This window comes from Brevibacillus sp. HB1.2 (assembly GCF_013332495.1).
GTDB classification, from domain to species: Bacteria; Bacillota; Bacilli; order Brevibacillales; family Brevibacillaceae; genus Brevibacillus; species Brevibacillus porteri.
In genome coordinates this window covers 286,644-344,314 of the sequence record NZ_JABMIU010000004.1, presented here as the reverse complement: position 1 = coordinate 344,314, position 57,671 = coordinate 286,644, and the positions used below count along the sequence as shown (strand labels likewise).

At 45.0% G+C, this 57,671-nt stretch carries 48 protein-coding genes and 1 pseudogene (2 of these 49 cut by a window edge); 33 read left to right on the top strand and 16 right to left on the bottom strand.

Annotated features, from left to right (window positions below; translation table 11 throughout):
- The 6 genes from pcrA to HPY28_RS13100 form a co-directional block, all read left to right on the top strand.
- Positions 1-1,809, top strand: the 3' portion of a protein-coding gene (gene pcrA / locus HPY28_RS13125; RefSeq protein WP_174230715.1) for a DNA helicase PcrA. 537 nt of this gene lie to the left of the window's left edge; the window shows 1,809 of its 2,346 coding nt (coding positions 538-2,346); the start codon falls outside the window, past its left edge; it ends in the stop codon at positions 1,807-1,809.
- Between the two features lie 228 nt (positions 1,810-2,037).
- A complete protein-coding gene (gene ligA / locus HPY28_RS13120; protein WP_174230714.1) occupies positions 2,038-4,053 on the top strand; it encodes an NAD-dependent DNA ligase LigA in 2,016 nt (671 codons plus the stop codon).
- A 47-nt stretch (positions 4,054-4,100) separates the two neighbouring features.
- Positions 4,101-5,000: a WD40/YVTN/BNR-like repeat-containing protein gene (locus HPY28_RS13115; RefSeq protein WP_174230713.1), complete on the top strand. Its 900-nt coding sequence runs from the start codon at positions 4,101-4,103 to the stop codon at positions 4,998-5,000.
- A 41-nt stretch (positions 5,001-5,041) separates the two neighbouring features.
- Complete coding sequence (locus tag HPY28_RS13110; protein ID WP_174230712.1) at positions 5,042-6,109, top strand: CamS family sex pheromone protein; 1,068 nt, start codon at positions 5,042-5,044, stop codon at positions 6,107-6,109.
- A 275-nt stretch (positions 6,110-6,384) separates the two neighbouring features.
- Positions 6,385-7,932 (top strand): L-glutamate gamma-semialdehyde dehydrogenase, encoded by a 1,548-nt coding sequence (gene pruA / locus HPY28_RS13105; protein WP_174230711.1) that lies wholly within the window; start codon positions 6,385-6,387, stop codon positions 7,930-7,932.
- A 257-nt stretch (positions 7,933-8,189) separates the two neighbouring features.
- The gene (locus HPY28_RS13100) at positions 8,190-8,993 is read left to right on the top strand and encodes an MraY family glycosyltransferase (RefSeq protein ID WP_174230767.1); all 804 of its coding nucleotides are present in this window, start codon (positions 8,190-8,192) and stop codon (positions 8,991-8,993) included.
- Here the strand turns inward: HPY28_RS13100 and HPY28_RS13095 are convergent, their stop codons facing one another.
- Positions 8,994-9,914 (bottom strand): diguanylate cyclase domain-containing protein, encoded by a 921-nt coding sequence (locus tag HPY28_RS13095; protein ID WP_174230710.1) that lies wholly within the window; start codon positions 9,912-9,914, stop codon positions 8,994-8,996.
- Positions 9,915-10,111: 197 nt separating this feature from the next.
- On the opposite strand from HPY28_RS13095, the gene asd reads away from it, so the two are divergent.
- The 6 genes from asd (at position 10,112) to HPY28_RS13065 (ending at position 17,338) form a co-directional block, all read left to right on the top strand.
- A complete protein-coding gene (asd, locus tag HPY28_RS13090; protein ID WP_174230709.1) occupies positions 10,112-10,957 on the top strand; it encodes an archaetidylserine decarboxylase in 846 nt (281 codons plus the stop codon).
- A gap of 734 nt (positions 10,958-11,691) precedes the next feature.
- Positions 11,692-11,982, top strand: a complete 291-nt coding sequence (gatC, locus tag HPY28_RS13085) for an Asp-tRNA(Asn)/Glu-tRNA(Gln) amidotransferase subunit GatC (protein ID WP_174230708.1) — start codon at positions 11,692-11,694, stop codon at positions 11,980-11,982.
- A 32-nt stretch (positions 11,983-12,014) separates the two neighbouring features.
- Complete coding sequence (gatA, locus tag HPY28_RS13080) at positions 12,015-13,487, top strand: Asp-tRNA(Asn)/Glu-tRNA(Gln) amidotransferase subunit GatA (protein ID WP_048031142.1); 1,473 nt, start codon at positions 12,015-12,017, stop codon at positions 13,485-13,487.
- A 4-nt stretch (positions 13,488-13,491) separates the two neighbouring features.
- Positions 13,492-14,928: an Asp-tRNA(Asn)/Glu-tRNA(Gln) amidotransferase subunit GatB gene (gene gatB / locus HPY28_RS13075; protein ID WP_174230707.1), complete on the top strand. Its 1,437-nt coding sequence runs from the start codon at positions 13,492-13,494 to the stop codon at positions 14,926-14,928.
- Positions 14,929-15,060: 132 nt separating this feature from the next.
- A complete protein-coding gene (locus HPY28_RS13070) occupies positions 15,061-16,686 on the top strand; it encodes a hypothetical protein (protein WP_174230706.1) in 1,626 nt (541 codons plus the stop codon).
- A gap of 13 nt (positions 16,687-16,699) precedes the next feature.
- Complete coding sequence (locus HPY28_RS13065; RefSeq protein ID WP_254476047.1) at positions 16,700-17,338, top strand: hypothetical protein; 639 nt, start codon at positions 16,700-16,702, stop codon at positions 17,336-17,338.
- Positions 17,339-17,534: 196 nt separating this feature from the next.
- On the opposite strand, the gene HPY28_RS13060 is transcribed toward HPY28_RS13065, so the two are convergent.
- Positions 17,535-19,295, bottom strand: coding sequence for an RNA polymerase sigma factor (locus HPY28_RS13060; RefSeq protein ID WP_174230705.1), 1,761 nt, complete (start codon positions 19,293-19,295; stop codon positions 17,535-17,537).
- A 225-nt stretch (positions 19,296-19,520) separates the two neighbouring features.
- Here HPY28_RS13060 and HPY28_RS13055 point away from each other — a divergent pair, with 225 nt between their 5' ends.
- The 5 genes from HPY28_RS13055 (at position 19,521) to HPY28_RS13035 (ending at position 23,343) form a co-directional block, all read left to right on the top strand.
- Entirely contained in the window at positions 19,521-19,859 is a 339-nt protein-coding gene (locus HPY28_RS13055; RefSeq protein WP_017249806.1) for a hypothetical protein, read from the top strand.
- Positions 19,860-19,969: 110 nt separating this feature from the next.
- Positions 19,970-20,437: a hypothetical protein gene (locus HPY28_RS13050; protein ID WP_174230704.1), complete on the top strand. Its 468-nt coding sequence runs from the start codon at positions 19,970-19,972 to the stop codon at positions 20,435-20,437.
- A 28-nt stretch (positions 20,438-20,465) separates the two neighbouring features.
- Positions 20,466-21,194 carry an ABC transporter ATP-binding protein gene (locus HPY28_RS13045; protein WP_174230703.1) on the top strand — a complete coding sequence of 243 codons (729 nt, stop codon included), beginning with the start codon at positions 20,466-20,468 and terminating at the stop codon, positions 21,192-21,194.
- The gene (locus HPY28_RS13040) at positions 21,194-22,375 is read left to right on the top strand and encodes an ABC transporter permease (RefSeq protein WP_174230702.1); all 1,182 of its coding nucleotides are present in this window, start codon (positions 21,194-21,196) and stop codon (positions 22,373-22,375) included. Before HPY28_RS13045 ends, HPY28_RS13040 begins: the two co-directional genes overlap by 1 nt.
- 65 nt (positions 22,376-22,440) lie before the next feature.
- On the top strand, positions 22,441-23,343 hold the full coding sequence (locus HPY28_RS13035) for a DMT family transporter (RefSeq protein ID WP_174230701.1): 903 nt from the start codon (positions 22,441-22,443) through the stop codon (positions 23,341-23,343).
- Positions 23,344-23,411: 68 nt separating this feature from the next.
- Here HPY28_RS13035 and HPY28_RS13030 read toward each other — a convergent pair whose 3' ends face one another.
- Entirely contained in the window at positions 23,412-24,386 is a 975-nt protein-coding gene (locus HPY28_RS13030) for an ROK family glucokinase (RefSeq protein WP_371813470.1), read from the bottom strand.
- A gap of 142 nt (positions 24,387-24,528) precedes the next feature.
- On the opposite strand from HPY28_RS13030, the gene HPY28_RS13025 reads away from it, so the two are divergent.
- Both HPY28_RS13025 and rlmD read left to right on the top strand, forming a co-directional pair.
- Positions 24,529-25,419, top strand: a complete 891-nt coding sequence (locus HPY28_RS13025) for a diacylglycerol kinase (RefSeq protein ID WP_174230699.1) — start codon at positions 24,529-24,531, stop codon at positions 25,417-25,419.
- Between the two features lie 118 nt (positions 25,420-25,537).
- Positions 25,538-26,983 carry a 23S rRNA (uracil(1939)-C(5))-methyltransferase RlmD gene (gene rlmD / locus HPY28_RS13020; protein ID WP_174230698.1) on the top strand — a complete coding sequence of 482 codons (1,446 nt, stop codon included), beginning with the start codon at positions 25,538-25,540 and terminating at the stop codon, positions 26,981-26,983.
- 330 nt (positions 26,984-27,313) lie between these two features.
- Here rlmD and HPY28_RS13015 read toward each other — a convergent pair whose 3' ends face one another.
- From HPY28_RS13015 to HPY28_RS13000, 4 genes are all read right to left on the bottom strand, one after another.
- A complete protein-coding gene (locus HPY28_RS13015) occupies positions 27,314-27,832 on the bottom strand; it encodes an SMI1/KNR4 family protein (protein ID WP_371813469.1) in 519 nt (172 codons plus the stop codon).
- 1,057 nt (positions 27,833-28,889) lie between these two features.
- The gene (locus tag HPY28_RS13010) at positions 28,890-29,399 is read right to left on the bottom strand and encodes an SMI1/KNR4 family protein (protein WP_174224979.1); all 510 of its coding nucleotides are present in this window, start codon (positions 29,397-29,399) and stop codon (positions 28,890-28,892) included.
- 65 nt (positions 29,400-29,464) lie between these two features.
- The gene (locus HPY28_RS13005) at positions 29,465-30,547 is read right to left on the bottom strand and encodes an HNH endonuclease (protein ID WP_174230697.1); all 1,083 of its coding nucleotides are present in this window, start codon (positions 30,545-30,547) and stop codon (positions 29,465-29,467) included.
- 248 nt (positions 30,548-30,795) lie between these two features.
- Positions 30,796-30,993 (bottom strand): aspartyl-phosphate phosphatase Spo0E family protein, encoded by a 198-nt coding sequence (locus HPY28_RS13000; protein ID WP_017249844.1) that lies wholly within the window; start codon positions 30,991-30,993, stop codon positions 30,796-30,798.
- Positions 30,994-31,221: 228 nt separating this feature from the next.
- On the opposite strand from HPY28_RS13000, the gene HPY28_RS12995 reads away from it, so the two are divergent.
- A complete protein-coding gene (locus HPY28_RS12995) occupies positions 31,222-32,514 on the top strand; it encodes a helix-turn-helix domain-containing protein (RefSeq protein ID WP_371813468.1) in 1,293 nt (430 codons plus the stop codon).
- An 804-nt stretch (positions 32,515-33,318) separates the two neighbouring features.
- Here HPY28_RS12995 and HPY28_RS12990 read toward each other — a convergent pair.
- A complete protein-coding gene (locus tag HPY28_RS12990) occupies positions 33,319-33,648 on the bottom strand; it encodes a hypothetical protein (protein ID WP_174230696.1) in 330 nt (109 codons plus the stop codon).
- A gap of 437 nt (positions 33,649-34,085) precedes the next feature.
- Here HPY28_RS12990 and HPY28_RS12985 point away from each other — a divergent pair, with 437 nt between their 5' ends.
- From HPY28_RS12985 to HPY28_RS12975, 3 genes are all read left to right on the top strand, one after another.
- Positions 34,086-34,553, top strand: a complete 468-nt coding sequence (locus HPY28_RS12985; RefSeq protein ID WP_174230695.1) for a hypothetical protein — start codon at positions 34,086-34,088, stop codon at positions 34,551-34,553.
- Between the two features lie 562 nt (positions 34,554-35,115).
- Complete coding sequence (locus HPY28_RS12980) at positions 35,116-36,735, top strand: NHL repeat-containing protein (RefSeq protein ID WP_174230694.1); 1,620 nt, start codon at positions 35,116-35,118, stop codon at positions 36,733-36,735.
- An 80-nt stretch (positions 36,736-36,815) separates the two neighbouring features.
- The gene (locus HPY28_RS12975) at positions 36,816-37,277 is read left to right on the top strand and encodes a hypothetical protein (protein ID WP_017249848.1); all 462 of its coding nucleotides are present in this window, start codon (positions 36,816-36,818) and stop codon (positions 37,275-37,277) included.
- A 26-nt stretch (positions 37,278-37,303) separates the two neighbouring features.
- Here the strand turns inward: HPY28_RS12975 and HPY28_RS30465 are convergent.
- A pseudogene (locus HPY28_RS30465) lies at positions 37,304-38,118 on the bottom strand (IS3 family transposase); the annotation flags it as partial.
- Positions 38,119-38,200: 82 nt separating this feature from the next.
- Between HPY28_RS30465 and HPY28_RS12960 the strand changes: the two are divergent.
- From HPY28_RS12960 to HPY28_RS12950, 3 genes are all read left to right on the top strand, one after another.
- A complete protein-coding gene (locus HPY28_RS12960) occupies positions 38,201-38,854 on the top strand; it encodes a lysozyme inhibitor LprI family protein (RefSeq protein WP_174224988.1) in 654 nt (217 codons plus the stop codon).
- Between the two features lie 891 nt (positions 38,855-39,745).
- Positions 39,746-40,942: a hypothetical protein gene (locus HPY28_RS12955; protein ID WP_174230692.1), complete on the top strand. Its 1,197-nt coding sequence runs from the start codon at positions 39,746-39,748 to the stop codon at positions 40,940-40,942.
- Between the two features lie 6 nt (positions 40,943-40,948).
- Positions 40,949-43,144: a tetratricopeptide repeat protein gene (locus HPY28_RS12950; RefSeq protein WP_174230691.1), complete on the top strand. Its 2,196-nt coding sequence runs from the start codon at positions 40,949-40,951 to the stop codon at positions 43,142-43,144.
- Between the two features lie 168 nt (positions 43,145-43,312).
- On the opposite strand, the gene HPY28_RS12945 is transcribed toward HPY28_RS12950, so the two are convergent.
- The 5 genes from HPY28_RS12945 to HPY28_RS12930 form a co-directional block, all read right to left on the bottom strand.
- Complete coding sequence (locus HPY28_RS12945) at positions 43,313-44,848, bottom strand: thiol-activated cytolysin family protein (protein WP_174230690.1); 1,536 nt, start codon at positions 44,846-44,848, stop codon at positions 43,313-43,315.
- 385 nt (positions 44,849-45,233) lie between these two features.
- Positions 45,234-45,539: a transporter gene (locus tag HPY28_RS30460; protein ID WP_254476049.1), complete on the bottom strand. Its 306-nt coding sequence runs from the start codon at positions 45,537-45,539 to the stop codon at positions 45,234-45,236.
- Between the two features lie 203 nt (positions 45,540-45,742).
- Positions 45,743-46,186 (bottom strand): cell wall hydrolase, encoded by a 444-nt coding sequence (locus HPY28_RS12940; RefSeq protein WP_106834954.1) that lies wholly within the window; start codon positions 46,184-46,186, stop codon positions 45,743-45,745.
- A 125-nt stretch (positions 46,187-46,311) separates the two neighbouring features.
- Positions 46,312-46,935 carry an acetate uptake transporter gene (locus HPY28_RS12935; protein ID WP_017249857.1) on the bottom strand — a complete coding sequence of 208 codons (624 nt, stop codon included), beginning with the start codon at positions 46,933-46,935 and terminating at the stop codon, positions 46,312-46,314.
- 213 nt (positions 46,936-47,148) lie between these two features.
- Entirely contained in the window at positions 47,149-48,231 is a 1,083-nt protein-coding gene (locus HPY28_RS12930; protein ID WP_174230689.1) for a glycosyltransferase family 28 protein, read from the bottom strand.
- Positions 48,232-48,560: 329 nt separating this feature from the next.
- Here HPY28_RS12930 and HPY28_RS12925 point away from each other — a divergent pair, with 329 nt between their 5' ends.
- Positions 48,561-49,355: a glycosyltransferase family 8 protein gene (locus HPY28_RS12925; protein WP_174230688.1), complete on the top strand. Its 795-nt coding sequence runs from the start codon at positions 48,561-48,563 to the stop codon at positions 49,353-49,355.
- Positions 49,356-49,601: 246 nt separating this feature from the next.
- Positions 49,602-50,813 carry a macrolide family glycosyltransferase gene (locus HPY28_RS12920; protein ID WP_174230687.1) on the top strand — a complete coding sequence of 404 codons (1,212 nt, stop codon included), beginning with the start codon at positions 49,602-49,604 and terminating at the stop codon, positions 50,811-50,813.
- A 51-nt stretch (positions 50,814-50,864) separates the two neighbouring features.
- On the opposite strand, the gene HPY28_RS12915 is transcribed toward HPY28_RS12920, so the two are convergent.
- Positions 50,865-52,178 (bottom strand): hypothetical protein, encoded by a 1,314-nt coding sequence (locus HPY28_RS12915; RefSeq protein ID WP_174230686.1) that lies wholly within the window; start codon positions 52,176-52,178, stop codon positions 50,865-50,867.
- Positions 52,179-52,363: 185 nt separating this feature from the next.
- Between HPY28_RS12915 and HPY28_RS12910 the strand changes: the two genes are divergently transcribed.
- Entirely contained in the window at positions 52,364-52,798 is a 435-nt protein-coding gene (locus HPY28_RS12910; RefSeq protein ID WP_017249862.1) for a HEAT repeat domain-containing protein, read from the top strand.
- A 145-nt stretch (positions 52,799-52,943) separates the two neighbouring features.
- Positions 52,944-53,444 (top strand): SMI1/KNR4 family protein, encoded by a 501-nt coding sequence (locus HPY28_RS12905; RefSeq protein ID WP_026043188.1) that lies wholly within the window; start codon positions 52,944-52,946, stop codon positions 53,442-53,444.
- A 62-nt stretch (positions 53,445-53,506) separates the two neighbouring features.
- Here HPY28_RS12905 and HPY28_RS12900 read toward each other — a convergent pair whose 3' ends face one another.
- Positions 53,507-54,832, bottom strand: coding sequence for an esterase-like activity of phytase family protein (locus HPY28_RS12900; RefSeq protein WP_254613111.1), 1,326 nt, complete (start codon positions 54,830-54,832; stop codon positions 53,507-53,509).
- Positions 54,833-55,046: 214 nt separating this feature from the next.
- On the opposite strand from HPY28_RS12900, the gene trpB reads away from it, so the two are divergent.
- The 3 genes from trpB to HPY28_RS12885 all read left to right on the top strand — a co-directional run.
- Complete coding sequence (trpB, locus tag HPY28_RS12895) at positions 55,047-56,213, top strand: tryptophan synthase subunit beta (protein ID WP_017249865.1); 1,167 nt, start codon at positions 55,047-55,049, stop codon at positions 56,211-56,213.
- Positions 56,214-56,405: 192 nt separating this feature from the next.
- Positions 56,406-57,344, top strand: coding sequence for a nucleoside hydrolase (locus HPY28_RS12890; protein WP_017249866.1), 939 nt, complete (start codon positions 56,406-56,408; stop codon positions 57,342-57,344).
- A gap of 57 nt (positions 57,345-57,401) precedes the next feature.
- Positions 57,402-57,671, top strand: partial view of a NupC/NupG family nucleoside CNT transporter gene (locus HPY28_RS12885; protein WP_174224994.1) — the 5' portion only. It continues 945 nt past the right edge of the window; the window shows 270 of its 1,215 coding nt (coding positions 1-270); its start codon is at positions 57,402-57,404; its stop codon lies beyond the right edge, outside the window.

Below are 57,671 nucleotides of genomic sequence, written 5' to 3'. Positions count from 1 at the left end.
TATCAGAAAAAGCTGAGAAATAACCAGTCGCTGGACTTCGACGATCTGATCATGACGACGGTTCGTCTGTTTAAAGAAGTGCCGGAAGTCTTGGAGTTTTATCAAAAGAAATTCCGTTACATACACGTTGACGAGTATCAGGATACAAACCGGGCGCAATACCTTTTGATTTCCATGTTGGCAGACAAGTATCGAAATGTATGCTGCGTGGGGGATGCTGACCAAAGTATTTATAAATGGCGCGGTGCCGACATCTCGATCATTTTAAACTTTGAAAAAGACTATCCCGAAGCCAAACTTATTAAGCTCGAGCAAAACTATCGCTCTACCAAAACGATTTTGCAGGCGGCGAACCAGGTTATTGCCAACAACAAGCTGCGCAAGGAAAAGAAGCTCTGGACGGAGAATCCGGGTGGCGACAAGATCATGTGCTTCCAGGGTGATTCCGAGCATGACGAGTCGTATTTTATTGTCGATACGATTCGCAAGCAGATGGCACAGTACAAGCGCTACGACAAATTTGCAGTCCTGTATCGGACGAATGCACAGTCCCGTGTGGTCGAGGAAGTGTTCATCAAGTCGAACATTCCGTACACCATCGTCGGCGGAACCAAGTTCTACGATCGCAAAGAGATCAAAGACATCTTGGCTTATTTGCGTCTCATCTCCAATCCGGATGACGATATCAGCTTGCAGCGCATTATCAACGTACCGAAGCGTAATATCGGGGATACGACAGTAGATAAGCTACAAGCGTATGCGAACGCAAATGGTCAGTCCCTTTTCCAAGCGATTCAGGAGACGGCTTATATGGGGCTGCCTTCACGTACGACGAATGCGATCCTGTCCTTTAATGATCTCATCTCGAATGTGATGCAAATGACCGATTACTTGAGTGTGACTGAGCTGGTGGAAGAAGTGCTGAAGCGCTCTGGATACCGCGATTCTTTAAAAGAAGAAAAAACGCTGGAAGCACAGGCGCGTCTGGAGAATATCGAGGAGTTCCTGTCTGTAACCCAGGAGTTCGAGCGCAAAAATGAAGACAAGAGCTTGCTAGCCTTCCTGACTGACCTCGCGTTGGTGGCAGACATCGATTCCTTGGGAGAAGATGGTGCTCAGGAGGAAGTATCGGCAGATGGGCAGGTTGTATTAATGACCTTGCATAGCGCCAAAGGGCTGGAGTTTCCTGTCGTGTTCCTGGTTGGTTGCGAGGAAGGTGTCTTCCCGCATAGTCGCTCTTTGTTTGACGATACCGAGATGGAGGAAGAGCGCCGACTGGCTTACGTGGGAATTACACGGGCGGAGGAACGTCTGTACATGACTTGTGCCCGTATGCGGACGTTGTTCGGACGGACCAATGTGAATGCGCCGTCTCGTTTCCTGCAAGAAATTCCGGCTGAGCTGTTGGAAGGAAATCCAGCGACAGCGGACCGAAGCTTCGGCGGTGGACGAAGCAGTGCATTTGGACAGCGTGATGGCAGTGCGTTCGGACGTGACACGGGAGCGAGACCGTTTGGAGCGTCTTCCTCACAAGCAGGCTCTGCTCCGAAATTTGGCATGGGTCAGCGAACCGCAAGCAGCACACCTGCTACGTTTACCCGTCCAGCGGGTGAAAAACTGCCTGGTCACGGTCAAGGAGCAGGCGTTGATTGGAAGGTTGGCGACAGAGTAGCACATGGCAAATGGGGCAACGGTACGGTCGTCAAAGTAAAAGGAACGGGCGACGACATGGAGCTCGACATTGCATTCCCAAGCCCGACTGGCATTAAAAAGCTATTAGCGAAGTTCGCTCCTATTCAAAAAGGATAGTGTGCAAATGCAAATACAGCCAATCGCAAAAATGGTAGTTCAAAAAGTCGTCTTTTGATCACGAAGCAGTCCGGGAAGCTTATTCGCATCGATAATGGCGTTCACCTTCGAAGTCCGGTGCTCATGTAGGGACCTACACTCCGCTCCTCCTTCGTACGGTTCTCACCATTATCTCGGTGCTGAAAAGCCAACTTTTTGAACAGGTAAGAGTAAGAAAGGATGAACGAAATGGATCGATTGACGGCGGAAACAAAAATTAAAGAATTAGCGAAACGAATTGAGCGGCATAATCGTCTTTACCATGAAGAGGATCGACCTGAGATTTCTGACCAGGAATACGATCAATTGATGCGGGAGCTAAAGGAGCTTGAAACCAGCTTCCCTGATTTGCAGTCACCTGATTCTCCTTCCTTGCGTGTAGGGGGAGAACCGCTGCCCTTCTTTGAAAAGGTCGTTCATAGGACACCGATGCTCAGTCTCGGTAACGCCTTTAATGAGGAGGACATCAGGGATTTTGACCGCCGAGTACGTCAGGCCGTTGGCAGTCAGGCTGTCCGATATGTAGCTGAACTGAAAATTGATGGTCTGGCCGTGTCACTTCATTATGAAAATGGGCTGTTCGTCCGCGGGGCTACCCGTGGAGACGGAACAACAGGCGAAGACATCACACAAAACCTGAAAACGATTCGTTCCATTCCTTTGCGGCTGACGAAACCGTTGACCCTTGAGGTTCGCGGTGAGGCTTACATGTCCAAAGGAGCATTTGAAAAGCTGAATAAAGAACGCGAGGAGCGTGGAGAAGCGTTATTTGCCAACCCGCGCAATTCCGCAGCAGGCTCGCTCCGACAGCTCGATCCAAAGATTGCCGCATCCCGTCAACTGGATACGTTTGTTTACGGCATTGGCGATTTGCAGGGGGAGTCAGTGGAATCGCACAGTGAAGGGCTTGATTTGCTGGAGACGCTCGGCTTCATGGTGAATCAGGAGCGACGCGTATTTGACGAAGTCGATGAACTTCTCACTTTTATTGCCGGCTGGACAGAGAAGCGTCCACATTTGCCTTATGAAATCGACGGCATGGTGATCAAGGTCGACAGTTACGCGCAGCAGGAGGAGCTCGGATTTACTGCGAAAAGTCCGCGTTGGGCTATCGCATACAAGTTCCCTGCCGAAGAAGCGGTGACGGTTCTCGAAGGTATTGAAGTATCTGTGGGGCGTACAGGGAATGTTACCCCGACTGCTTTGTTGAAGCCAGTTAGTCTGGCAGGTACAACTGTGAAGCGTGCTTCCTTGCACAACGAAGATATTATTCGGGAAAAAGGTCTCCTTATCGGCGATCATGTTGTCGTCAAAAAAGCCGGGGACATTATCCCGGAGATTATCGCGGTCTTGCCAGAGCGTCGTACTGGAAATGAAGTACCGTTTGCCATGCCAACGCATTGCCCAGAATGCGGCAGTGAGCTGGTGCGCTTGGAGGAAGAAGTGGCTCTGCGCTGCATCAATCCGATGTGTCCGGCACTGATCCGTGAAGGCATGATTCATTTCGTGTCTCGAACAGCCATGAACATTGACGGCTTGGGAGAAAAGGTCGTGGCTCAGCTGTATCGCGACGGTATTATTCACAGTGTTGCTGACCTGTATTACTTGCACCAACAGCGCGATGTTCTAATGGGCATGGAGCGCATGGGTGAAAAGTCCGTAGATAATTTGCTCGCGGCGATTGAAGCGAGCAAGGAAAACTCGCTGGAGCGCGTACTGTTTGGTCTTGGTATTCGTTTGGTCGGAGCCAAGGCGGCACGTGTTCTCGCGGAGCATTTTGGCAATATCGATGCCATTATGCAGGCATCCGAAGAAGAGATTACACAAATCGATGAGATCGGGCCGAAAATGGCTGCGAGTCTCGTGAACTACTTCGCACAGCCGCAGGCTCAGGCAGTTATTGAGAGACTGCGTACGGCCGGAGTGAACATGGAGTACAAAGGAATCCGCATTGAAAGTGGCGCAGACCTCCCATTCTCAGGCAAAACAATCGTTTTAACCGGCACCTTGACGCAATTATCGCGACAGGAAGCAGAGGAAGCGATTGCGCGCTTGGGTGGGAAGGTAACGGGCAGCGTCAGCAAGAAGACAGACCTGGTGATTGCAGGTGAAAAAGCGGGCTCTAAGCTGGAGAAAGCAGAAAAACTAGGCGTGGCTGTTATGGACGAAGCAGGTTTCCTGCAAGTATTGGAGAGCAACGCCTAAGAAAACGGTGGCGACAACGGATGAGTAAGGGAAGGGACGTGAAGAGCATGAATAGCTATCTGAAATGGGGAATCGGTGTATTAGCCATGCTGCAATTGGTTGGCTGTGGAAGTAACAGCAGTACTGGCAGTGAACAAATCAATACGAATCCTCCAACAGTTACAGCTGCTGCTCTACAAGGGGACTTGACCTATCAGGACGTATTGGAGCAGGGAGCAACCATTCACAATCTGATGATGACCGATGATGCTAAGCAAATATGGGTGGGCACCGATGCAGGGCTGTATAGCTCGGTTGGGGGTGGATCGTGGGGATCTCTCTCGGCAGATTTAGAGCAGTATGCGATCGAAGGTTGGTTTGTGGACCCGGATGATCCGAAGCAAATATTTGTCGGCGGGATTGATGGGGTTCTTCATTCGACAGATGGCGGTAAAAAATGGGCTTCTGTCAACAAGGGGTTGCCAGAGCCTGCGAATATCAGCAGCTTTGTGGGGAGTCGCCAAGGAGGCGAAATACGTCTGTTTGCCTTTGTCTCGGGTGAAGGCATTTATCAATCGACGGACGAGGCCCAATCTTGGAGCCTGTGGCAGCCGATGGACCAGGAAGTATTTGCCATGGACTTTGATCCCGAACAAGACCGACTCTATGTAGCGGCTCAATTCAGCTTGCTCTATAATGAAGAGGGGCAGTGGAAGACAGAGGAGATTCCCGGAGCACAGCAGATCTATTCGCTCGCCATTAACAGACGAACTGGCACTCTCGCTGTCGCAACCGAAAAAGGTATCTATGAGAAAATCAAGGGCGAATGGCGTTTGCTTGATGCTCGCTCACCAGAAAAGCTGATTGTCATTGCGTCAGGTGGCGAGGATACAAAATGGGTGGGGATTGGCGAATCGGCATTGATCTATAAGCTCGAAGACAATCGATGGATCAAGTGGAACGAATGATTTGTACATCGCCCACTTTTGGATACGAAAAGGAGTAATCTATGAAAGTGAAGTTTTTGACAGGATGCAGGTTCTTCACAGATGTACTTCTTGTGATGGCATTGACTGGCTGCTCGTTGATACCTGGGGGCAAGGACAAAGCTCCTGAGCCTACTACACCGTCCTTGTCGGAGGTAGTGGAAGTATCCGAGGATTACTACGGCAGTATTACGCCATATCAGCCGAACCAGACGCGAGGTATGCTTGGGGATACGAAATATCGCATCGATTTCAGTCATCTTGAATTAGGCCTGATGGAGTTTGCTCGGGAGACATTCCCGACGTCCGAGTATTATTTCCAAGAAGGTCAAGTGGTGAAAAAAGAGCAAGTCACCCAGTGGATCGCACAAGAAAAGACGGCTGGGGCCAACGGGAAAAAGAAAAACGGAATTCTCGTGCACGTGTTGGAGCACGATTACCTGAACAAAAAGGATAAGAGCTTAGCTGGCATGGTGTTGGGCTTGTCGCTTTCGCCGAACTACCAGGATGCAACCGGTCAGGACAAGGTCTACACGACTCAAGAACTGCAAGCAAAAGGCCAGCAGGTCGCAGCTCGTATTGTGCAGTCTGTACGTGCCAACAGCCCGCAGGTTCCGATATTGATTTTGATGTATCAAGTACCGGAAGCGAATTCTTCTCTGGTGCCAGGTCACTTTATCATGTCAGGAACTGTAGGGGCGAATGAAGCAACGGTATCCAAGTGGCTGCCGATCGAAGAGGAGTTTTTACTATTCCCAAGCTCTGAGGCTGAGAAGAAGTACCCAGAAGTGTCCTTGCAGTACGATAAGCTCATGCGCCAGTCTAAGGGTTATTTCGGTGAGTACATCGGGATGACTGGTCTGGGGCGCTTCATGGATGGCAGGCTGACGGAAATGACAATCACAGCTACGGCAGAGTATGACTCCAGAACAGAGGTATTGCAGTTTACTCAATTTGCAGCGGGCAGTATCAACCAACTATTCGATAAGAACGTCCATGTCAACATGTACGTGCAGTCGATGAACAAACCATTGTCGCTCTACATTCGACCGACAAATGGTGAGCCGTATATGCATATTTACAGACAATAAGGAAAAGCAACAAGCACCCGAATGATCGCCTGAAAAGGTGAGTAAGTCGGGTGTTTTTTTGTACACAAAAGATAGCGAGTTGAACAAAAGTGTAAAGTGATGAACGGTTCATGTACAAAAGTGTTCGAAATACTTCTTGAATCATGGCGGTGATTTTTCGGGAAAAATGCAAACACTAATAGAGTCGAGCTTTTAATTGTTTGGTTGGTATGATCCTTGCATATGTTTTATGAGTGATCCGAAACATGGAAGATATCGATAAGGAGGCGTCACAGATGCAAGTGGAATTCAAAAACGAGGCGTTCACCAATTTTAGTCTGCCAGAAAATAAAAAGGCATTTGAAGAAGCGCTCGCTAAGGTAGAAAGTGAGCTTGGCCGTGAGTATTCAATTATTATCGGCGGAGAACGCATCACAACTGAAAAGAAATCCAGCTCCTTCAACCCTTCTAATAAAGAACAAGTAGTGGGCGTTGTTTCCCAGGCTGACCAAGCACTGGCTGAAAAAGCGATCCAAACAGCTGCTAGCACTTTCGAAACATGGAAAAAGGTGCCTGCACAAGCACGTTCCCGCTATCTGTATAAAGCAGCAGCAATCCTGCGTCGCCGCAAGCATGAGTTCTCTGCTTGGCTCGTAAAAGAAGCAGGAAAAAGCTGGCCAGAAGCTGATGCTGACACAGCAGAAGCAATCGACTTCATGGAATACTATGCACGTCAAATGGATAAGCTGTCCCAGCGCCATGACTTGCCACGTATCCCGGATGAGGACAACGAACTGTACTACATTCCACTTGGCGTAGGTATCGTTATCCCGCCTTGGAACTTCCCTCTGGCGATCATGGCTGGTATGACGACAGCAGCTCTCGTAGCGGGTAACACTGTTGTATTGAAGCCTGCTTCTACTACTCCAGTTATCGCTGCGAAATTCATGGAAATCCTCGAAGACGCTGGCGTACCAGCTGGTGTTGTGAACTTCGTACCAGGTTCCGGTAGCGAAATCGGCGATTACCTCGTAGAGCACAACCTGACTCGTTTCATCAGCTTCACAGGTTCCCGTGACGTAGGTCTGCGTATCAACGAACTGGCTGCGAAACATCGTCCAGGTCAAAAATGGATGAAGCGTCTGGTTGCCGAAATGGGCGGTAAAGACTCCATCGTGGTTGACAACGATTGCGACACCGAGTTGGCTGCACAGTCCATCGTGGCTTCTGCATTCGGCTTCTCCGGTCAAAAATGTTCCGCTTGCTCCCGTGCGATCGTTCACCAAGACGTGTACGATCAAGTACTGGGCCGCGTAGTAGAGCTGACCAAACAACTGACTGTCGGCGACATCAGAACCAACGAGTTCTACACAGGTCCTGTAGTTGACGAGAAAGCATACAACAAAATCCTCGAGTACATCGAGATTGGTAAAACAGAAGGCAAACTAGTTGCAGGTGGCGAAAAAGGTCCAGAATCCGGCTACTTCATCATGCCAACTGTATTTGCAGATGTAGATCCACAAGCTCGCATCATGCAAGAAGAAATCTTCGGTCCAGTGGTAGCGTTCACGAAAGCGAACGATTTCGATCATGCACTGGAAATCGCGAATAACACCGAGTACGGTTTGACTGGCGCTGTCATCAGCCGCAACCGTGAAAACCTGGAGCGTGCACGCGAAGAGTTCCATGCTGGTAACCTGTATTTCAACCGCAAGTGCACAGGCGCTTTGGTAGGTGTACATCCATTCGGAGGATTCAACATGTCCGGTACAGACTCCAAAGCGGGTGGACCAGACTACCTCTTGCTCTTCACACAAGCAAAAATGGTTTCCGAAAAACTGTAAGCTTCGCAATAAAAAAGGCTGCCTCTTATACAGGGGCGGCTTTTTTGTTCCCATTTTGTCCACACTAAAGACAAAATGAAGGGCAAAGCAGGTGAGGGTAACTGTTTACTTATATCGTGTCAGGACTCTCCTCGTTTTTTGTTGTGTATTTGTTAATGCCAGTAGCAAATTGGCTGGCTTGGAAAACAAAGCTGCTAGATATGCCAAAGGGAAGAAAGGGACATAGCAGACCGATCCCATTATCTGGCGGGTTGGCGATGTTCGTCGGTCTCTTGTTGGTGTCAACTTTTTTTGCAGGGGCGCAAAAAACCGTTGCAGTTTTGGCAGTTGGAGGGGCCATGCTGGTGGCCATTGGATGGGTAGACGATACGTACAAGTCGAAGAAAAAAGAGTTTCCGGCACTGCCGAAGCTGATGGTGCAGTTATTGGTAGCGACGCTGACATTCTTCATGGATATTCGCTTTCGGGGAATCAATTTCATGTGGCTGGGGGGAGCGGAAGGGATGTATATCTCATTTCCAATCCTGGTTTCCCTGCTGATGACCGTGCTGTGGATCGTCGGCTTGATCAATATGGTGAATTTTTTGGATGGGGTGGACGGACTCGCTGCAGGTGCTACTGTGATCTCAGCGGTGACCTTGTTCTTTTTATCGATGCTCAAAGGTCAAGAATTAACGGCACTATTGGCAGTCGCACTGGCAGGTGCTGCACTCGCTTTTCTACGCTTTAATTTTTATCCGGCGAAAATTTTTATGGGTGATGCGGGATCGATGTTTTTGGGATTCGCTCTCGGCGTGATCTCGTTGGAAGGAACGATGAAAGGGGCTACGCTCATTTCATTAGTCGTGACTGTGCTGGCAGTAGGCTTGCCCGTCATAGACACTGTACAGGTCATGATCAGTCGGCTTTTGGCAGGCTCCCCCATGTACCAAGCGGATCGTCGACATGTTCATCATCGGCTCATGTCCCGGGGGTTGTCTACGAAGCAGACGGTCATCATTTTGTATGTGGTGAGTTTGCTGTTCTCTGTCTTGGCAGTGTTTTTGTTTTATAGTCAATAATCAAATGGAGTCAAAGAAAAAGAAACGATTGCGCCCTGTCTTTTTGGCCTGATAAAGTGCTTTGTCTGCATTGCTCAACAGTTGTTCCGCTTCGCTTGCAGATGCCGGGTAGAGGGCAATGCCTATGCTTGTCGAGAACGGTATGGCCCGGTCCTCGATCATCCACGGCTCTTGAGTCGCAAGCAGGATACGGTTCGCAATTTTTTCAACCTGACGTTCGGAGTGAATGCCGGTCAGAACGATGACAAACTCGTCTCCCCCCAGACGTGCGACAATATCTCCATCTCGAACGGATGATTTGAGGCGTGTAGCCAGCATTTGCAAAAACAAATCTCCAGTGTCATGACCCCAGGTATCGTTAATTTCTTTAAAGCGGTCACAGTCCAAATAGAGGGCAGCGACTATCTCCTCTTTTGATTGGGCAGCACGTAGAGCTTGCTGGAGCTTTTCGGAGAGGAGGCGCCTGTTCGGTAATCCTGTGAGCACATCATGATACGCCATATAGGCCAGCTGTGACTCCAGGTTTGTGCGTTCGGTAACATCGCGGGTAATGGAAAATACATGCGTACATACACCATTACTATCGTAGACAGGAGAAAGAATGGATTCGCCAATGATGTCACCATTTGCAGTAAAGTGGATCGGGCTCCCGCTTTTTACTGCCTGTGTGTACATGTGCTGCAATAAGCTTGCTTTCTCATAAGGATAAACGTCTTCAAACCTTTGTCCGTATGCTTCCTCGCACAATTGAGCATTGTGCATAGCAGATGGATTCATCAAGACATAGCGGAACTGATACTCCCCGTCCGCAGCTTGTTCGACAGCCATGAGAAAGAACATGTCCGACATATGATCGAACAGACTGGTTAGGATATCTCCATGTTGACTGACAAGGGTAGTAAAATCGAGCTTCTTCACCATAACCGATATCTCCTGATAATGTGTGTTCAAAAAGTCGACCTTTTGAACAACCACTGATAGTTGGCTTGTTAGAATGATTATAGTATAGCAAGACCGTCGAAGAAAATGATGAACCTCTGGTAATAGTGCGGGGTTTACTGGCTGTTAGCAGAAGTGGTAAAGTAAGGGTATTGTTGTTTTACGAAGGAGCATTTCTTATGGGCAAAAAGCTGCTCCCAGGTCTCATTCATCGCTTGCCACAAAACGCGATGTCGCGGACTATGGGCAAAATTACCGCTACTCCCTTTAGTCGATTAGCCATTCAACGATACATAAAGCACTATCAAATTGATACGTCCATCATAGAAAAGCCGGCTTCGGAATACCGCACGCTGAAGGAGTTTTTTTCCCGACGCCTGAAGCCCGTAGCGAGACCGATTGCACCTGGCCCAGATACCATCGTCAGCCCGGTAGATGGAACTGTTTCGCAGTTAGGTGATATTTGCGAAGGTACCTTGATTCAAGCAAAGGGAAAAGAGTTCAGTGTGAGTGAGCTGTTGGGCGGTTCGGAGGAAGAGGCCAAGCGTTACTACGGTGGTAAATTTATCACCATTTATTTGAGTCCAAGGGACTATCACCGGATTCATATGCCGGTAACGGGCGATTTGAGCTGTTATTGCTATTTGCCTGGCAGACTCTATCCAGTCAACCAGCTCGGGATAGAAAACGTAGACCGCTTGTTTGCCCGCAATGAACGCTTGGTAACTCACATCAAAACAGATAGCCTGGGCGATATGGCTTTGGTTAAAGTAGGAGCTTTGTTTGTAGGAAGCGTGAAGGTCTGCTACAACACAGCTACGACGAATATCAAGCATGGGCGCCAAACCCACGAGAATATTGCTGGGACACCTCGTTATGAAAAAGGGGCGGAGCTGGGCTGGTTCGAATTTGGATCCACCGTCATTTTGTTGTTTGAGTCCAACGAGCTCGAATGGGCAACGGGCGTTGAAAAAGGGAAGTCTCTTTTGATGGGGCAGGCCTTGGCGAAAAAGAAGGCTGAATAGCAAGAGATAGAAGACGCACAGTCCAGGGCAAATGCCTTGGGCTTGTTTTTCTTAGGAGATGAAGTTTTCTAGTAGATGTGGCTGTGGTGGGGAGAAGAATATTTCCAGTCTAGGCTCCAGGCTCCGTCCTGCTGAGGGCTAAGACTGCCCGCTCCGAAGGGATTCGCGGGGAAACGCAAAAGTGGTAGCCGCTACGTCGCACGGGCACGGTTGCGTTTCTTTTGCCCGCTCATCCCTTCTCCGCTTGGTAGGACTCCACAAGTCGCTACGTCTGGAAATATTCTTCTCTGTCGTAACTGATTACATTCTTCCATCTTTTAAGTCTTTTAAGACCCGTTTAACACCCGTTTAACACTGAACGCTCGTAGAGGAAACAGGAGAAAAAAGCGAAGATCTTTGGTACACCGACCGAGACGGAATGCAAAAAGCGAAACACGCTCTTAAGCGTCCACCTCTGAAACACATCCTGAAAGGACTACTTTGGACGCGGTTTCGCTTTTTGCATGGAGTCGGGCAGTGAATCCCCCAGCGGGTGGGACAAGAAGCTGAGCGTTTTCTCCTGTTTCCTCCCCACCACAACAGCGAGCCAAAGTTTTTATTGGCGAATAATCGATCAATATTTTTTTGTCGAGAACATTATTTGTTTTTCCTGTTGAAATCCCTGCGAAAATTGACTGAACCTGCTCTTTTCAAGTAAGATCAAAGTTATGTGATACGATTCGGAGGTGGAAAGAATGAGTGCCATTACTCGCAAAGAAGTAGAACACGTAGCTAATTTGGCCCGTTTGCAGCTCGCTGAGGAAGAAGCGGAGCGGTACACAAAAGACCTGAATGCGATTCTTGATTTTGCAGCCAAGCTGAATGAGCTCGATACATCCAATATTGAGCCAACCAGTCATGCTACAGACGTGAAAAACGTCATGCGCGAAGACGTAAACAGACCGTCCCTGCCGCGTGAGGACGTGCTGAAAAACGCACCAGATCACGAAGACGGGCAGTTTAAAGTACCGGCTGTATTTGAATAACCTACTGGATAACGAGAAGGGAGGAACCCACTGTGTCGCTGTTTGACAAGCGATTGTCTGAGATACATAGCGCCCTGCGCGCAAAAGAGATTTCGGTAACGGATCTGGTGCAGGCTTCCATCGCTAGCATCAAGGAGCATGACGGAGAAATCAAATCCGTCCTGCATGTAGATGAAGAGGGAGCCTTGGCTCATGCCCGTCAATTGGACGAGCGTCTGGTCAAAGGAAATGAGGAACTGGGTCTTCTCTACGGCTTGCCTGCCGGACTGAAGGACAACCTGGTTACAAAAGACGTTCGCACGACTTGCGCGAGCAAATTTTTGGCGAACTACGATCCTGTCCATGACGGGACTGTTTCCAAAAAGGTCAAGGATGCCGATGCGGTCATCGTTGCGAAGCTGAACATGGACGAGTTTGCGATGGGCGGCTCCAACGAAAATTCCGGCTTTTTCCCAGCGAAAAACCCGTGGAACACCGACTACGTTCCGGGAGGCTCTTCCGGTGGCTCAGCGGCGGCAATGGCTGCGCGTCATTTTTATTTCACACTCGGCTCTGATACAGGTGGCTCCATCCGTCAGCCTGCTGCTTTTTGTGGCGTTGTCGGCTTGAAGCCTACATATGGACGCGTATCCCGTTTCGGGCTGGTTGCGTTTGCGTCCTCGCTGGATCAAATCGGACCTGTGACGAAAAACGTTGAGGATTCTGCCTATGTGCTGCAAGCGATTGCGGGACATGATGAATACGACTCTACCTCTGCTAATGTGGACGTACCGGATTACTTGTCCGCGTTGACTGGAGATGTGAAAGGACTGCGTATCGGGGTACCGAAAGAGTTGATCGGAGAAGGGATTGACCCTGAGGTTCGCGATGCTGTTCTGGCAGCATTGAAGCAGCTGGAGAGCATGGGAGCTACATGGAGCGAGGTTTCCATGCCGCACACGGAATATGCAGTACCAGCTTACTACCTCTTGTCTTCGTCTGAAGCTTCGTCCAACCTGGCTCGTTTTGACGGCGTACGTTATGGTGTGCGCGCAGACAATGCGGCAAACCTGATCGAGCTGTACAAGGAATCCCGTAGCCAAGGCTTTGGCCCAGAAGTGAAGCGCCGAATCATGCTCGGAACCTACGCACTCTCGTCTGGTTATTACGATGCTTACTACAAAAAGGCGCAGCAGGTTCGTACCCTGATCATTCAGGACTTCAACAACATTTTTGCTGACTACGATGTAATCCTACACCCAACCACGCCTTCTACGGCTTTCAAAGTAGGCGAAAACGTAGATGATCCGGTGAAAATGTATCTGGAAGATATTTGTACCGTTCCTGTAAACCTGGCTGGACTGCCAGCAATCAGCGTGCCGTGCGGATTCTCCAAAAACGGTCTGCCGATCGGTTTGCAGATCGTAGGTCGTGCATTTGACGAATCCACCGTATTGCGCGTAGCCCATGCGTATGAGCAAACAGCAGGCTTCTACGGGCGCAAACCGGAATGGGTGAGGGGGTAAGAGCATGAGCAAATACGAAACCGTCATCGGCTTGGAGGTTCACGCCGAGCTATCGACCAACAGTAAAATCTTTTGCGGCTGCCCGACTGAATTTGGTGCACCGCCGAATACACATACATGCCCGATCTGCTTGGGACACCCAGGTGTACTGCCTGTAACGAACAAGCAAGCGGTAGAATTCGCGATGAAAGCAGCACTCGCCCTCAACTGCGAGATTTCCCGTGAGACCAAGTTCGACCGCAAGAACTACTTTTATCCAGACTCGCCAAAAGCGTACCAAATCTCGCAGTTTGACCAGCCGATCGGCTACAATGGCTGGATCGACATCGAGGTAAACGGTGAGACGAAACGCATTGGCATCACTCGTCTGCATTTGGAAGAGGATGCGGGTAAGCTGACGCACAGCGATTTTGGCGGAGAGTCTCTGGTAGACTTCAACCGCGTAGGGGTACCGCTCGTCGAGATCGTTTCTGAGCCAGACATCCGCACACCGGAAGAAGCACGTGCGTATCTGGAAAAGCTGAAAGCGATCATCCAGTACACCGAAGTATCTGACGTTCGAATGGAACAAGGCTCCCTGCGCTGCGATGCCAATGTTTCGATCCGTCCATACGGTCAAGAAGAATTCGGAACCAAGGCTGAGCTGAAAAACATGAACTCCTTCCGCAACGTACAAATGGGCTTGGAGTACGAGGTACTGCGTCAGACGGAGGTAGTTTCTTCCGGTGGCAAGGTTGTTCAGGAAACACGCCGTTGGGATGAAGCGAACAAGAAGACGTTGACGATGCGTTCGAAAGAAGAAGCGCACGACTATCGTTACTTCCCAGACCCGGATCTGGTTCGCATGCAGATTTCCGAGGAGTGGATTGAAGCGGTTCGCGCAACTATTCCAGAGCTGCCAGATGCTCGTCAGGCACGCTATGTGAACGAGTTTGGCTTGTCTAAGGATGATGCCGGAGTCATTACGATCTCCAAGGAGACGGCTGATTTCTTTGATGAGACTGTGAAAACAGGAGCAGAGCCGAAGTCCGTAGCGAACTGGCTGATGGTTGACCTGTTGGCACACCTCAACGCCAACAATCTGGTGTTTGCTGATGTGAAAATGACACCAAATGGCTTGGGTGAGATGATCAAGCTGATCGAGGACGGAACCATTTCCTCCAAAATCGCCAAAACCGTCTTCAAAGAGATGGTCGAGACCGGCAAAGAGCCGAAGCAGATCGTCGAAGAAAAAGGACTCGTCCAAATTAGCGATGAAGGCGCTCTGCGTCAAGTCGTCGTCGATGCGGTCAATTCCAACCCGCAAGCCGTGGCAGACTTCAAAGCCGGAAACGAAAAAGCAGCTGCTTTCTTCGTGGGCCAAGTCATGAAGCAAACCAAAGGTAAGGCAAACCCGGGAATGGTAAACAAGTTGATTCAGGAAGTATTGAACAGCCTGTAGGCAAAACATACGACAGCACTTTCTCTGGAAGGGGAGAGTGCTGTTTTTTTGTGCTGTAAGCTATGCTAAATAGTGGAAAAAAAGTAAGATAGAATGCGTAGCTATCATCATAATTGATTAGGAGAAATGTTCATGAAACAAAATTGGAAAAGTGCAACGGCTGCTTTTGCAGTGACAACCATGCTGCTGGGAACGGGTGCCCAGGCATTTGCTACAAGCCCGGAAATGATCTTGAAAAATGCAGAAACTCCATCGGAAGCACAAGTCAAGCTGCCTACTCGTGCGGTAGAGATTGTCGCTGCGCTGGAGAAGCTGGAGCCTGCTTTGAAAACTTTGACGGTACGGGAAGTCTTCATTTCCGAGCAAGATGAAAATCAAGTGGTCTTGACTATGCATCATCCAGACAACATACACGAGGATGCGTATATCCTTTTTGATCGCAATAGCGGTGAGATGGTTGGCTTCGAGGCTGCCACCATCATCTGGGATCAGAAAGAAAAAGCAACAGATGAGGCCATTTTGAAAAAAGCCGATAAAGCCGTTGAGGAGTTGTTTGGGTCGAAGAAGCGGAGCATGACGGATGCCCCACAATTGTCAACATACGTGGATGATGAGGAAGAGTCAAATGAATTCCGAAATGTCTATTATCCGATTCTGTTGAACGGTCTGGAAATAGAAGGAACGCGTTTTGGCATAGATGTAGACATGGATTTCGCCGGTCATTTAATCGGGATCTCGTTTGAACCACTCGATTTGAAGGGAGTTCAGGTTGCTGACCCGAAAAAAGCTGTCGCAAAAGAGGCGATCCAGAAGCAGATTTTTACACCTGAACGAATCCAGCATGGATATGTATGGGAAGGCAGTGAAGGTAAGCCTGGCTTAGCGTATAAGCTAAGAACATCTCCAATATTTGATGCACTGACAGGCAAGCAGATCGTTGATGGATGGGGGGAAGAAAACGGGGAAGGCAAGCTAAATGCTGCCGATTTGAAAAATATTTCCTTGAAGCCCCAGGCAAAGCCATTCATTGAGAAAAATGCAACGGATACACAAATTTTAGAGCGCCTGTTTGGAATAGATACGAAGAAGACGTATTCGACCTATCGAAAGGAGGAGCAGGACGGCATAATCAATCATTATTGGGCGAACTATGTTGAAGTGAATTACGCTTCGGTAGTGGAGGACAAAATGACAGGAGAGATTGGTGGTTATCTGAATTGGACGCATATCCCATATCTTCCTGCTCCGCTCACCAAAGAACAGTCGTTACAAAAAGCGATTACTTTCTTGGAGCCTTATGCTAAAACATCCGAATGGCAAGTCGAAATGTACGAACGGATCAAACCAGAAGATTCATTGGCTCTGAAGGTTCTTTCGAATAGGGATAACAAGCAAGAGACTGAGGAAAAGAAATCCATCGAGCAGTACGGCTTTTTATTTTTCGAAAAACAAAACGGTATACCAGTCATGGAGTATTCCTATGGAGTAGTTATTGATCCAATTAAAGGACAAGTCGCAGAGTTCTTGGCCTCAGTTCCCGCAGAGGATCGCAAATATCCTGTGCTCAAACCATCCGTAACAGACCAGCAGGTTGCCGAAATTTTCGCCAAAAATGTACCGGTAAAGCTGACTTACATCTGGCCGACATCCAGTGATCATAATGCTCCCATTCTTGCCTACAAACTCGATACCAGCAAAGGCTGGCCAACTGTAGATGCCGTAAACGGATCGTTTACGTGGGACGAGATAGAGGATTAAGGGAGGAGATTTAATGAAACGAAATGGGAAGCACATAGCAATTGCTTTGACAATAGCAATGATGTTGCTAGGAACAAGTGGAACAGCTTTGGCTGCAAGTCCTGAAATCCATCCTAGCCACAGTGCAACTGTTACAAAAAGCGAGGAAAAGCTCCCAGAGCGGGCCACGCAGATCGTAGCTGCTTTAGAAAAGCTGGAGCCTGCATTGAAAGCATTGACGAAACGAACGATTGTGAAAAGTGAGATCGATGAAAAACTGTTAAAGCTCTATCTGAGAAGTCCCGAATCCAATGACATGGGTGCCACTGTTGTCTTTGACAGCAAAACTGGAGAGCTGTTCATGTACAGTGCTAGTTTTCCTATTTGGAAGCAAGGGGAAATTGCGACAGACGAGGTTATTTTGCAACGGGCAGAAAAAGCAGTGCTTGAGTTATTGGGAGCAGACAAAAGAAAACAATTAGGCTCCCCTCAATTATCGGACGCTGTTGAAGAAGTAGACTCTGAAGTTTTGACTGATCCGTTAGCAATATACCGTATTGTTTATTATCCAAAGTTACTAAATGGGCTGGAGATATTGGGAAATGGAACGGGCATATACGTGGCGACGGATTATGCTGGTCATCTTTTAGAGGTATCCAGTACGACGGATTAAGCTGGTCATATTTTGGAGGTATCCAGTACCCCATTTAGGAAGCTCCTTTTCTCACCCTTGTCTATACGATTGACAAGAGCAAAGGCTGGCCTTACGTAGATGCTGTAAACGGCACACTTGAATGGGGCGAATACGAGGAATAATTCGAACGAAAAAGAACGCAGCTTGTTTGACTGCGTTCTTTTTTCTGTCCCTTTTATGTGCGCGCCTGATTTGCAGTGAGTCCCGTCTGTATTTGTTCCAGTACAGATACGGCAGCACGCTCATTTCGCTCAATCGCCTGCAACAACGCAATAGCCTGCTTACCCTGCTCCGCATCGTTCGGCTCGCCTCCAGCCGGGAACGGGAAGAGCTTGCTTAACATGTCAAAGCCATCGGCAATCGCCCCGTACAAGCTAGCTGCTTTTTTCATCAGTGGGCGAACCTCATCAAACACAGAATCTGTCCACGTATCAACGATTTCGCTCCAGAAAAGAGAGGCGTAGCGACGTGCATCCCCGTTCACCACGGTCGTATACGCGTTGCCATTCGACTCAACCGTTCCCTTTTCATAGGCTTCCTGCCAAGCAGCATAGGCGGCTAGACCATTGACGCAGCTCGCGTCCTGCGGTTCTTCTCCACGATAATGAACGAGTGCAGATTGGAGGGCATTTGCGAGCATCGTGCGTTGATCGATTGGAAACGCACGGTCGATAGCAAGGACAAATAGCTCCTCGAGGATACCCCGTCCCAAGTTTTCATAAGGAATGGTGCTGTCGTTTCGGCAGTTATCTCCTGCGTAAAACACTCTTTTTTCATCATCATAGCCGTAGATCAATCCGAACTCTGGCATGAACAGGTCCCAAGCAAGCACAGGGTGCCCTTTGTCGATGGAGCGGTGAACCAGCTCCAATGCTTCTGGCAAGAGGACAGACAGCTGACGCTTCTGGCGTGCTTCCGGGCTGAGCAGCGAAGGTTCTACTTGATTGGCATTCATGCTTGGTTCGCAGGAAAGATGATACGAGGTAACGGCACGAGACTCAAAGCCCATGTTTTTCAAACCCTGCTGCAAGACCCGCTGAAAGTGAAACATCGTCGGACCCGCAATGTGGATATTTTCAGGGACGATTGTCAGGCGAAAGGCATGCCCGCTCAGGCCAAGGATCATCGGCAAAGACATTTTTCGATCGGTCGATTCTACCAATCCGTATAGTGCTGCTGCGCAAGTAACCCAAGTAGGCATAGTGAATGCTTCTGGTTTATTTAATACTGCTTGTTTCATACTCCCCGCAACCTTTCTCGTCTTCATGTATTGATCAACAACGACACGAGTTTTTTCCTGAATGAGTTTTTTGCGAGAACGGGATAGCACTTGGTAGACATTCGCCTGAGACATCTGGAACATGTGGGCGATCTCATGAGGGGCCAAATGGTCAAAAAAGTGAGATTCCACAATGCGTCTCTCCCGAGGATTGAGGCAGTACAGCAGGCTCCTGATCGTCTCAAACAGTTCACGCCGCACCATGACCTCTTCGGGATTGGTGTTCTGCGCAGAGTGTGACCAAGACCGTCCCAGCCTGTGCAGAATACTATCGAGGTCCTCCCAGTCAGTCGGTTCCTGCTCATACGTCTGTTTGCCTAGACTCGAGAAGACGGTTTCCCTTTTTTGCGGACCCTTCGCCAGACGCGTGTACGCCTGATTACGCACAATCCGATGCAGCCAAGGGAGGAAACGTCGGCTGTCCACCAGTGTTCCAAGGTGCAAAAAGGCGCGAATGAGAGCATCCTGAACGATGTCTTCGGCAAGAAAGGCTTCTTGTGTATACGACCGTGCATAGCCGTATACTTTGGAGCGATGACGCCTGACCAGCTCGCTAAACGCCGCTTGATCTCCGGCTTTTGCTTGCTCTACCAAAGTCTCGTCGTCTGTCTGGTCTTGTTCTTCTTGAGTCTTAGGCTTGATAATCAAGTGATCCATCGCAAAAACTCCTCGTGATTTGTTGATTTACTATGTAGACTTCTGGTTCACGGATTATCTGACGCGGGATGCGAAAAAATTTCGGAGTTTTTTAAATCGTTCTGTCTAGTGTATCAGACAAATAAAGGCAGTGGTTTTTCCAATGGCAGATGACAAAGCAATTTGTAACAATTTCCACTCTCCCCTATAATGAACGTACAGGAAGAAAAAGGAGGATGGAAGTACATGAAGCTCATTTCTGTTGCAGGAGAAAGTGTGGCACCTGGAAAAGGTGGATCACCGTCTGATACATTTGATCGTTCCATTTCTACGTGGCAAGAAAATGGTCAAGAAAAAACAATAACCGTCACCTATGTGCGTTATTTTGGCAAAGTGCTCGCTGAGCGGGGCATTTACGATCAAGAGGCAGAAGGTGTTCCTGTCAGCCATTTGGTAGCAACGTTGTATCTAGAAAAGCATCCAGAGGCAAAAGAAACCCGTCATTATATTAACGATACGGAGTCTTTCGTCGCGCTGTTTGAAGACTTTTCCCTGACAAAATGGAAAGAGCGCTATCCGCTGTAGGATAGGAGAGATACAATTTTCGAAGTCAAAAGATTCTGATTCGCCAAAGACACATACGGGTAACTTTTGTGAGGGCATGCTAAGGGCACCAATTATTGGAGGGAATTAGCATGTTTTCTATTTGGTTGCCGCTGGTGATGACGTCTTCTGCACTTATTTTTGGTGCAATACCTTCGCATGTCCCTACGACTACGACTTCCTCGGCGTGGATGGTTGCTGTACAGGAGTTTGATGCGTTTTTGCAGGACTGGAAAAAAGGGCAGACGCTTGCGAACCTGCGTCATCCGCTTTTTGATCTCACGGAAGTGTCAGCGGTGTCAGGAATGATGGAGATCATCCGTTTTTCGGGAGAAGCCCACGGGCAAGCGGGAGAAATCACCCTTTCGTTTTACACACTGGAAGGCGACAAGGTTTTTTCGCCCCCAGGCTCCGTGTCTGTCGCGCGAGTCGATGAGAAGCGGCGGGAATTCCAAGTCACTGGCGCTATACCAAGGGTTTTGCGTGGGAGAATGGGTGTCGTACAGGTAACGTTTACGGGAGAAAAGCGGGCATCGTACTTACTGAAGGTACGATTCTAGTGAAAATACGGGAGAGGAGGGGCTGCTGTTGATTGAGGTCAAGGATGTTAGCAAGCGATTCAAGGAAATCGCAGCGGTCCAGCATGTATCGTTTCGCGTCGAGGCAGGCGAGGTGTACGGACTTCTGGGGGAGAACGGTGCGGGTAAGACAACGACGATGCGCATGATGGCGACAGTTTTGACCCCGACCGAGGGAGACATCGAGATTAGTGGTTTTTCCGTTCGACAGCAACCGCTTGAAGTGCGCCGCAGAATCGGCATTTTGTTCGGGGGAGATGTGGGACTTTACAGCCGTTTGACAGCGCGGGAAAATATCGCGTACTTCGGTCGTCTATACGGATTAGAGCAAGCGAGGCTTGAAGAGCGGATTCATAGTCTGAGCCGGATGCTTGAGATGGACGACTTTATCGATCGGCGAGTGGGGGCCTTTTCCCGGGGAATGAAGCAAAAGGTAGCGATTGCCCGGACGCTGGTACACGATCCAGATGTCATTTTGTTGGATGAACCGACGACAGGACTGGATGTAACGGCTGCTACAATCTTTCGAAGAATGGTCGGAAAGCTGCAAGAAGAGGGGAAGACGATTCTGTTCTCCAGTCACAACATGGGCGAGATTAACAAGCTGTGCAAAAGGGTTGCGCTCATGCACAAGGGTAAGCTGCGGTTCGCCGGAGGATTGGATACGTTGCGCGAGCAGTTTGGGACAGAGGATCTGGACGACATTTTCATGGCTGTCGTGGAAGGGAGCGAAGGCTGATGGGCTCGCATGTCGTTTGGACCGTACTGAAAAAAGAACTGATGGACTTGTTTCGCGATCGCAAGGCGTGGATGGGGACGCTTCTGGTGCCATTGCTCGTCATTCCGTTCGTCTTCTTTTTGCTGGGAACATCCTATAGCAATGTGGAAAAAGAAGCGAGGGAGTACATCCCGTTAGCTGTTCAAGGATCATCCTCATTGATTACGTCTTTGCAAAAAAATCCTGCCGTTCAAATCCTAGAGCCAGCCAATCCGGAGCAAGCACTGCAAGCAGGTCAGCTGCGCGCCATTTTGACGATTCCTGCTGGCTTCGATGAAGAGATCGCGGCGGGAAAAACAGCACAGCTATCGGTTGCCTATGACTCCACCAATCAAAAATCTGTCTATGCCCGTACGTTGATCGAGCAGACAGTAGAGGCGTACAGCAAAGACGTCGTAGCGAAAAGGTTGAACCAAGCGGGCTTGTCCGAGCAGACGATTCAACCGATTGTCTCCACCTTTCAAAATACAGCCTCTGAGGAAAGGAAGTCGGGAGGGATGCTGGCTGGCATCATTCCGTTGATGTTGGTAGTCTCACTCGCATCCGCGGGAATGGCCGCAGCGAATGATCTCGTCGCAGGTGAGAAAGAGCGGGGGACACTCGAATCGCTGTTGACGGCGCCGATTGCAGCCCAGCACATCCTCACGGCAAAGCTGTTGGCTGTCATGACCATGAGTACCATGGGGGCAGTAGCGTCACTGATCTCTGTCACGCTGGCCATGCGTCTGGGACCAATGGGGACGGAAGGAGATCATTTTACCCTCGCCTTCTTCTCGCCTGTCACTTTGTTGGTGCTCATCGTGACTATTTTGTTGTTGGCGGCGCTCTTTGCAGGGTTGGAGCTTGTTTTGAGTACGGTTGCCAAGTCTTTTAAAGAGGGGCAGACGTACATGAGTGCTGTCATATTTTTGGCGATGGTTCCCTCATATATGCTGATGCCAGTCAGTCCGGTCGACATCCCTACACATTACTACGTGATGCCCGTGTTCAACGGTGTCGCACTGTCCAAGGAAGTGTTTTATGGCAAGGTCGACCCGATGCATGCACTCCTGGGGATTGGCTCTTTGCTTATCTATGTGGTTTTCACCATTTTTCTCGCGTCGCGCATATTCCGCAGAGAAGGGGCGGGGTTGAAGCACTGATCGTAACATTTTCAGACCTGTCGCATCACTCGTCGCTGTCATTTCGAGAAAGCTGGTGAAATGTTGTGAATCCGCTGTATGTCGGTGTGTTCTATATTTTCGGATCGGCTGCTGGTTTTGGCGTCATGTCTATTTTTGCTGTGTACGCCTACGAAGCGGGTGTGTCTGTTTCAACGCTCTTATTTTTGCGGTTTTTATTGGCGACTGCTCTGTTTTTTGGTTTGTTGCTCTGGCGTAAGGAGTCGCTTCGCTTGGATAAAAGACAGGTGCTCGCCATGTTTTGTCTCGGCGGGATTTTGTACACCCTGCAATCCCTTAGCTTTTTCTCTGCGGTACAGTACATACCGACCTCAATGGCGGCCTTGCTGCTGTATACATTTCCGGTGTTTGTTGCCATACTGAGCTACTTCGTCGAGAAAGAGCGATTGACGAAAAAGACTGTCATCGCCATGCTGATCACACTTGTTGGTCTTGGACTGGTGCTCGGCTTGTCATTTGGCGGGATTCAGCCGATTGGCGTGCTGTTGGCGCTTGCAGCGGCGTTGTTTTATTCCGTTTATATTGTGGTGGGAAATCGAGTGGTTAAAGGCGTCTCGTCCTATGTAACGTCTGCGTACATTGCCCTGTTTGCTGCCATTTCTACCTTTTTCATTGCGCTAAAAGACGGAGGTGTCGACCTGTCTTTTGCGGTACAAGGGTGGTGGGCGCTGCTGGGGATTGTCGTTTTCTCTACGGTGGTCGCTATCAGTTTTTTCTTCCGCGGCTTACAATTGATTGGCTCAACCAAAGCGTCGGTGCTAAGCACGCTGGAGCCGGTGGTCACGTTTGGGTTTTCGGCGTTGTTGTTTGGCGAAGCTTTTAGCCTGCTCCAGTTGTTGGGGGGATGTGCAGTGCTCGTCGGTGCTGCGCTGATTGTTTCAGGGAAAGGCGGCGAGCCAGAGGTGGCACCTAGGCAGGCTTCTTCATAAGGCTATTCCAAAAAGACGCTCTTGCTGTGAGGATTCACGTGCAGGAGCGTCCATCTTTTTATAGTGGATCAGGATTCGTTCATTTGTGAGCGGATTAACCAGCCTGCACCGTACACACCCGCATCATTGCCAAGCTCGGCCGGAACGATTTCTGTGGACTCGACGACATAGGTAAATGGAACAAAGCGTTTGAATGATTCACGGATTCGGGAAAAGAGGAAGTCACCTGCTGCGGCCACGCCTCCACCGATCATAAACTTCGCGGGATTCAGTACATTCGCCAAATGAGAGAGAGCGAGACCGAGATAGAGCGCCACCTGATCGGTAATGGCTAGAGCTGCTGCGTCTCCTGCTACGGCTGCTTCGAGGACATCCTTGGCGGCAATGTTTCCTTTGGTGGCTAGTACAGCGGCAAGCACCGGGCTTGATCCGTTTGTAGCTGCACATCGCCCTTCCCGAATGATGGCAGTCGCAGACGTGTATGTTTCGAGACAACCTGTTTTGCCGCAATTGCAGGGGGCGCCGCTATCCGGGGTCATGGTGATGTGACCGATTTCGCCGCCAACACCGTTGATGCCATGGATGACCTTTCCATTCAAAATGACTCCTCCACCTACACCTGTGCCGAGTGTGATGAGAACGAGGTCTTGTGCCCCTTGGCCTGCACCTTGCCACATCTCCCCGAGGGCTGCGACATTGGCATCGTTGTCGACCGCGACAGGCAGACCTGTAAGGGCTTCCAATTTTTCTTTTAATAAAACGGGTTGGCGCCAGTGAAGATTCACCGCTTGGAAGACGATTCCCTTCCCGCCATCGACGGGTCCGGGTACTCCTACACCGATTCCGCAGACTTGTGAAAGAGAATAGTCGTGCTGCGCAAGAAGATCATGAGACATGTCTACGATTTTTTGCAAAATGCCATCCTCGCCGTCCGCAACAGGCGTCGGTTCTTGCATTTTTGTAACCAGCTCGCCTTCTGGCGTAATCAAAGCCATCTTGATTGCAGTGCCACCCACATCTACTCCCACGATGATCTTCTTCACAAGCGTCTCCCCTATCTCCTTGATTTCCATCTTTTTCTATCTTATCACGCTATATGGAGCATAGCGATTCCCAAAAATGGCTATACAGGATATGATGGAAGAGAGTACCCCCGTGAGCGAGGGAAGGAAGAAGGGATCTGCCTTGAAACGAGCCAGATTAATCTACAATCCAAGCTCCGGCCGGGAGATCGTGCGTCGGCGATTGCCGGAAATCCTCGATTTAATGGAGTCGGCCGGATATGAAACTTCATGCTATGCGACCAAAGGGGAAGATGATGCGACAGAAGAAGCTGCTCGTGCAGTAGCTCGCGGTTTTGACGTCATCCTGGCCGCTGGTGGAGATGGAACCATATATGAAGTAGTAAATGGGATGGCAGAGCATAAAGCGCGTCCATCTCTAGGAATAATCCCCTGCGGAACCAGTAATGATTTTGCCCGGGCGGTCGGTATACCGAAATCGATCACGCGTGCAACGGAGATTGTCGCCCAGGGCAAGAAGAAACGCATTGACCTGGGGCGCATCAACAACCGCTATTTTATGAACATCGCAGGTGGCGGCTCACTGACGAATTTGACCTATGAGGTCCCGAGCAAGCTGAAAACGCTGATTGGTCAAATGGCGTATTACGTCAAAGGATTGGAGAAGCTGCCGTCACTGCACCCGATCCGTGTTCGTCTGGAGAGCCGCAGAGAGGTGCTGTTGGATGAAGAAATCATGGTGTTCCTCATCGCCAATAGCCGATCCGTAGGCGGCTTCGACAGGCTCGCCCCAGATGCGGACTTGACGGACGGCAAGCTGGATGTCATCGTTGTGAAGAAGTTGAATATTGCGGAGTTTATTCGCTTGGCGACACAAGCAGTTCGCGGCGAGCACCTGAAGGACCCGAACATCCTGTATTTCCAGGCAGATTATATCAAAGCCACTTCGCCGGGCGGAGAGACGGTTCAGCTCAATCTGGACGGTGAGCTGGGCGGACAGCTGCCTTGCGTGGTGGAAGCGTTGCCGGGGCATATCGAGTTGTTCGTCCCGTAAGAAGATAGTAAAATGAATAGCAATAGCCGTGGGGATGCCGCTTTTCGCTGTGCATCCCTGCATGCTTCCTGGAGCGAAAACGAAAACCTATAGAGCAAGATAAAAGGAGCAATAGATAGTGGCGAAGACAACAAAGAAGCGGCGCGGTCCGCACCCGACAGCCAAAGTGGAGCTGGACGTCCCTGTGCGTGTCGGACAAACCGTGGAAGTGGAGATAACCGGACTGAACCACGAAGGAGCAGGAGTCGGCCGGATTGAAGGATATACGCTGTTCGTAGATGGCGCACTTGCAGGAGAGCGAGTTCATGCGCGCGTCGACCATGTGAAGAAAAACTTCGGCTTTGCCAAGCTGACAGAAGTAGTAGAAGCGAGTACCCATCGCTTCCAGCCGCCCTGTCCGCTGTACGACCGTTGCGGAGGCTGTTCGTTGCAGCATCTCGCATACGAGGAGCAGCTGCGGCACAAGCAGCAAATCGTGCGAGACAACCTGCGGCGCATTGGAGGTTTCCAAGTCGAAGGGGAAGGGGCTATTACCGTTCACCCGACACTCGGCATGAGTGATCCATGGCGCTACCGCAACAAAGCACAGGTACCAATCGGCGAGGAAAACGGGGCGTTGGTCGGCGGCTTTTACGCGGAGAAATCCCACTCGATCATCGACATGAACGAATGCCTCATCCAGCATCAGGCGAATGATGACGCAGTGGCAGCCGTGAAGCAGGCGGCGACCAAGTTGAATATTAAGGCATATGACGAGACTCGCAATACAGGCCTGTTGCGTCATGTGGTCGTCAAGGTGGGCGTGAAGACAGGGGAAGTCATGGTCGTGCTCGTAACGACAAAGGAGCAGATTCCGCAGCGCGATCAGCTGGTGGAAGCGATTCGTGCAAAGGTAGCTGGCGTGACGAGTATCGTGCAGAACATCAACCCGGACAAGACCAACGTTATTTTTGGTAAAAAGACCGTGACACTCTGGGGCAGCGATGTGATTTACGATTATATCGGTCCGATCAAGTTTGCCATTTCGGCGCGTTCGTTTTATCAGGTGAATCCTGCTCAGACCGAGGTGCTGTACAACAAGACGCTGGAGTATGCGGGTGCGACTGGTACGGAGACCGTTATTGATGCGTACTGCGGCATCGGGACGATTTCGCTGTTTTTGGCGCAGAAGTCCAAGCATGTGTACGGTGTGGAGATTGTACCGGAAGCGATTGCGGATGCGAATCGGAATGCGCAGTTGAATGGCGTGGAGAATGCGACGTTTGAGGCAGGGCCTGCGGAGGTTGTCATTCCTGCTTGGAAAGAGAAAGGCATACGGGCGGATGTGATTGTGGTAGACCCGCCGCGCAAAGGCTGTGATGAGGCGTTGTTGACGACGATTTTGGAGATGCAGCCGGAGCGAGTGGTTTATGTTTCTTGTAATCCTTCTACGTTAGCGAGGGATTTGAAGGTGCTCGCTGACAGTTACGCGGTGAAGGAAGTGCAGCCGGTGGATATGTTTCCGCATACGGGGCATGTGGAGAGTGTTGCGTTATTGGTGAAGAAGATTGTAAATGGCAATTAAAGACTGCCCAAAGCTCTCGGTCATATCTTCAACCAACCTTGATATTAAAAACATCCAACCCTTTAAAAGAGCACATATAACAATTTTCTGTATCCGAGGTAACTTCTATAAAATTTGCTTTCCCGTCGGCACTGTACTCTATGTGAAAGTAGGGGGCAGATTCAATCTGTTTAGAGTAAGCTTGAATGAGTGCTTCCATATCTTCCTTACAACTAGACAACTAGAGAAGTCCCTCTGAAACGTTGATGTATCAAGAGTTTCGATTTTAAAAATGGGGTGTCTCTCAGTCGAAAAAATCGACTTTTGAAACAGCCCCTTCTTTATTTCCACTTACCAAGTCCAAAACTCTGTTCCTTGTGCAATTATTAATCTTTCTAACCAAGTTTCAAAAGTCATATTTAAGTAATAACCTTCTGAGGTTGATACATCATCATGATTAAAACACACTAAATAGTTGTTCTGACCGGACGCAACTTGATTAGAGTCAATAAAAATGTAATCGCCATTGTTGATCGAGATAGGATACCAATGTTTAGGCATATAATCTAAGTGACTATTCTTAATTTCATCCAGACTCAGTAACTCATATCCTCCACCATACCTTACACCTTCGAATAGCCATGCTCCATTATGGATTAGGAGAAAATTCTTATAGTCAGTTGGTAAGTGCCAGTGAGTGTCTCTTAAAAACTCTTCAATCATTTCTAACGTGGCAGGGGAGTTAAATGTAAATTTGGTTGGATATACTAAACCCTCCCATTTTTGCACTAATAATTGATTGCTTGCATCTAGTCGTTTTTTTAACCATCCAACGCCAGTTGAGATAAATTGTTCTTCAAAGAGAATCACCCACTAAAATTAATAGTCATCACCAGAAGGTACATATTTGCCATAACTAGCCCACCAAGGAGTAACCTCTTTTCGGTGGAAGTCTTTTGGTAACGGAATTAAATTATCCTAGCTGTTATCCCCACCATATGCAAAAGGAGAGATTGAGTCCACTCTTGGGTATGCCAAGCATTTCACGAAAAATAAGCGGAGATGGATTGGCGGACTGAAAAAGTGGGGCGGAGAACCCCTCTTTTTTGTGCTAATGTGCTACCTACTACAAATGAAACACTATCAGTTGAAAGTAGAGAGTGGGTCATGGCTGCTACCAAAGTAACTGAATAGGAGTAACTGAATAGGTGCATCTATTCGGCATGTCTTGTATGTATCTGGTTTATCACCAGACATGTTCCCCTAACCAAAAATAAGATTCACCAACGATTTAATAATCCAAATGCTCATAACAATAGCAAAGTATTCAAGAATAATAAACTTCCAAGTAGCATTATGCTTACTTAATCCATATCGAAACAAACTGAAAAAGAATATGCCTCCAGCAATTTCAAGCAGCTCTACGAAACTAAAGACAGTTTCATTCATATTCCTTTACCACCCTTTATAACCCAAATTATACTAAAAATGAACAGGACGCCCATAAAACATCTCTTCTTAGTCTTCAAATCTACTAATCCACTAAACCTATGATCTACTTTAACTGTTCCATCCTGCTCAACCTGAAAACTAGCACGATACTCCCAGCTTAGCTGAATCTTCTAGAATGTCAGGGCTATTTTTTCACGTAGTATCTACTATGGTTTCTAAGTTTTTGGTATTTGCGTCAACGGGATACTTTGGGGCGGATAGAGCCTGAGATTCTTTGGCAAAAGAGACAGAGGGGACAAATAGTATGACTGTGCATAGGAGAGAAAGTATAAACTAATGCTATTAAGAAATTTTAAATATTTCGAACAAGAGCCAAAAGCGGAGCCGGGATTCCCCCCAACTTACAGAAAAAAAGCTGAGAGCTTACTCCCAGCTTTTTGGCAGTCATGCATTAGTCGTCCGATTTCATCCTGAATTACTCTTCCTCCTCATGGAACGGAATCCAGAATTCCTTCCCCTCATGCTCGATGAGCTTATCCAGCCATTCTGTAAATGTCAGATCAATGTCAATCGGATTATCAGGGTCCATCGATTCGATCCATGTGAGGTAGCCGTTTCCGCTATCAAGTCGGTCTTGATCTACGCATATACAACCTAGCGAGTGGCTACTCCATGCGATAGGATAGTAAGGGTGATCTATGCTGTATCCTTTCCAGTATTCAATAACATTGTGAGGGTCTAATATCGTGAAGAGACTGCTGCCAAATTCTAAATCGCGAAATAATACGGCTCTGTTGTACTGAGAGAAGTAGCTCACATAATCCTCGGGTAGCTCAAATGACTTTAGTTTCTCTAACTCTGCGGCAGAGTCAGTAGGCATTTGAAAAATAAACTCAAATTCTTCACCGATAATATGCAAATCACCGTTCAATTGCTCTCTTCTTCCCTTGATCTTGTCTAAAATACGGTTAAAAGAAATGCTCACGGAGTATTCACACCCTTTCTAATGAAAATACGGACTACCATCCTACAGACGGTAGTCCATTTTTCTCAATTCTTCCGGTAACTCTCCCACCACTCAGTTACTTCCCTATGTGGCAGAATGTAATCGTTTTTTCTATCCTTTTTGAGAAGAGGAATCAGGTTGTCGAAATGATTCCTTCCATAATATTCTAGCGGAATCATATGATGGATTTCAACATCATCCCAAGCGAAATATTGAGGTTGACCGAAGTAACCAACGTAACGTCTCTCGAAGTCCTTTCTATACCCCGAATCTCGCTCCCTCTTCTGAGGTACCATGTCAGCGTCCGGTTTAATTAACTTGATGTTTGACTGCGGATCGACGTAATCATGGTAAATTTCGCCTTTATTGTTAGTCAGGATCTTTTCTACCTCCCTCAAAGGAGCGATAGGCGAGGAGCCCCCTCCCAGGTATCTAACAACTCCTTCCAATTTTCCTGACCACCAGTAAGTCTCCGCATTAACGCGTACCCTATGCGTAGATAGGTTCTCGTAAGGGGGTTTAAAATACAAACTTCCGTTTTTTTCTACGTTATATTTCCCGTCCTCTTTTGCTGAACGGATGATAGTGTGAGTAGCGTCTACAGAGGCTACTCTGCCTACCACGGCGATTACTTTAACGGTCGAGTATACGTCACCACCAGCCCAGTCGGACGTCATCTGGTGATCAAAGAACACTCCATCAATGCTAGGACGCCAACTCCTTGGCTCAACCTCGTCAGTGTCAGATTCAGCAACCTTGGCAACTTTGTCGGCACTATTGTAAGAGAAGGCACCGAAGTCAAAGATAGAGTCATCTTCTTTTTCAACTGGTGCTGCATTAGGGCTATACACCATTTGACGCTTTCCGATGACTTCATCCGCTGAGCTGTTCTCTATTATAGTTACGTTTTTGCTTTCAAGAATACGTGGTTCATTGATGGCCTCTGCCAATTCCTCAAGTGTTACCCCCTCCGCCAGTTGTATGGGAAGGTTTTCGAAATCAACGACTTCTTCTGTCTCGGCAATTTCCTGTATACTTTCAGCAGATGCTGGCGTCAAGACTGACACAGGAGCAACTAGCAATGAGAACACGACAAAAGGCACTAATACTCTTTTGAATTTCTTCATAGGCTTCCCTACTCCTCTTTAAAAATTATTCTCTAAAATTAATTATCCGAGTTCTTCGAACAAATGCTCCGCTATGTTTTTTAGGTCTATTTCGTAAGAATCTCCTTCTTCCGAATCTGAACATCTCGTGATAGAGTTAAATATAGGAGTTTCAAGAGGCTCCTATTAAGGGCGTTCCTGTTGCCGGGAAGCAAAGGGGGAACGTCCTTTCTTGTTGATTCGCCTTCTTAAAACAAGTCCATTCACTTTTACAATGTACCTCCTTTCTGATTAGTAAGATTTCTTCGTTGGCACTCTAAGATGTACTCGTCTAGTTCTTGACTTATCTTCAACACATCGGAGTCTGTCAGTTTGCCCTGTTGTTTGAAGACTTCTTTAAGCTGATATTGTAGATTCTTGATGATTTGTGTAAGGTCTTCATTGCTTACTTCTTGCCATTCAACCATCGTTATCTGTCCCCCATAGTCTCACCCCCTCTTTTTTCACTATAGCACGTATATCAAAAAGAACATGGAAAAATTTACCTTGATACATTTGACATTATTCGATAATTTCCGCAAATTTCAGTCGAAATATGTCTGTTTGTTTTTGTTGAATTCACAAACTTCACCTTGCTATAATCCTACTCGATTGCGTTGTAAAAAAAAGGAAGTTTTTGTTGTGGGGGGAATATAGTGCAAAAGAAAACCATTGGGGACATGTTGTCTGAGAGCCGAAGAAATAACGGCTTGTCTTTTGCTGAGTTAGAAGATAGAACTGGTGTAAGTAGGGGCGTACTACAAAAGATTGAGAGTGGAGAGACAAAACGCCCTGAATTTAAAACAGTGAAGTCGATAGCCGCTATATTTCCGTACCCGTATGAAGAAATTATTGAAGGATACCTTGAGGATGAGAATAGGAGTGAGACGTTATTTGAAATTCTTCAAGAAATCATTCAATGTGAATATTCTTCATTAGTCGAAAGAGTATCTTTGAAATTTCTTCAATCTCCTAATGAAAAGATTGAGAAGGCATTGGAGCGACTGTATAACTTCTCTGATTCGACTGCTGTAATAGTAATAAATAACGAAATACGCTTAGCTCTCTATAAGGTCATCGCAAATTATGCACGACAGTGCGGAGAGCCGAAATACATTGCAAAAGCTTTATTTCAGAAATATCTAATTGAACGTAATGATCTCAAAAAACTAAAGGAAACCTTTTGCAATGGGGAGGAAATTTTACACTATGTTGACTTCCTATCCCATGATGAAAAGATTACATTTTATTATAGAATGGCGCTTCATGCTCATAACATTGAAGACTATAACAAATGTATTGAACTGGGGAAAAAAGGTCATCTCGAAGATAAGACAAGTAATACGTTAAAAGAACAGGTTGCATTAGCTATATGCAACTCATACCTATTCTTAGGAAAATATAGTAACTTGGAAGAACACCTGAATATTTATGAAGAATTGAATTACACGCAGATTATTAAGCGGTTGAAGTTTTACCGCGCCATTATTCTATCTCGGACAGGGAAATATAGCGTTGCTATTCCTATGTTGTATCAGTGTGTAGAAGAAGTAACTGATAGTAATCGTTTACATCGAGTAAATATGCTTTTGGAAGCTTTATTTAAAGTCAATGATCTTGATTCAATTAGCAGTATTCTGGGGTCAGAAGAGAGTAAAATACTACTTCAGTACACCGATCCATATCAATATGCCGAACTAGGAAGGTACTACAAATACAAAGGCAGATTTTTGGTTAAGAGGGGGTGTTTTGATGAAGGAATGGAAGCTTATCTAAATAGTATATTACATTACGCTAAGATAAATGATTATAAAAGTATTTTGCAATGTTACAATGAGATGCATTCTCATCATTACACACATGAAAAAATGATGAAATTGGAACTTATAGGAAATCTGAAAGAGGTATATAATGAAGTATATAAGGAAAGCGAAGCGAGGGATGAATGATGAAAAAGTTAGTAATGAATATTGTAACGTGTTCTGTTATAATGTCGTTTTCTGTCTTGACAGTAACTACTCCTAATGTTAGGAATGAAATTGAACATGGAACTAACGTTTCTCCAATAAAAACTATAAAGTTATATTCGGATAATCCCGGACATTAATAAACGAAATCCAAAGGGGAAAGTGATGAACAGGCTTCTCTTGCATATATTAATGACGGTGTTCTTAGTTGCTGTGCCTCTAACTATTCAAGCAAATGAGGTACAAAACATTCCAAACCATTCTCAAGTAATTTCCTATGGCACTGACCCAGGGTGGTAAAATCAGATTCTTTGTTCTTGTGTAACAAAAGCACTTTGACAACTATTGCCAAGGTGCTTTTATTCATCTTCTCTGCACAAATATCCACAATACTTACTGAGACGAAAAGGATGCATCTGTCGAGAGCTAATCTAGGATATTACTTAGCGAATACTGCCACATCGGGAGCTTGTCTATTTTGCTCACACCACACATGTGGAGACAGTTGTGAGACTTGACCTGATTTGAGTGTCGAAACACAAAATGTGTCAGCTAATGAGGTTGTAGAGAGTAGCAAAGTCACTAATGATGAAGTAACATCGCAAACTGAAGAGATGGTTCTTGATGAAAACCACTACGAAGATTTAACGTGAAGCACATGCTAAAGAAGTCTATTTTAAGAGAAAAGCAGAAATCGATGAGTTCTTCGAGTCTTGTTAACAGCCTGATGAGTATCTCTTGAAAACGCCAAGTTCTTAGAACTAGCGTTTTACAAATTAAATAAGATTAAAAATCGTCAAGTTCAGCCCATTCAAAATCATCATCTGTTAGCTGTCCTTTAAAATTCATTTCTTGCACGAAAGCGTCAACAGTATTTTTTAATGCTTCTTGGATACTTTTACCTGTTCCCAAACCAAGTACAGCCGGTTCATCATCAAGTCTCTTTACTCCAATATTTGTAATACCATAGAAATCTCCATCTTGTTCCTCAAATATTTTCACTTTGAACCTACCAGATGGAGTTCGTCCGGATCCAGTTTCCTTAATACGGAATTCTGCCACGCATTTGTCAATACCTCTTACTCCATTAATCTTAATATTCTTCCAGTTGGTCATTACTACTATCTCCCTGTTGAGTTCATTTGGTACGAAATAATTGTACCAGTTAACATATTAATTGTATCGTAACCTGTTGAAATCATTAGTGCTTTCCTATCAGACTACATGTTATGAGAGAAAGTAGTCATCAACTTGAAGATGAGCGTTTGCCCCAAAAATGGTCAACTTTTTGATTATCGTTTAAAGGTGTTATTTATTGGGAATTCCGAAGTCGCCCAACTACTCTTATTTCTACGTGAATGGAAATCTCAAGAAAACAGACTACGATAATGGTACAGATTATGCATCAGTCGATTACACGACTAATGTTACAGCATTAATGAAAGCCAAAATCACATCGTCCCATTATGCCTACAACAAGATAGGTGATAAGGTGACCGAAACGTCTGAGAGGGAATATTTTAAATAAAAGCATATAGGAAGTATTTGAGGTTATGAAAAAACGCAGTATAGCAATTTCGGGTCTTGTTTTAGCTGGTGCAATTTTCGCAGGTAGCAGTCTATACGCAAGTGAAGATGTTGAGCAGTACGAAAAAGGAAATCAAATGAAAACCCTTAATTCATTGGGGATCGAAGCAAAGTCCGATGATTTGGTAGCCATGAAAACTTTGACTGACGAAAATGGAAAAGAGTGGATTTATAACGAATTCACTAAAAGAGCGCCGCTAATGGATAAAATAGAAAATGAACGTTCTGTAGACGTGAAGGATGCCTTTATTGAAGTTCAGGACGAGATCATGCAGAAGCACGCAAAAGTAGGGGATACCATTCCGGTTATTCTTCTGGATGAAGAGTTAAAAGAAGGTTCTTTTTCGTTTAACAGAGAAGACGGTGAGGCTCTGATCTTCAAACTAAAATATAATGAAAAGAATGGAAAATGGGATTACGAGCAGGAAACATAATCTCGAATTTGATTCAGTATGAACGTTGTACTGCATGAAGTGAAGGAAAAGGCGACTCTCAAATTGAACGCATAACGTAAAAAAGCCCTCCTCGGGTTATTCCGAAGGAGGGCTTCGCCTTTTAGAATGCAGTTAAGATTTACTCAAAAGCTGGAGTGCAATGCAAAGTCAGACAGAGAGCACTTGGGGGCGTAAAACAAAAATAAAAAGTGCTACATGAACAAGCTCTCACTATAGGAGTTTACTTAAGACCCAATACAAATGGGTCTCGTTTTATTTTCGCTCTAGATTATTGATAAGCTCAACTACAGTCCAAATCAATTGTGTCTAAAATGTGGAAACATCATAAGTGCAGGAATAAAGCTAAGAAATAATTTGAAGAGATTTATCAGATATGGTAAGTTATTGTAAGAAAAAGGAAATTCCAAATAATGTAATTTAATAAGCAAGGTCGAGCATCTTTTACTCAGTCATTTCAGTTCCATACTGGAAAGGGGGAAAGAAGTGCGCGAATCGTAATGGGAGAATAAGAAAAACCAATATAGTACTAGGAGTGAATTAAATGTTTAGCAGCAAAGATATCAAAGGCATTGTAGCCAGTGTATTAGGAGTATCCTTAGCAATCAGTGGTAGCTCTGTTTTAGCAGGAAGCAAAGATAATAGCAGCGCAGATAAAGTATTAAAAGTTGATGTGGGGAGTGGCAGCGGAGAAATTGCTTATTCTTCTGATGAGGAATTGGAAGATATAGAACTGAGAGGTCCCAAAAGTTTTGCGGTTTCTGGCAGTGGGGAATTTTTCATTTTGGATACGATTGGGCACCAGATTGAAGTTTACGACCAAAATGGGAATAGTGAGCGAACCATTGACTTACCAGAAGATAAAGAGTTTTTTGATGTTGAAATCGATGAAGACAATAATATCTACGTACTGAGTGACTTGGGGCATGTTCTTCAATTCGAAAATGGCAAGCTGGAGAATGAGTTCCAAGTACCTGTAAATCAAAAAAGATTTGAAATTAGTGGTCTGTTTTTTAATAGGGACAACGAGATTGTTGTTCGCTTGCTCGATGATACAGAACTCAGTCTTAACAAGGGGAAAAGATCTCTAAAAGAAGAGCCTACTTTTGAAGTAAAAAGTATTGATGATAACACTGTTGAATTGGTTACCTCAGACCAAAAAGTTGAAGTTTCGTATGATCATGTTCCTGTTGAAACAGCCCTTCTAAAAAGCACAGAAGAAGGGGAGCAGCTAATTGTTGAAAAGGAAGCGGTAATTGGTGAAGGCTTATATGTTGAAACAAGGGTAGGACGCTATCAAGATGGTGAGCAAATTGGAACTGCTCTTGCAATTCCCACAAAAGATACTTACTTTACTTCAATTCCGTTTAAGTTCTTATATGTAACAAAAGAGGGAAAAGCATATCAAATGATCACAAAGAAAAATTCCGTAGAGATTTATGAACTCCCCTTTACTGAAGAAAAAAAGACTAACATTGACAAGCAACTACTTAAAAAAATCCAACCTGAAGATAAGCATAATATAGCATTCTTTGACGAAGAAAAGGTTGAGATTAGAAGTTCTAAAGCAAAAGCTCAAGTAAATGATTGGTATACAGCGCTACAACGAGCAGAGGAAATGACATATATATCATGGGACTACAATCCTAAGAAGATGAAAACTTCATCAACTAAAAACACTACACCACCTGATCATCTAGCAAAAGTTACGAAGACGGTTGAAGAACAGGGTATTCCATATAACTGGGGAGGATATGATGGTGTAGATACTTCCAACTCTTCAGGGGATAATTTCAAGGATAGCATATCCAATGGGGATACGGCTGGAAACGTAAATACAAACTTAGACTACCGTTCGTCTGGTACAGCAGGAATTGATTGTAGTGGTTTTATATCATCTGCATATGAATTAGGTGACAAATATGGAACCTCTAATTTGACAAAGAAATTCAAAAAGACTAGTTGGTATGACTTCCAAGCTGGTGACATCGGACTTAGAAAAGGACACGTTTGGATGTTGGAATCAGTAAAAAAGGGAACAGACAATCCTAAAGGATTTTATACCTATGAAGCAACAACTGATGGAACCGGAGACAAAGCAAAGTCGTACTACAGAAGTTGGGATGATGCTCAAAGTTATACACCTCACACTATAAAAGAGTAAGGGGAAATATACATTTATGCTAAGATATTCATATTATTGGGTATCTTAGCTTTTTATTCTAACGAAAGGGGCTGCATATTTTGTATAAGAATCTGACTAAAGGTATGTGGATTTTGCTTTGTTGTATTCTGACCACTCTATTAGCTGGATGTCTACAAACGGGTGAAAAGGTGAAAGAGAACCAACAAGATCCAGATATAGTTTTGAATCAATATTTTGATGCTTTGAGTAAACAGGACTATGACACAATGGTAAAATTGTACGGTGGTGATTATGAGTCCCTGATTGGAAACAATCCATCAGTAACCAAAGATGATTATAAAAAGCTGCTGGAAAATTACTGTACAATCAATGGGGGGAACATAGTAAAAATTGATACAATAATTGAAAAAACTAAGATTAGTGATGAAGAATATGTCTATGTTCTTTCTTTTAAATATTTGGATGACACATCATTTGAGAACGGAAAACAAATTGAATACACCGTGAAAAAAATAGATGACTCTTTTAAGGTAATGGGCTTGCCACCTTATATCCCATAAGGTTGAATTGGATTGTCAACAGTAAATCAGACAACTATTTTAAGGGCTTCTTGGCGATACTGAACAGGCGTCATATAGTCTAATGTCCCATGAATGCGATGCTTGTTGAACCAATTCACGTAATCGTACAATTCCAGTTCCAGATGACGAAGACTCTGGAAGTTCATCTGGTTCACGAACTCTGTTTTTATGATTTTGTAGGTGGCTTCAGCCACAGCGTTGTCGTATGGACAGCCTTTCGTACTTAGGAATCGGCCGATTTCAAACGTCTCCAGAAGTTCGTCTATCTTTTGATTTTTAAACTCGCTGCCACGGTCAGTATGAAACCACTGAATCTGACGTAAATCGCCCTGGACGCTCGCAAAAGCACGGGAAATCAGAGCAGCATCCTTATTTGGACCTGCTCTCGATTGAACAAATCGACAAGCACACAAATGTAATGCCATCGGTTCTGAACCTTCACATACGTCAGATCGCTGACAACGAAGCGTTTGGCTTCCTCCTGCTGGAACTCTTGGTTCAGAACATTCCCCGTCGTTGCTTCATTACAAGCGGTTTTATGGGGCTTATATTGAGCCACGGTGTAGGTGGAAACGAGCCCTTGCTCTTTCATGATCCGACCAATTCTACGTCTGGAGACGACGAATCCGCGTTCATGGAGCTTGACTTTGATCTTTCGTGTACCGTAAGCTTTTCGATTTTTGTGGAAAATCTCCACAATCGCTTCGGTTAGAGCGTCTTCGTTCGGTTGTTCTTTCGTTTCATAGTAAAACGTACTTCTTGCGATTTGCAGGACGTCGCACATTGCTGATACCGAGTATTTATCAAGGTTGTTCTGAATGGGATTATTTAGGAAGTTCGTGAATAAGACGTTATGCACCATTACCGGTAAATAGTAAAGATAATATTTAAGGAGATATTTTATGAGAGGTAAGATACTCTTATTATTTTTTATTACGATAATGTTTTCATCTTGTCAAAATATTAGTCAATCGACTACTTTGAACAGCGAAACTAAATCAATAATGAATTCTGAACGGCCTCCTGATGTAGGGAGTACAGGTAATGGAACAGAATCGAAAGAAATAACTGAAGGTCGATCAGATCCTTCTAACAATGAAGTGTTATCCATGAACATTGGGAACTATGATTTGACTGGAGAATTTTATGATGAAATGCTTCGAAATCCTATAGATCATGATTATGAAGTGGAATTTAATGAATTTCAAAATTCCAAAGAGATTATTACAACATTGGGATGGGGGGCTTTGGAAAGCAAATATACAGAGATTTGGGATAAAGAGTTGAATCAAATATATAAAAAGCTTCTTTCTAAGTTGGATAGAGAACCAAGAGAAGCACTAATTGAATCGCAGAAAGTATGGTTACAGTATCACTTAAGGGAAACAAAATTTGTAGAGAAGACATTTATTAATAATGGTTACCTTGGATCACAAGGATCGGTAAGCCTAGGCACGGTTATACGGGAGAGAATTAGGGAAAGAACAATGCAATTATTTGAATATCGATATTTGCTAGATGGTGAAGTTGAGTTTTTATACCAAAGTAAAAAATAGAGTTGGAATCTTGATCTAAGGTTTTTAGGTGATGCTTCCAAGACAGTAACGGCGCATAACACTGTATTCACGCTGCGGGGCTACCACCCCTACTGCCTACTCGTCACATGTGGAGTGCTGACACTGTTAGTACAGAAAAATTAAAGCAAGATGCATTGGTGTCTAGACCCTTCCTAAATGTGGAAGGGTTATTTCGTAATAAATTTGATTCATAATGGAAGCGATAAGACTCTTAAGATATAAAGGGTGGAGTAATGTGGGAGATTGGAAAAGCATTAAAATAAATGGAATCGCAAAAATAGAAAAATTGGTTGCAGATGAAAGCTACCATCGTAACACTGAAGGTGGGCAGTAATTAACACACAAGCAGTTTTCTGAGATAAGTATGCCCACAGTTAAGAATTTGAAAAAAGGATCTTTCAATGTTTAAGTAATATTGATACCAAAAAAAGAGATCAAATTATTGATGAAAACAAAATAGAATACTTCTCTAATTCCCCTACGCTCGCCTCGTAACAAAGGTTAAACATCCCCAGTTACCATAATTTTTAATCCTAATTTACCTGCCTTCGTTTTCTTCTATTTTTCCAAATATATTTTATTTTCAAAAAAATCAAAAGATTATTGACAGTCAGAAAATTACAAGCTATCATTACCAGTATATACCATACATTCGCGAATATGGTATAAATAACAATTTATCGGAGGCATTATTATGAAAAAAATTACTGTGCAAAAAACCGAGCCTGTAAAATTGACTTCAGTAGCTAACACAATGTACGACTGCACATGTGAGCAGGCATAAAGATTTGTCAGTAACATGGAAAAGTGGGGCATTTGCCCCTCTTTTTCAATTATGAAGATAGCATGACAACATCCGGGAGGAAAGTCATGAACGAAAATCGCGTGATCCAATTACACCCGTTAACATTTCTGGAGGATAAGCAAGGAGTCCTGATTGGGCGGTTTGGGACGGATACGTTTGCTGTTTTTCCTGAGGATGGAGCAGCACTTGTACGAAAACTGCAAGAGGGCATGGGGGTTGCCGAAGCGCATTCCTGGTATCAAGATACCTATCACGATGAAGTGGACATGGATGATTTTTTGCAGACATTACGTGACCTGACATTCATTTGTGATGTTGAGGAAAAGGAAACGAAACCGCAGAAAGTATCGGGGCAATGGTTGGGTAAGCTAGCTTTTTCTCCACTTGGTTGGCTGATTTATGTTGCCATCATAACCTGTGCCTTGTGGTTGTTATACCAATATCCACAGATTCGTCCGGGTCGATTAAGCATCTTATTTTCCGAATACGCCATGGTGGTTTTTCTTGGCATGACGATCGGTCAGATTCCAGGGATCTTGTTTCATGAATGGATGCACATGCTTGCCGGACGAAGACTGGGTATCCCGTCAGAACTAAGTATAGGCAGAAGAATGTACTTTTTGGTCTTTACTTCTTCCATGCCAGGTATTTGGGGATTCCCAAAACGAAAGCGTGTTCTTCCATTTTTAGTTGGAATGTTCGGTGATATTTTGTGGTATTCCTTATTGGTGATCGTTGCTGGTGCAATTTGGATAAATACAGGTGAGAAGACAATCATAGCTGCATATTGTATGGGACTAGCATTTACAACGCTGTTGCGTTTCTTCTGGCAATTTTATTTTCATCTTCAAACAGATATCTATTATTTAATGATTACGATGTTGGGGTGTGTAAATCTTCAGGAGGCTACACGTTCCTATTTGAAAAATATATGGTATGGACTAATTGGAAAAAAGAACAAGATGGTCGATATGTCCAAGTATACGGAACGGGATCATCAGGTAGCGAGATGGTACAGCTTTTTTTACGCAACTGGCTGGATGATGATGACAGGAATGATGCTCTATATGGTTCCGGTCGCTATTCAACTTTTAACGAATATTTTTCTCTCCATATTTACAGGAGAAGATATGAAATTCTGGGATTCCGTTGTTTTCTTGTCTATAACGGGAGTCCAGTATGGAATTGTATTTTATCTATACCTAAAAGAGCGTAGAAACAAAAGGGAAATTCGGAATTTATCAATGGAACAGAGGGGATGAGTCGAAATGAAACAATCGATTACACACCAATGGCTGATTGGATCTCGACGCAGCGACCGAGAAAAGAAGTACTTCGAAGAGCAATACTCCACATGTTATGTCAGCAATTGTCATTGCAATCTTAGAGGACCCTATACAGGTACTGGTGACCTTCTGCGCCAGATTATTCCAGATGTTTATTCGAAATGGCCAGACCTGATTTTATCACACTGCATCGAGATCTTATCCATAGCACCAGAACTGAAAGCAGTCATTCCTGTTAGTGTAGAAACACTTACCTCTCTTGCTATTCCGAAAGAAAGAACACGTTATTATTCGAAATTGCGTACACTTCGCATGTCGAATGGTTTGATCGATCTTTTATTGGCATTAGCGAATCGGGAACGAATGGGAAAATTGACCCTGGTTTTTGAAAATGTGCAGGCCTGTGATCAACTTGATGCAGAATTGATAAGTACACTTCTGCGTCGTGCGAAGTCTGACCTGATTCAGGTGATCGTAAGTTCAAGTGAAATAGCGGAAAAGGAAGACCTGAAAAAGGCGTTACAAACGTATACGGAGCCTACTACTATTTTTTCTGACATCGAACAAGATATGGGGATAGTAAATCTATCTGACGAACAGCGACTTGAGCTAACGAAACGATACATATTTTCTGACTGCACATCAGATTGTGAGCAGGAATTGCTCGCCTATGAAGCAACTCCTATTGAAATTCGTCAGAGCCTTCACGAAGAGCGGGCAGAATCTCTTATAAAAGAAGAGCAGTGGTCACTGCACTTAGGCGCCATTCCGTTTCATCTGGAGCGCGGTACTTCTGAGAAATCAGCAAGCGAAGCGTTGTTTAAAGCAGTTAGTTATAGCATTAACATGGGTTTTTACGATGCGACTATCGATATGAGCCTACGTGGCCGGAAACTGACGAATTGGAGCAGCGAATTTGATAATAGCCGGTATTTTACAATGAAAATGGCTACGTCTCTGGCTGCATTGGGTGAAACTGATGATATACCGACGCTTTTAGGTGAAGTGTACGCAAACACTGATGATTTTAGAGTTCATATGCAAATTTCATATGGATTTTCGATGTACTATACGAGGCATCACCGAGAACGAGAACACGAGAAGGCGAAAGAATGGATACAAAAAGCCATTGATTTGGCAGAATTGATTGAAGATGAAAAAGAACGTGCATTTCAACAAGTATTTAACCAAAATGGATTGGCTTTAGTAGAGTTACATATGGATAATCCTGAAGAAGCGCTTCGATTGGTTACGGAAGGATGGCAAAGGTTAAATCAGACTCTTGCTCCTGATGAACATATGTTGCATCGCTCGGTGTTGCTACATAATAAAGGGCTGATTTACGTAGCTTTAAAAAGGTTTGAAGAAGCAGCTGAAACATTTAGCCAAGTGATACAGATTGATTCCAATTATCCAGAATATTACTTTGATCGTGGAAACCTTTATAGCCGAATGGGGCGACTGGATGAAGCCATTGAAGATTATAACCAAGCGATAAAACTTAGTCCTCCGTTTCCAGAGGTTTATTTCAATCGAGCTACTGCCTTCAATCGTCTTGGAGATGTGGAGAAAGCAATGGCGGACTATGACTACTTGCTTGATATAGACCCCGAAAATCTTGATGGATTACTTAACAGAGCTACATTATTGTATCAAGTGGAGAAATTCGAAATGGCCCGAAAAGATGCTGAATTCGGTTTAGAAATAGAGCCTGATCATGCACGGCTCCTGTGTACACTAGGTTTAATTGAAATGTCGGATGGCAATAATGATCAAGCACTAAAAACGTTTACCGCTGCCCTAAACAAGGATAAGGAAATGATGGCAGCCTGGACAAATAGGGCTGTCCTGTACTATGAGATGGGGGAGTATGACAGGGCCATAGCTGATCTAACTGAAGCTATTGCACTAGAGAAAAATGCAACCGTCCTTTACAACCGTGCATGGGTCTATGAAGCACAGGAGGAGTGGCAATTATCCATTTCCGATTATACAGAGGCCTTAGCGTTTTCTGATGCAGACGAACAAGATATTTACTATCGGAGAGGTTTGTGTTTTATCAAAATGGGTGATAGGGAACTTGGCACGGAAGATTGGAACAAGCATCTCATGTTTGGAGAATCACCGCATGTGAATGAAATGATGCAACTGTTACCCTCCCTGTTCGTTTCGAAATAATGAAATATTTTGTGGACAAGGGAGGACTTTCCCCATCAAAGGCCACGTGGTATAGGGCAAGCAATGTGAGGAGCATCCAGTAACGGCTATTCATTTGAATGAGGAATAAGAAAAAGAAAAACGGCTGAAGTCCTTGATAAAAAGGATTTCAGCCGTTTCTTTTCTCAACTAATTAAATGTAATACCACCTGTTGGATTTAATGTCGTTCCACCAATTTCAACTTTAATTTCACTAGTTAATGGAACATTGTGTTCATCAATAACGGTTCTCCACCACTCCCAAGCAAGGCCGGTACATTCTTTCGCAAAAATCCTTATATTTTTTGCATTAGGAGGCAGAGGAATGACTGTATTGAAAGGAGCTGTTCTGTCTTGGTTGCTTCCTTCCCACGTCTTATGTGTTAGTACTTCTTCACCATTTTCATCATAGGAAACTTCATCCCAGGATACATCAAATTGAGCGACATACCAGCCATAGTGACCCAGGGATATTTTTCCTTTCGAATATTCTGTAGCTGTAGTCTCAATATAATCTGTATTGTTATGAACGGCAGCAATTGCATTATCTTTTAAGAAAACACTTGTATATGAGATTGGGTATGCTGGGTTCTTTAGGCTAAATTCTGCATTATCTTTAATGATATTCCGAATTTCACTAAAGTCTTTTGTAACGACTTTATTATGCTCTTGTGAATCTCCGCCTAATACGACAGCTGTAAAGGAACTGTCTTCATAAATATCCTTGTACTCGGCATTCGTTTCTACACTGCCTTTATTCTGAAGCAAGGCTTTAAATGCTGCTTTTACGTCTTTGCTCTTAGAGGTTGTTTCTAATTTCACATAAATGGTTCTACCATAAGCTACATTTGATACCATTACAGGCGGGGATTGATCACTTACCCCTTTACGTTTTAAATCTTTAAAAGTAACACTATCATCAAAAAGATCGGATGGATCGTTAGGCAGTTCCGCACTTACCGTATAAAATATTTGTTTATATGCCGCCACCATCACTTTTTTCTCTCCACTAGAAATCGCATTAAAGTCAATTCCCAATGTAGAATCAAGATATTTAGCGTTAACATTTAGAGCACTTCCGATTTGAGATTTGCTATAAACCATTGATTCTGCATACTGCAATCGCGCAGGTAAAGTATGTGTTTCTGAATACTCATCGCTCCATTTAGAAACAAGCTCATCTACTGCTCCAGACACATTACCGTATGTTGGATTATCCACAGTAATTGAATTTTCCTTTTTCAAACCTGGTAAATCAATACTAATAGTCAAAGGTTTTCTTGGTACGAGTAATAGACTAGGTTTATTTTCTGTAAAAGCTTGATTGGCAAGTTGTAATGCTCCTGGGTAAGTGCGATTAGTCATAGAATCAATAATGGAAATATCGACTGGAGAAGTTGCAAGTGACTTCTTTTTACGTTCGATGACAATAAACTTACCTTTTGGATTGATTCCTTCTTTTGGAACAAAGCTATCTATCTCATCACCACTTACTGCTAAAATTTCGTCATTATCATAGTCTAAGTCTGCTATACCGGTATTAATGTCATCGGCGTTGCTTGATTCACTGACTGAACTAGAATCACTTGTTTCGGCAAAAGAGATAACTGGATAATTTACAGTAGCGAAAATAACAGATAAACTCGCGATTAATTTGAAAATTCTAGTATGATTTCGTTTCTTCATAAGATATCCTCCTTTGAGATGTGAGCATGACGTCAAATAAATATGCTCACAGTAAATATTTTCCGGAATACTAACTATATCGGTCGTTTCGGAAATAATCTTTAGATTTAACCAGAAAAAGTATATGGTGAGGCATATCTTACAGCTATGGAAGCCATTTAACAAATGGTGTACAAAAAAAATAGCCGTTCGATTAGAACGACACTTTGGGTGAGTAGTTATGGTTGAGGAGTAGGCAGCTTAAATAGGCTGCACGTTAACGACAAAGATCGTGCAGCCCATGAATTCGCGCGACAGGTTGAATACATCCGGGGTTTGTGTTGCCGAATTCAAAGTATGTGTATCCTGTTGATCGAATCGGTGTAAAAGGGAAGGGAGCCGTGGCTTACAAGCATGTAAATGCAATAATTAACCGTAAATCAAATCCAGTTTGTCTCCAAGACCTCCCCGTCCATCTAAACCCTGCAACCGACCTAGAACCTACAAAAACGGGGAAAAACCAGAATTGCTCTCCATTTACAAGCCAAAGATACGTAAAACGAAACAAACAACCTTCAATAGCCCTTGGATCAATTCGAAAGGGAGCGGGTTGTGGGGGGATGAACGATGGGGGAGGAGTTAACGGCTCTGGTACTTGCTGTGCTCCTGGCGGCTGACCCGGAGGTGGCCCTAGAGGTGGTCTAAATGCCATTAAAAATCTCTCCTTTTACAATGAATTCTCAACAGTGTATGTTCAATCCAAAAACAATGATTGGGCAGGCCACACCTATGGATGTGACTAGCGTATGATACGTAGCGAATCATACATGATCGCATTCCCGCGCGAGCTTATAAAAAAACTGCCCCTTTTTCTCTTGGGGCAGTGTAATGTCTGGGCTGTTTTCGCCCATAAAATTAAAAAGTATTATATACATTTTCACATTCTTTCGCGGTCGGCTCATAAAAACAATGAAGCTTGTATCGTCCTACGTGCGGCTGATTATACCAGGTTGGCGGACAAGGCAGGGGATTTTGCGCCGTGCCCGGACGAAAATACCAGAGGGAGAATTTGCCCGGCCAATGCCGCTCCCCATTCACAGCCCGTCGTGCCAGACGGCGTTCTTTCTCTCTAGACCTTTGGTAGTACATACCATGTTGCAGAGCTTCAAACGCATGCGGCTGATTGATCATTTGGGGAATGGTTCGGATTCCTTTAAAATCGGAGCAATTCGCTCTTACTCGGTTAACGCCAACATTTCCAACAAGGAGCATACCCATTTCGCCTTCACCCACAGCTTCGGCTCGAAGCAACCTTGCCAACATGTCAATATCACTGCTCCTGGCTTTTACGACTGCCATCGGCTCACCTCTTTAGATTGTTCTAGGCACATTATATTGTAGATGAAACGGATATGTTACGCTGGCTTTTCAACGAATAGAAAAAGCCGCCCCCTCGCAGAACAACGCGAAGAGCGGCTACCAAACTAAGAACGATCTTTAAAAATCCCAAACGGACGACCAACAGGAAGGAATACTCTACCAAAGTGATTATTCAACACCGCTGCCCCTGCACCGTAGAAGGAGAGAAGAGCGATTCCCATTTCAGCATAAGCAGCCATTGGTTTGAATACGCCAGAAGCAACACCAAAAGCATCAAAAGTCAGACCCACGAACAAAACGTCGATCAGGACGAAGATTAAGAACAATACTTTGTGAGTCTCCATCGATCCAATCGTCATCAGAATGGAAAAGATGAGATATCCAGCGAAGGCAAAGCCGAGCTGTGCACCGTCAGCATTCGCAGCGAGTGTCTCACCGAATACACCGAGCTTCACAAGCCAACTGCTTGCCGTCGCGAACCAGAAGAATGCATACGCCCCAAAAGCGGTCGTCCCGAATGTGTTGTTGTGCTTCGCATCGAGGATAGAGGCGTAGAGTTGGGCAAAAGCACCGAGGAAGATGGCCCAAGGGATCACGAGTCCAAGCCCTTCTGTCAGCCCAAGCTTTTGCGAAGAAGCTACGAACGTAACGATAGCCAGTCCGAACAAACCGATCGCGCTAGGATCGGCTGTGACGATTTTGACGTTGGTATGTTGTTGACTGTTCATGATAGCAGTAAAAGCCTCCAATATTATCAGGGTAAACCTGTGAAAGATTTGGACCTTCTGCCGATAGCAGAGTAGCACTGATATATTCTAATCGAAAATATACTCGTCGCATAGATGGAGATTTTGCGGGGATATGAGCGAAAGTAAGAGGACTGTCTTAAGTAGAAATTGATCTTCTACCTAAGACAGTCCTCCTTGTTTGCTTCAAAGTCATCAGTCCTTATTTCCAAATGAGCGATATGGCGTCAAGCGCAAGAGATCTTCCTGGCTTTGTGGCAATTTCGATAGCGGGATCTGGTATGCCATTTCGATAATTTTGCTTGCGACCTCAGCGCCGTTGGTAGGGATAAGACGAAATCTTTTTTGAATGACCTCTTTATTTCCTAAAGCATACTCGATCTTTGGTACAATCTCTGCCGGTTCCTGGATCGATACCTGATCACTATTGGCTATTTCTCGCAGCATATCTATTTTTTGCTCGCGTTCCGCATCATCCGGCGGAAGGAAAAGCAATGGAGTTCCTGTAGAGATGCAATCTCCTAAAATGCCCATGCCCGGTTTGCTAATGACCAGACTGGCCGCCTGTACAAGGTTTTTGCCATTCGGGATGAGAGGGGCTTTGATGATTCTTTCATCGAATGGGTAATCTTCATCTGCCAATTGCCCAGCTATAACAAATCGATAGCGGCTGGCAAGTGAGTTTATTTGATCATACCACTTCACGATCTGTTCATAACGGTTAGCGAGTCCGCCCCCCATGTGAACCAAAATAAACGACTCGTTCTGCTGAAGACCTAACATGCGTCGCACTTCTTCCGGTGACTGGCTGATTTCCCTGGTGATTAAAGGAATCGGGATGTAGATGCAGTTCATTTGCGGATGGGTCTGCTTAGGCGGAATCAGATTCATGTGTAGAAAGATATCGGAGTGATTGGCGATTTCTACAATGCGATTTTTATATTCCTGCATGGGAGCTGAATCACTTTTATCGATGATAAAGTCACTGTGATAGAGGGTCACTACCTTTGTGTTTCCATCGACTTTCCCCTCACTGCGAAATCGAGGCACATCGGCGCGCCAATCATTTATTAATAGTGTGGTTTGTTTACCATCCTCGAATTTTTTGGATTTAAAGGCCTTCAATTGGACGTCATTGTGCAGGTTTTTCGCTAAATAGCCATGTGTTTCCCGAAAGGCAAACACGTGAATAGGAAGATGGTGTTGCTGCAATTTTTCCGTTATGCTAATGCATCTACCGAGATGGCCCATACCTCTGCCAACCACAAAGGAGATCATATTTCATCACCCTTTTAAATAGGTACTTTCTTGTTCCCTGTCTGTCTGGAGCTTGGACAAATTACCCCAATAACGCTCTTATGGGATAAGGTCATTGCCGAATTCGAGTCGTTCCTCACAGCTTATATATTTTATGGGGATGGATAGAACATGCTCTAGTCGTATAACGGTTTTCTGATCGATCACAGAAAAAAGCCGCATTAGCGGAGGCTTGCAGCTGTGAATTGTGCTCCCATCTAGAAATAATTAGGTATTTTCATTACACAAACCAACGCTGTCCATGAATAGTGTGTATATATAGCTCAATAAGGATATGGGGTGGGAGAATAGTGGGCACGATTCATATTGTAACAGCCGTTAATGATGGTTTTGCTATCCATCTCGCAGTCATGTTATATTCCCTTTTTGAAAATAAGGTTTCTAAAAACCCAGTCATCGTTCACATTATTGACAGTCAAGTCTCAGGGAAAAACAAATCCATCTTAACGAAAACTGTGAAACGATTCCATGCTCAAATCAAATATGTAACGATTGATCCGACCCTATATGATGGATTCCTCGTCCGTGATCATCTTACGCAGGAAACCTATCATCGAATTTCGATTCCAGACCTCTTGGACAAAGAGATTGAAAAAGTGATTTATTTGGACAGTGATATGGTTATTAAAGAAGACATCACTCCATTATGGAACACCAATATTGATGATTACTTACTTGCAGCCGTGAAGGATTCTTGGCAAGGGGTAAACAAATTAAGACATGTCGATCTGTCTATTCCGGATGACTGTGATTACTTTAATGCGGGAGTATTAGTCATGAATTTGAATAAATGGAGAGAGCATAACATCACGAGCAAGATTTATGATTACATGAAAAAGAACCAAAGTCTTATTCGTTATCCCAGTCAAGATCCGATGAATGCGATTCTTCATGATAATTGGCTCCAACTCGATACAAAGTGGAATTATCAGTCCAAGCATCTTTATAAAAGCAACCTGCGAATAGACCCGGCCATTATTCACTACACAGGGGAAGATAGCAAACCGTGGTTGAGTAAAAAGCACCCGCTTCGAGAGGAATATTTTCACTATCTCAAAAAAGTACAGAAGTTAAACTCCTTGTAGGCATCGGGCCTTACAAATTAAATAAAACGGATGGAAATCCCTTCACATGGAGAAATGATGGCTGGAGGGATTTTTGTGTTTCTGAAATCCTTGGAATATAAGGGTTTACCTGCGAGACTAAACATCTTCATATAAAATATTGAACAAATTATGAAATATTTGGAATGTAACCATTTTCACCAACCACCTGACTTATAATGAAATGGAAACAATTTCTAATTAGGTATTCTTTTGGAGGTGGAGTGAGTGGCACGCGTATTGTATGTTACGATTCCAGCAGATGGTCACGTGAATCCTACATTGGGATTAGTGAAGCAGTTAGTCGACAACGGAGAAGAAGTCGTCTATATGTGTTCAGAAGAATATCGGGATAGGCTTGCCCAGACTGGGGCGCAATTCCGGGCTTATCAATTGGATGAACAAGTATTTCGTGATTTAGGCTTTAACCCAACAGAATTTAATCACCCTCTTCATTTCACCGATTTTATGCTGCGAGGTATTATTGAACCCCACATTCCCGAGATTCTCCGGCAGATAGAAAATGAATCATTTGATTACCTGATTTTTGACTCCTTGTTTGGGTGGGGAGGGGCGATTTTAGGGGAGAAGTTAGGAATCCCGACGATCTGCTCCGTAACCAATCTGGCTTTTGCTGAACCGCTCAGCCAGATTGTAGAAGTATTTGATGCAAGTGATGTAGATGTGAATGCACTTTATGAACGAGTGACGCAGACTGCACAAAGCATTGCTCGTATATGCAACGTACCCGTACCTGCCATTGAAGATATTACCCGCCAGTTTGGGGACATGAAGATTGTCTTTACCAGCCGTGAATTCCAACCAGATGCTGACAAGCTGGACGATAGTTACATTTTCACAGGACCTTCGATTACTTCGCGCCCTGATGCTCCTTCTTTTCCGTTTGAAAAGCTTCGCTCACCATACGATAAGGTCGTATACATTTCTATGGGCAGTATTTTGACCAAAGATGTGGAATTGTACAAACTGTGCTTTGCAGCCTTTCAAGATATCCCAGCTCAAGTCGTACTGTCTTGCGGAAAAGATACAGAGCTGGAATCGCTCAGAGAGTATATTCCACCGAACTTCATCGTTGAGCCTTACGTTCCTCAACTGGAAGTGCTTCAGCAAGCCGATGCTTTTATTACCCATGCTGGCATGAACAGTACGAGTGAGGCTCTCTATTTTCATGTGCCGCTCGTCATGATTCCATTAAGCTCTGATCAACCGATTGTGGCGAAGCGGGTGGAGGAGCTGGGAGCGGGAATTATGTTAGATAGAGGGCAGCTTACACCGACAGCTTTGAAGGATGCTTTGCTGCAAGTGTTGAATGAATCGACCTATAAAGAGCGTGCGATGCAGGTTGGGGATTCCTTGCGTAACGCTGGCGGATACAAAGAAGCTGCAAGACGTATCATGGAGATGTTCGTGCCTGATTAAAAATGAAAAGCTTCTTGCCTCCTTAATCATGAGAGGCGAGAAGCTTTTTTTCTATAACTTTTTCCATATATTGAAATGGAGCCATTCCTCTTGAAGCACGTCTTGGCCATTGAGGTTAAGCAATGGGCCGAACCACAGCTTGAAATCCTTGTTCTTGTCAAAATGCTCCGCTGGAACCAAAATGACCAGCATGCTCTCCACACTTTCACCTGCTTTTAACTCGTCCTTGACTGTGGGGGTCAATCCGTTCGCGGCTTTTACAGTGGCTTTGGAATCGGGCAAATCAAGCGTCGCCTGCAAGCTGCTGACTTTAACCGTTTGCGCCGAGGTATTATCGATTCGGTATTTGGCTGTCAGGGCGACAATCCCTTTATCGCTGAACCCTTGAAAAGACTTAACGTAAGCAGGCTCAATCGTCAGCTTTGCCCATTGATAGCCTTGCAGTGTAATTTTGATGTTGTCATACTGGTCGCTCTTGTTTGGCTTGAAGGTAAAGAGCACTTGCTTTTTGGCTATTTTTTTGGTGGTGAGAAAATCAGTATAAGGCGGTTCAGGAGGCTGAGATTTCGCGGTGTTACCATCCGCGAGCAAAAAGTCTCGACCTCCGATGCGCAGCATTTTGGGACTTGGCTGTTCAGGCAGGAAAAATAGGAGCTTTTTCGTTTTGCCATCCTTATAGGTTAGAGAGAGAGTATAATTTACGATCTGATAGGTTCCGGATGCTTTGGACTCTGATCCGACGCTAGTAGAAGTGCCCGAATTATCTCCTGTACTGGAACCATCTGTGGTGACGCCCACGAAGCTGCTGTCTACAAAGGTACCGTCTTTATTGAATACATAGGTGATCGAGCTTGCGTATCCGGTGCCAAGAACGTTGGAGGAATAGCTGAAAGACTCGTACTTGCCCTGAAGCTTCAGCCCAGAGGAGGGGGCATATTTGATGAATTTTCCACCGTTGATCTCCAGTTCGTTTGCTGATTTGACCTTGAACGTATACGATTTTCCGTTACTGAGCGTGAGTTTGTTCCCTTTGATTTGATAGGTCAAACATGTATTTTTACTGCAATTGAGTGCATCTATTCCGCCATCTGGAAATGTTGTTGCCACCTGCTTATCGTTGATGAAGTAAAAATACTCCCAACACAACGAGGAGCATCCTCTTGCTCCGCCCACATCCATTTCCCATTTTGCATAAAAGCCTTTTGGTGCGATTTTGGCTGCGGCTACAACATTTATGTTTGTGGATGCTTCAGATCCCTTGCCCTGTGCCCCTTCTACAGATGGCACAAAGAGCAACAGTATGGCAGAGAGCATCATTACGCTGATCACCCAAAGGGATATTTTTTTCTTCCTGACCGCTAACAATAGGCAACCCTCCATTTTCTTCTCGATGGATAGAAGACAGGTGAACTGGCGAAATTCCGTTCATTTTATTCATGGGATGACGGGAACAGACCTAGATTCGAGGAATTTATATGCGATCAGGTGGTGTTATTCGTGTGACGTAGTGTCATAATAGAAGGATGATAGTCAGAAGGAGATAGATTCGATTGAATAATACTGAAATCAAAAATGAGTTTCCCCTAAACTTTGAGGAATTAAAGAAAGCTGCTAATCGAACATCAAATTGGAGAGAGCGCTTAGAGGCTGTTGAAGAATTAGGGCAGTGGAAGCATGAGCAAACGATTCAATTACTGAAGCGTATCGTGGAAAATGATTCGGTGTACAAAGTGCAAGAGACTGCTTTTCATAAACTGAAAGCCTTTGGGGAAGGTGTTCGATTACCTGCTCAGAAAAAAGGCGACTTGATCAAAGGAGCAACGAAAGCCTTGGTAAGAATTAAGAAAAGCTTGCCAAAAGGCCATACGTTTGAGGAGTTCAAGGAGAAACTGCAAAAAATGAGAAGCGATATCTATGATACGTACGAGGGTGAAAAAGGTGCTGATTTTGATCAGTGGCTAGAAACCACATGGGCCTCGTTATAGAAAGAACAGTAGATATGGAATGAGTGGCAAAGGAAGGGGATCACGCCCCTTCTTTTTGTTTTTTTTGGTTTCAACGAAATGTAAGAATTACCGATATTAGTAAAGTGGTGCAATGATTGCGAAATTCTTTACAGGGAGCAATGACATGGGAATTCCAGATCATGTAACATTTGAATGCTGCACAGAGAAAATAGACATCCAAGATATCGAAGAAGTAGAAGCTGCGCTGGGCATACGATTTCCCAAAGATTTTGTAGAGTGTATGCTTGAGAATAATGAGGGAGCTCCTAATCCCTGCGGCTTTGATTACGGGGAAGTAGAAGGGAAAGTATTTAATACATTCTATAGCCTTAGTAGTAAGGTTGGGAGATACTATATTCTAACAGCATATGAGGATGTTAAGGAATGTCTACCTGACGGAGTATTCCCTATTGGATACGATGCTAGCGGTGGTCAAATTTGCTTCGACTATACTAACGGAAAGAATGAAAAACCAATTGTTGTATTTGTAAACCACGAGTTTATTGTTACAAAGGAAGACCTTACTGAAGATGAACTAGAAGAAAAATCTCTAGAAGAATGGCAAAGAGAAGCCATCACCCTAGTCGCCTCATCGTTTACAGACTTTTTATCGAAGTTGTATTAATGAAAATACATTAACTAAGGAAAAGCCTCGCGGATATGTATCACTCACGAGGCTTTTGCTACTTATTTCAAATCCTTACCTACTTTAATCACATACATCTGCGTCGGATTGCTATTAATTTTAATCTTACCCTTCTCATCATAGCCATCTACGCCGAAATCATTGTCATTCACTATGGCAATTGTATTTTTATCCACAATCGCTAATCCTTCCAGCTTTTCATGCGGATAATTCAGCTTGGCTACATCCACCAGCAATTCCTTGGAAATCGGCACAATTCCTTTCTCTTTCACTTGGGCAACGGTGAGTTTTTCGAAGTCATGCTCGCTTGTTGACGTACCGAGTAAATTGGTTGCTTTCGAAAAATCAGCCTTGTAAATACGCTTAAGCTGTGCGTTTGCACCGGCATTTTTGTCTCGCTCGTCAATGAGTAAAACATCCTGACTGAGTGCGGCCAAGTCGCTGATGACGACGTCTTTTTGTTTCACTTTCACGAAGTCTTTCGCGTTTTCTGCGATGTACATGTACTCGCCTACGACTTTTTTGGTGGCGAGATCCATCTTTAAAATGCGCAAATTACGGGAAGCTTCGCCTGTCTTTTTATCAGGGAGTGCCATCGGACTTTGGATCGAAGTATACAAGAACTTACCATCTGGCGAGATCGTGACACCTTCGAAGCCACGGTTTGCAATGCGTTTGGAATAGACGGCTGGCAGCGTATCAAATATCTCCATCTGTGCACCTGCTGCAAGTAAGGCTTCTTTGGTACCCTTTGGTACATAGCGGCCCAGGATTGTGCCGTCACGCTTTACTTGAATGATGGATGGGCGATATTCGTCGGATAACCAAAAAGTATCGTCGATCGGGTTGTAAGCGATGCCTTCCAAATCCAAACCGTCTGGATCGTAACTAAGCTTTTTAGTTCCCGTTACATCGTAAGGAACTTCATCAGGGCCAGCGAGGTTCGGCAATCCACTAATATAAGTCGTTTTCGTAAAAGGGTTGATCTTGCCCTGTGGCAAACGCAGCTTGATGGTTTCCAAAACGTGAATGTTCCCGTTTTCTACTTTTATTTTGTACATGCGTGGTGTGTAGTTTTGGTCAGGGAACGTACGCAGCTCGTCCTTGCCGTATTGCCCATTTGGTCCACGGTCAGCCAGTGTATAAAAAATAGAAGGGGGATCGTTAGGAAGATGCACGAGACCAGAGAAGCCGCCTTCTTTAATACCTTCAGTGAGAGCAGGAGGATTTTTCCATTCATGTATTTCTGCTACTACTGGTGCTCCCGTTACATTTTGAGTTGCACCTGCTCCTTGTGTGCCGATCAAGGAAAGAGCCGCAATTGTTGCGACTAGCAAGCTTTTCTTTTGAAAAAGAATCTTCATCATATCCCTCCGAATGAAAAAACGACGTAATGAATCACTTTTGTTAGACTACCCTATCTATATTGGGGAAATATGAAGCTAAAATGATGGTTTTGTAAAAAATACCAACAAACAAATGAATTCTGAATAATCATAAAACTAAATTGACACACGCTCTTTTGATCTTATAAAATGCAAGGAAGGATTGAGGACTAGTTATAGCTGAGGAGAGATGAGCATGTCATTGACAGAACAGACAAAGAAGGGATATTTCGGTGAGTTCGGAGGAAGCTTTGTACCTCCACAATTGCAGGAAGTATTGGACTATTTGGCTGAACAATTTGAAAGGTATAAAGATGACGAGGAATTTATCGAAGAGTACAAGTATTATCTGAAAGAATATATCGGTCGGGAAAATCCGTTGACGTTTGCTCGCCATTTAACTGCAAAACTCGGCGGTGCCAAAATTTATCTAAAGCGGGAAGATTTAAACCATACGGGTGCCCACAAGATCAATAATGTCATTGGGCAAATCCTTCTGGCAAAACGAATGGGTGCCCAGCGTATTATTGCCGAGACAGGTGCAGGACAGCATGGAGTTGCTACCGCGACTGTTTGCGCGATGTTTGGCATGGATTGCGTGATCTATATGGGAGCGGAGGATACGAAAAGACAGGCGTTAAATGTGTTTCGGATGGAGCTTTTAGGGGCAAAAGTGGTAGCGGTGTCCAAAGGGCAAGGAAGATTGAAGGATGCGGTTGATGAAGCGCTGAATGATTTGGTTGAAAACTATCAGAGCACGTTCTATCTATTGGGATCTGCGGTTGGTCCGCATCCGTTCCCCACGATGGTAAAGTATTTTCAAGCGATTATCAGTGAAGAATCCAAGCGACAAATCTTAGAAAAAGAAGGTCGGTTGCCAGATGCGGTCATCGCTGCTGTTGGCGGTGGCAGCAATGCGATTGGGGCTTTTGCCCATTATATTGAGGAACCATCCGTACGTCTGATTGGTGTGGAGCCTGATCAGGCACCTACCTTGACCCAAGGGGTTCCAGCTGTCATTCACGGTTTTAAATGCCTCGTATTGCTGGATGAAAATGGAGAGCCGCAAAAAACGTATTCGATTGCGGCTGGATTGGACTATCCTGGAATTGGTCCAGAGCACAGCCAGCTAAAAGTCAGTGGACGAGCGGATTATTATACGGTGACGAATGAAGAAGTGTTGGCGGCTTTTCAAGAACTGTCCAGAACAGAAGGGATCATTCCCGCCTTGGAAAGCGCACATGCCATTGCCTATGCCTTGCAGTTGGCCCCCACTCTTTCACCAGAGCAGATCCTGATTGTTAACCTTTCAGGACGAGGTGACAAAGACGTAGAGCAAGTTTTCCATCTGTTAAACAAATAAAGTGATAGAGAGGCTATCGCGAAAGTAGATTTTTTACTGGAGGATAGTCTCTTTTTCGTTCTTCAGTTGTGTTGTTCATAATGGTTATATATTTTTTAGTGAAACTTTAGTATTATTTTTTGAAGGGTTCCAAATAATAGTGGTTTCATTGTACTTCTTACAAGTTCATGTATGAGATTGGAGATAATAATGATGAAGAAAAACATTTACTTTAACCATGATGGCGGCGTTGATGATTTAATTTCTTTATTTTTGCTGCTCCAAATGGACAATGTGAATCTGACGGGGGTATCCGTCATTCCAGCGGATTGCTACTTGGAACCAGCGATGTTTGCCAGCCGGAAAATCATTGATCGTTTCGGTAAAGGCGGTCTGGATGTAGCAGAGTCCAATTCCCGCGGGAAAAATCCTTTTCCAAAGGACTGGCGCATGCATGCCTTTTATGTAGACGCACTGCCCTTGCTCAATGAATCAGGAGAAGTGATTACGCCAGTAGCGGACAAGCCTGCGCATCTTCATATTATTGAAACGCTGCGTGCTACGGAAGGAAAAACGACTTTGTTGTTTACTGGTCCTTTGACTGACCTTGCGCGTGCATTGGATATCGATCCGACCATCGAAGAAAAAGTAGAGCGTCTGGTGTGGATGGGCGGAACATTCCGTGAAGAAGGAAACGTGCATGAGCCTGAGCACGATGGAACCGCAGAGTGGAACGTATTCTGGGACCCGGAAGCGGCTGCTCGCGTATGGGAAAGCGGAATGGAGATTGAATTGGTCGCACTGGAGAGCACGAACCAAGTCCCACTGACACTGGATGTTCGTGAGCGCTGGGCAAAAGCACGCAAGTATATCGGTGTGGATTTCTTGGGTCAATGCTATGCAATGGTACCGCCGCTTGTCCATTTCTCGACCAACTCGACTTACTACCTGTGGGATGTATTAACGACAGCGTTTGTTGGCAATAGTGATCTTGTAAAGGTACAAACGGTTAACAGCATCGTGATTACAGAAGGGGCAAGCCAAGGCCGAACTGTTGAGACGGCTGATGGACGCCCTGTACATGTGGTGTATGACGTAAATCGTGATGCATTCTTTGATTACATAACAGAATTAGCGAAAAAAGCGAACTAGAACAAAGCAAATCATCTTAGATATCGACACAGCTGGCGATAAGGAAAGGATATGTTCATGCAATACATTTGGGGAGTTCTCGGCATCCTTGGAATTTTTTTGATAGCCTTTGCGTTTTCGAAAAATCGGAGAGCGATCAATCCGAGAACGGTCATTGGTGCGTTTTCGATTCAGTTTATTTTTGCTTTGATCGTACTGAAATGGGATTTTGGGAAAAAGCTTCTGGAGTACTTGGCGTCGATTGTTCAAAGCATGATTGATTCGACGAATGCCGGAATTCAGTTCTTGTTTGGCGGGATACTCGGTGCACAGAACGCAGGCTTTACG

Bases quoted from the DNA above. Each gene is read 5' to 3' on its own strand.
- trpB (WP_017249865.1), top strand. From the start codon at position 55,047: ATGTCATTGACAGAACAGACAAAGAAGGGATATTTCGGTGAGTTCGGA.
- gatC (WP_174230708.1), top strand. From the start codon at position 11,692: ATGAGTGCCATTACTCGCAAAGAAGTAGAACACGTAGCTAATTTGGCC.
- HPY28_RS12950 (WP_174230691.1), top strand. From the start codon at position 40,949: ATGAAACAATCGATTACACACCAATGGCTGATTGGATCTCGACGCAGC.
- HPY28_RS13065 (WP_254476047.1), top strand. From the start codon at position 16,700: ATGAAACGAAATGGGAAGCACATAGCAATTGCTTTGACAATAGCAATG.
- HPY28_RS13000 (WP_017249844.1), bottom strand. From the start codon at position 30,993: ATGGTTGAATGGCAAGAAGTAAGCAATGAAGACCTTACACAAATCATC.
- HPY28_RS12900 (WP_254613111.1), bottom strand. From the start codon at position 54,832: ATGATGAAGATTCTTTTTCAAAAGAAAAGCTTGCTAGTCGCAACAATT.
- HPY28_RS12955 (WP_174230692.1), top strand. From the start codon at position 39,746: ATGAACGAAAATCGCGTGATCCAATTACACCCGTTAACATTTCTGGAG.
- HPY28_RS12935 (WP_017249857.1), bottom strand. From the start codon at position 46,935: ATGAACAGTCAACAACATACCAACGTCAAAATCGTCACAGCCGATCCT.
- HPY28_RS13100 (WP_174230767.1), top strand. From the start codon at position 8,190: ATGTTCGTCGGTCTCTTGTTGGTGTCAACTTTTTTTGCAGGGGCGCAA.
- HPY28_RS12945 (WP_174230690.1), bottom strand. From the start codon at position 44,848: ATGAAGAAACGAAATCATACTAGAATTTTCAAATTAATCGCGAGTTTA.
- pruA (WP_174230711.1), top strand. From the start codon at position 6,385: ATGCAAGTGGAATTCAAAAACGAGGCGTTCACCAATTTTAGTCTGCCA.
- HPY28_RS13060 (WP_174230705.1), bottom strand. From the start codon at position 19,295: ATGGATCACTTGATTATCAAGCCTAAGACTCAAGAAGAACAAGACCAG.
- HPY28_RS12980 (WP_174230694.1), top strand. From the start codon at position 35,116: ATGTTTAGCAGCAAAGATATCAAAGGCATTGTAGCCAGTGTATTAGGA.
- HPY28_RS12930 (WP_174230689.1), bottom strand. From the start codon at position 48,231: ATGATCTCCTTTGTGGTTGGCAGAGGTATGGGCCATCTCGGTAGATGC.
- HPY28_RS12960 (WP_174224988.1), top strand. From the start codon at position 38,201: ATGAGAGGTAAGATACTCTTATTATTTTTTATTACGATAATGTTTTCA.
- HPY28_RS12905 (WP_026043188.1), top strand. From the start codon at position 52,944: ATGGGAATTCCAGATCATGTAACATTTGAATGCTGCACAGAGAAAATA.
- HPY28_RS13055 (WP_017249806.1), top strand. From the start codon at position 19,521: ATGAAGCTCATTTCTGTTGCAGGAGAAAGTGTGGCACCTGGAAAAGGT.
- HPY28_RS13040 (WP_174230702.1), top strand. From the start codon at position 21,194: ATGGGCTCGCATGTCGTTTGGACCGTACTGAAAAAAGAACTGATGGAC.
- HPY28_RS13050 (WP_174230704.1), top strand. From the start codon at position 19,970: ATGTTTTCTATTTGGTTGCCGCTGGTGATGACGTCTTCTGCACTTATT.
- HPY28_RS13115 (WP_174230713.1), top strand. From the start codon at position 4,101: ATGAATAGCTATCTGAAATGGGGAATCGGTGTATTAGCCATGCTGCAA.
- HPY28_RS13005 (WP_174230697.1), bottom strand. From the start codon at position 30,547: ATGAAGAAATTCAAAAGAGTATTAGTGCCTTTTGTCGTGTTCTCATTG.
- ligA (WP_174230714.1), top strand. From the start codon at position 2,038: ATGGATCGATTGACGGCGGAAACAAAAATTAAAGAATTAGCGAAACGA.
- HPY28_RS13070 (WP_174230706.1), top strand. From the start codon at position 15,061: ATGAAACAAAATTGGAAAAGTGCAACGGCTGCTTTTGCAGTGACAACC.
- HPY28_RS12990 (WP_174230696.1), bottom strand. From the start codon at position 33,648: ATGACCAACTGGAAGAATATTAAGATTAATGGAGTAAGAGGTATTGAC.
- HPY28_RS13110 (WP_174230712.1), top strand. From the start codon at position 5,042: ATGAAAGTGAAGTTTTTGACAGGATGCAGGTTCTTCACAGATGTACTT.
- HPY28_RS12940 (WP_106834954.1), bottom strand. From the start codon at position 46,186: ATGGCAGTCGTAAAAGCCAGGAGCAGTGATATTGACATGTTGGCAAGG.
- HPY28_RS12985 (WP_174230695.1), top strand. From the start codon at position 34,086: ATGAAAAAACGCAGTATAGCAATTTCGGGTCTTGTTTTAGCTGGTGCA.
- HPY28_RS30460 (WP_254476049.1), bottom strand. From the start codon at position 45,539: ATGGCATTTAGACCACCTCTAGGGCCACCTCCGGGTCAGCCGCCAGGA.
- HPY28_RS13095 (WP_174230710.1), bottom strand. From the start codon at position 9,914: ATGGTGAAGAAGCTCGATTTTACTACCCTTGTCAGTCAACATGGAGAT.
- gatB (WP_174230707.1), top strand. From the start codon at position 13,492: ATGAGCAAATACGAAACCGTCATCGGCTTGGAGGTTCACGCCGAGCTA.
- asd (WP_174230709.1), top strand. From the start codon at position 10,112: ATGGGCAAAAAGCTGCTCCCAGGTCTCATTCATCGCTTGCCACAAAAC.
- HPY28_RS12890 (WP_017249866.1), top strand. From the start codon at position 56,406: ATGAAGAAAAACATTTACTTTAACCATGATGGCGGCGTTGATGATTTA.